Origin of the sequence: Campylobacter canis (genome assembly GCF_045504005.1) — a bacterium.
In the GTDB taxonomy this organism is placed as follows: Bacteria; Campylobacterota; Campylobacteria; order Campylobacterales; family Campylobacteraceae; genus Campylobacter_A; species Campylobacter_A canis.
In genome coordinates this window covers 1-56,514 of record NZ_JBJJXH010000002.1, presented here as the reverse complement: position 1 = coordinate 56,514, position 56,514 = coordinate 1, and the positions used below count along the sequence as shown (strand labels likewise).

At 38.8% G+C, this 56,514-nt stretch carries 64 protein-coding genes (1 of these 64 only partly in view); 31 read left to right on the top strand and 33 right to left on the bottom strand.

The genetic code is table 11. The annotated features are described in order from the left end of the window. The 7 genes from tolB to ACHJH3_RS02340 form a co-directional block, all read left to right on the top strand. Window positions 1-654: the 3' portion of a Tol-Pal system protein TolB gene (gene tolB / locus ACHJH3_RS02370; protein ID WP_407063427.1), read on the top strand. It extends 621 nt beyond the left edge of the window; only the last 654 of its 1,275 coding nucleotides appear in the window; its start codon lies beyond the left edge, outside the window; the stop codon is at window positions 652-654. A 63-nt stretch (window positions 655-717) separates the two neighbouring features. After that, window positions 718-1,239, top strand: coding sequence for an OmpA family protein (locus ACHJH3_RS02365; RefSeq protein WP_169942757.1), 522 nt, complete (start codon window positions 718-720; stop codon window positions 1,237-1,239). A 6-nt stretch (window positions 1,240-1,245) separates the two neighbouring features. Beyond that, a complete protein-coding gene (locus ACHJH3_RS02360; protein WP_407063426.1) occupies window positions 1,246-2,145 on the top strand; it encodes a hypothetical protein in 900 nt (299 codons plus the stop codon). A gap of 60 nt (window positions 2,146-2,205) precedes the next feature. Beyond that, window positions 2,206-2,853 carry an FKBP-type peptidyl-prolyl cis-trans isomerase gene (locus ACHJH3_RS02355; protein WP_407063425.1) on the top strand — a complete coding sequence of 216 codons (648 nt, stop codon included), beginning with the start codon at window positions 2,206-2,208 and terminating at the stop codon, window positions 2,851-2,853. Between the two features lie 9 nt (window positions 2,854-2,862). Beyond that, window positions 2,863-3,789, top strand: a complete 927-nt coding sequence (gene fabD / locus ACHJH3_RS02350) for an ACP S-malonyltransferase (protein WP_407063424.1) — start codon at window positions 2,863-2,865, stop codon at window positions 3,787-3,789. Then, on the top strand, window positions 3,786-4,469 hold the full coding sequence (locus ACHJH3_RS02345; RefSeq protein WP_407063423.1) for a 5'-methylthioadenosine/adenosylhomocysteine nucleosidase: 684 nt from the start codon (window positions 3,786-3,788) through the stop codon (window positions 4,467-4,469). The genes fabD and ACHJH3_RS02345 overlap by 4 nt, the downstream gene beginning before the upstream one ends. After that, window positions 4,466-5,215, top strand: a complete 750-nt coding sequence (locus ACHJH3_RS02340) for a tRNA 2-thiocytidine biosynthesis TtcA family protein (RefSeq protein ID WP_407063422.1) — start codon at window positions 4,466-4,468, stop codon at window positions 5,213-5,215. Before ACHJH3_RS02345 ends, ACHJH3_RS02340 begins: the two co-directional genes overlap by 4 nt. Window positions 5,216-5,390: 175 nt before the next feature. Here the strand turns inward: ACHJH3_RS02340 and ACHJH3_RS02335 are convergent, their stop codons facing one another. The 17 genes from ACHJH3_RS02335 to ACHJH3_RS02255 all read right to left on the bottom strand — a co-directional run bounded on the left by ACHJH3_RS02335 (window position 5,391) and on the right by ACHJH3_RS02255 (window position 19,450). Beyond that, complete coding sequence (locus ACHJH3_RS02335; RefSeq protein ID WP_407063421.1) at window positions 5,391-6,125, bottom strand: hypothetical protein; 735 nt, start codon at window positions 6,123-6,125, stop codon at window positions 5,391-5,393. Between the two features lie 16 nt (window positions 6,126-6,141). Beyond that, window positions 6,142-6,639 carry a hypothetical protein gene (locus ACHJH3_RS02330; protein ID WP_407063420.1) on the bottom strand — a complete coding sequence of 166 codons (498 nt, stop codon included), beginning with the start codon at window positions 6,637-6,639 and terminating at the stop codon, window positions 6,142-6,144. 76 nt (window positions 6,640-6,715) lie between these two features. Further along, entirely contained in the window at window positions 6,716-7,330 is a 615-nt protein-coding gene (recO, locus tag ACHJH3_RS02325) for a recombination protein RecO (protein ID WP_172200873.1), read from the bottom strand. A gap of 3 nt (window positions 7,331-7,333) precedes the next feature. Then, the gene (locus tag ACHJH3_RS02320) at window positions 7,334-8,260 is read right to left on the bottom strand and encodes a tRNA dihydrouridine synthase (protein WP_407063419.1); all 927 of its coding nucleotides are present in this window, start codon (window positions 8,258-8,260) and stop codon (window positions 7,334-7,336) included. Next, a complete protein-coding gene (locus ACHJH3_RS02315; protein ID WP_407063418.1) occupies window positions 8,257-9,258 on the bottom strand; it encodes a LapA family protein in 1,002 nt (333 codons plus the stop codon). The genes ACHJH3_RS02320 and ACHJH3_RS02315 overlap by 4 nt, the downstream gene beginning before the upstream one ends. A gap of 9 nt (window positions 9,259-9,267) precedes the next feature. Further along, on the bottom strand, window positions 9,268-9,624 hold the full coding sequence (gene dksA / locus ACHJH3_RS02310) for an RNA polymerase-binding protein DksA (RefSeq protein WP_172200864.1): 357 nt from the start codon (window positions 9,622-9,624) through the stop codon (window positions 9,268-9,270). 9 nt (window positions 9,625-9,633) lie between these two features. Continuing rightward, window positions 9,634-10,089, bottom strand: coding sequence for a 23S rRNA (pseudouridine(1915)-N(3))-methyltransferase RlmH (locus ACHJH3_RS02305; RefSeq protein WP_172200861.1), 456 nt, complete (start codon window positions 10,087-10,089; stop codon window positions 9,634-9,636). Window positions 10,090-10,092: 3 nt separating this feature from the next. Continuing rightward, on the bottom strand, window positions 10,093-10,995 hold the full coding sequence (gene accD / locus ACHJH3_RS02300; RefSeq protein WP_407063417.1) for an acetyl-CoA carboxylase, carboxyltransferase subunit beta: 903 nt from the start codon (window positions 10,993-10,995) through the stop codon (window positions 10,093-10,095). Window positions 10,996-11,148: 153 nt separating this feature from the next. Continuing rightward, window positions 11,149-11,577 carry a ribosome maturation factor RimP gene (gene rimP, locus ACHJH3_RS02295; protein ID WP_407063416.1) on the bottom strand — a complete coding sequence of 143 codons (429 nt, stop codon included), beginning with the start codon at window positions 11,575-11,577 and terminating at the stop codon, window positions 11,149-11,151. Next, entirely contained in the window at window positions 11,564-11,935 is a 372-nt protein-coding gene (rbfA, locus tag ACHJH3_RS02290) for a 30S ribosome-binding factor RbfA (protein WP_172200852.1), read from the bottom strand. Before rbfA ends, rimP begins: the two co-directional genes overlap by 14 nt. Then, a complete protein-coding gene (infB, locus tag ACHJH3_RS02285) occupies window positions 11,932-14,616 on the bottom strand; it encodes a translation initiation factor IF-2 (RefSeq protein WP_407063415.1) in 2,685 nt (894 codons plus the stop codon). The genes rbfA and infB overlap by 4 nt, the downstream gene beginning before the upstream one ends. Then, the gene (locus ACHJH3_RS02280; RefSeq protein WP_407063414.1) at window positions 14,582-14,866 is read right to left on the bottom strand and encodes a YlxR family protein; all 285 of its coding nucleotides are present in this window, start codon (window positions 14,864-14,866) and stop codon (window positions 14,582-14,584) included. The genes infB and ACHJH3_RS02280 overlap by 35 nt, the downstream gene beginning before the upstream one ends. A 25-nt stretch (window positions 14,867-14,891) precedes the next feature. Then, a complete protein-coding gene (gene thrB / locus ACHJH3_RS02275) occupies window positions 14,892-15,773 on the bottom strand; it encodes a homoserine kinase (protein WP_407063413.1) in 882 nt (293 codons plus the stop codon). An 8-nt stretch (window positions 15,774-15,781) separates the two neighbouring features. Next, window positions 15,782-16,150 (bottom strand): glycoprotease, encoded by a 369-nt coding sequence (locus ACHJH3_RS02270; protein WP_407063412.1) that lies wholly within the window; start codon window positions 16,148-16,150, stop codon window positions 15,782-15,784. A gap of 83 nt (window positions 16,151-16,233) precedes the next feature. After that, on the bottom strand, window positions 16,234-17,118 hold the full coding sequence (gene lpxC / locus ACHJH3_RS02265; RefSeq protein WP_172200839.1) for a UDP-3-O-acyl-N-acetylglucosamine deacetylase: 885 nt from the start codon (window positions 17,116-17,118) through the stop codon (window positions 16,234-16,236). Between the two features lie 63 nt (window positions 17,119-17,181). Further along, window positions 17,182-18,558: a peptidoglycan metallopeptidase Pgp6 gene (locus ACHJH3_RS02260; RefSeq protein WP_407063411.1), complete on the bottom strand. Its 1,377-nt coding sequence runs from the start codon at window positions 18,556-18,558 to the stop codon at window positions 17,182-17,184. A 61-nt stretch (window positions 18,559-18,619) separates the two neighbouring features. Further along, complete coding sequence (locus tag ACHJH3_RS02255; RefSeq protein ID WP_169942694.1) at window positions 18,620-19,450, bottom strand: prephenate dehydrogenase; 831 nt, start codon at window positions 19,448-19,450, stop codon at window positions 18,620-18,622. Between the two features lie 92 nt (window positions 19,451-19,542). Between ACHJH3_RS02255 and bamA the strand changes: the two genes are divergently transcribed. After that, the gene (bamA, locus tag ACHJH3_RS02250; RefSeq protein WP_407063410.1) at window positions 19,543-21,765 is read left to right on the top strand and encodes an outer membrane protein assembly factor BamA; all 2,223 of its coding nucleotides are present in this window, start codon (window positions 19,543-19,545) and stop codon (window positions 21,763-21,765) included. Between the two features lie 130 nt (window positions 21,766-21,895). Then, entirely contained in the window at window positions 21,896-22,963 is a 1,068-nt protein-coding gene (ribD, locus tag ACHJH3_RS02245; RefSeq protein WP_407063409.1) for a bifunctional diaminohydroxyphosphoribosylaminopyrimidine deaminase/5-amino-6-(5-phosphoribosylamino)uracil reductase RibD, read from the top strand. A gap of 551 nt (window positions 22,964-23,514) precedes the next feature. Here the strand turns inward: ribD and sppA are convergent. Both sppA and mqnF read right to left on the bottom strand, forming a co-directional pair. After that, entirely contained in the window at window positions 23,515-24,384 is an 870-nt protein-coding gene (sppA, locus tag ACHJH3_RS02240; RefSeq protein ID WP_407063408.1) for a signal peptide peptidase SppA, read from the bottom strand. Between the two features lie 106 nt (window positions 24,385-24,490). Continuing rightward, a complete protein-coding gene (gene mqnF, locus ACHJH3_RS02235; RefSeq protein ID WP_407063407.1) occupies window positions 24,491-25,711 on the bottom strand; it encodes an aminofutalosine deaminase family hydrolase in 1,221 nt (406 codons plus the stop codon). A 137-nt stretch (window positions 25,712-25,848) separates the two neighbouring features. Here mqnF and aroQ point away from each other — a divergent pair, with 137 nt between their 5' ends. The 11 genes from aroQ to mnmA all read left to right on the top strand — a co-directional run bounded on the left by aroQ (window position 25,849) and on the right by mnmA (window position 34,884). Further along, a complete protein-coding gene (gene aroQ / locus ACHJH3_RS02230) occupies window positions 25,849-26,307 on the top strand; it encodes a type II 3-dehydroquinate dehydratase (protein ID WP_407063596.1) in 459 nt (152 codons plus the stop codon). A gap of 2 nt (window positions 26,308-26,309) precedes the next feature. Then, the gene (locus ACHJH3_RS02225; protein WP_407063406.1) at window positions 26,310-27,335 is read left to right on the top strand and encodes a M24 family metallopeptidase; all 1,026 of its coding nucleotides are present in this window, start codon (window positions 26,310-26,312) and stop codon (window positions 27,333-27,335) included. Continuing rightward, window positions 27,332-27,814 (top strand): 2-amino-4-hydroxy-6-hydroxymethyldihydropteridine diphosphokinase, encoded by a 483-nt coding sequence (gene folK / locus ACHJH3_RS02220; RefSeq protein WP_407063405.1) that lies wholly within the window; start codon window positions 27,332-27,334, stop codon window positions 27,812-27,814. Before ACHJH3_RS02225 ends, folK begins: the two co-directional genes overlap by 4 nt. A 9-nt stretch (window positions 27,815-27,823) precedes the next feature. Next, window positions 27,824-29,203, top strand: coding sequence for a flagellar biosynthesis protein FlhF (gene flhF / locus ACHJH3_RS02215; RefSeq protein WP_407063404.1), 1,380 nt, complete (start codon window positions 27,824-27,826; stop codon window positions 29,201-29,203). Further along, entirely contained in the window at window positions 29,196-30,062 is an 867-nt protein-coding gene (locus ACHJH3_RS02210; protein ID WP_407063403.1) for a MinD/ParA family protein, read from the top strand. Before flhF ends, ACHJH3_RS02210 begins: the two co-directional genes overlap by 8 nt. 14 nt (window positions 30,063-30,076) lie before the next feature. Further along, window positions 30,077-30,433: a hypothetical protein gene (locus tag ACHJH3_RS02205; protein WP_169942674.1), complete on the top strand. Its 357-nt coding sequence runs from the start codon at window positions 30,077-30,079 to the stop codon at window positions 30,431-30,433. After that, window positions 30,405-31,112 (top strand): RNA polymerase sigma factor FliA, encoded by a 708-nt coding sequence (locus ACHJH3_RS02200; protein WP_172200812.1) that lies wholly within the window; start codon window positions 30,405-30,407, stop codon window positions 31,110-31,112. The genes ACHJH3_RS02205 and ACHJH3_RS02200 overlap by 29 nt, the downstream gene beginning before the upstream one ends. Continuing rightward, the gene (gene fliM / locus ACHJH3_RS02195; RefSeq protein WP_169942670.1) at window positions 31,112-32,218 is read left to right on the top strand and encodes a flagellar motor switch protein FliM; all 1,107 of its coding nucleotides are present in this window, start codon (window positions 31,112-31,114) and stop codon (window positions 32,216-32,218) included. The genes ACHJH3_RS02200 and fliM overlap by 1 nt, the downstream gene beginning before the upstream one ends. Beyond that, window positions 32,208-33,056, top strand: coding sequence for a flagellar motor switch protein FliY (gene fliY, locus ACHJH3_RS02190; RefSeq protein ID WP_173031552.1), 849 nt, complete (start codon window positions 32,208-32,210; stop codon window positions 33,054-33,056). Before fliM ends, fliY begins: the two co-directional genes overlap by 11 nt. Before the next feature lie 88 nt (window positions 33,057-33,144). Then, on the top strand, window positions 33,145-33,738 hold the full coding sequence (locus ACHJH3_RS02185; protein ID WP_407063595.1) for an LOG family protein: 594 nt from the start codon (window positions 33,145-33,147) through the stop codon (window positions 33,736-33,738). Window positions 33,739-33,840: 102 nt separating this feature from the next. Continuing rightward, window positions 33,841-34,884, top strand: a complete 1,044-nt coding sequence (gene mnmA, locus ACHJH3_RS02180) for a tRNA 2-thiouridine(34) synthase MnmA (protein ID WP_407063594.1) — start codon at window positions 33,841-33,843, stop codon at window positions 34,882-34,884. Between the two features lie 122 nt (window positions 34,885-35,006). Here mnmA and ACHJH3_RS02175 read toward each other — a convergent pair whose 3' ends face one another. Then, complete coding sequence (locus ACHJH3_RS02175; protein ID WP_407063402.1) at window positions 35,007-35,312, bottom strand: monooxygenase; 306 nt, start codon at window positions 35,310-35,312, stop codon at window positions 35,007-35,009. A 208-nt stretch (window positions 35,313-35,520) separates the two neighbouring features. On the opposite strand from ACHJH3_RS02175, the gene ACHJH3_RS02170 reads away from it, so the two are divergent. Continuing rightward, window positions 35,521-36,450: a ribose-phosphate pyrophosphokinase gene (locus tag ACHJH3_RS02170; RefSeq protein WP_169942662.1), complete on the top strand. Its 930-nt coding sequence runs from the start codon at window positions 35,521-35,523 to the stop codon at window positions 36,448-36,450. Window positions 36,451-36,477: 27 nt separating this feature from the next. Here the strand turns inward: ACHJH3_RS02170 and ACHJH3_RS02165 are convergent, their stop codons facing one another. Together ACHJH3_RS02165 and ACHJH3_RS02160 are read right to left on the bottom strand one after the other, a co-directional pair. Next, window positions 36,478-37,206: a cytochrome c biogenesis CcdA family protein gene (locus tag ACHJH3_RS02165; RefSeq protein ID WP_407063401.1), complete on the bottom strand. Its 729-nt coding sequence runs from the start codon at window positions 37,204-37,206 to the stop codon at window positions 36,478-36,480. Window positions 37,207-37,215: 9 nt separating this feature from the next. Next, on the bottom strand, window positions 37,216-37,584 hold the full coding sequence (locus ACHJH3_RS02160; protein WP_407063400.1) for a thioredoxin family protein: 369 nt from the start codon (window positions 37,582-37,584) through the stop codon (window positions 37,216-37,218). Window positions 37,585-37,758: 174 nt separating this feature from the next. On the opposite strand from ACHJH3_RS02160, the gene ACHJH3_RS02155 reads away from it, so the two are divergent. The 5 genes from ACHJH3_RS02155 to ACHJH3_RS02135 are packed head-to-tail and all read left to right on the top strand — an operon-like array spanning window position 37,759 to window position 40,756. Further along, entirely contained in the window at window positions 37,759-38,475 is a 717-nt protein-coding gene (locus ACHJH3_RS02155; protein WP_407063399.1) for a DUF4198 domain-containing protein, read from the top strand. Further along, the gene (locus ACHJH3_RS02150) at window positions 38,475-38,900 is read left to right on the top strand and encodes a carboxypeptidase-like regulatory domain-containing protein (protein ID WP_407063398.1); all 426 of its coding nucleotides are present in this window, start codon (window positions 38,475-38,477) and stop codon (window positions 38,898-38,900) included. Before ACHJH3_RS02155 ends, ACHJH3_RS02150 begins: the two co-directional genes overlap by 1 nt. 3 nt (window positions 38,901-38,903) lie before the next feature. Then, complete coding sequence (cbiM, locus tag ACHJH3_RS02145; protein WP_407063397.1) at window positions 38,904-39,485, top strand: cobalt transporter CbiM; 582 nt, start codon at window positions 38,904-38,906, stop codon at window positions 39,483-39,485. Next, entirely contained in the window at window positions 39,482-40,135 is a 654-nt protein-coding gene (locus ACHJH3_RS02140) for a CbiQ family ECF transporter T component (RefSeq protein ID WP_407063396.1), read from the top strand. The genes cbiM and ACHJH3_RS02140 overlap by 4 nt, the downstream gene beginning before the upstream one ends. Before the next feature lie 9 nt (window positions 40,136-40,144). Continuing rightward, window positions 40,145-40,756 carry an energy-coupling factor ABC transporter ATP-binding protein gene (locus ACHJH3_RS02135; protein WP_407063395.1) on the top strand — a complete coding sequence of 204 codons (612 nt, stop codon included), beginning with the start codon at window positions 40,145-40,147 and terminating at the stop codon, window positions 40,754-40,756. 97 nt (window positions 40,757-40,853) lie between these two features. Here ACHJH3_RS02135 and ACHJH3_RS02130 read toward each other — a convergent pair whose 3' ends face one another. Beyond that, the gene (locus ACHJH3_RS02130) at window positions 40,854-41,360 is read right to left on the bottom strand and encodes a YqhA family protein (protein WP_169942646.1); all 507 of its coding nucleotides are present in this window, start codon (window positions 41,358-41,360) and stop codon (window positions 40,854-40,856) included. A gap of 206 nt (window positions 41,361-41,566) precedes the next feature. Between ACHJH3_RS02130 and ACHJH3_RS02125 the strand changes: the two genes are divergently transcribed. Further along, the gene (locus ACHJH3_RS02125; protein ID WP_407063394.1) at window positions 41,567-42,085 is read left to right on the top strand and encodes a hypothetical protein; all 519 of its coding nucleotides are present in this window, start codon (window positions 41,567-41,569) and stop codon (window positions 42,083-42,085) included. A gap of 78 nt (window positions 42,086-42,163) precedes the next feature. On the opposite strand, the gene ACHJH3_RS02120 is transcribed toward ACHJH3_RS02125, so the two are convergent. From ACHJH3_RS02120 to ACHJH3_RS02075, 10 genes are all read right to left on the bottom strand, one after another. Further along, complete coding sequence (locus ACHJH3_RS02120) at window positions 42,164-43,189, bottom strand: aspartate-semialdehyde dehydrogenase (protein ID WP_407063393.1); 1,026 nt, start codon at window positions 43,187-43,189, stop codon at window positions 42,164-42,166. Beyond that, window positions 43,186-44,490 (bottom strand): sigma-54-dependent transcriptional regulator, encoded by a 1,305-nt coding sequence (locus ACHJH3_RS02115; RefSeq protein WP_407063392.1) that lies wholly within the window; start codon window positions 44,488-44,490, stop codon window positions 43,186-43,188. Before ACHJH3_RS02115 ends, ACHJH3_RS02120 begins: the two co-directional genes overlap by 4 nt. A gap of 3 nt (window positions 44,491-44,493) precedes the next feature. Further along, entirely contained in the window at window positions 44,494-44,904 is a 411-nt protein-coding gene (locus tag ACHJH3_RS02110; RefSeq protein WP_407063391.1) for a hypothetical protein, read from the bottom strand. Continuing rightward, the gene (locus ACHJH3_RS02105; protein WP_173031538.1) at window positions 44,880-45,374 is read right to left on the bottom strand and encodes an LPP20 family lipoprotein; all 495 of its coding nucleotides are present in this window, start codon (window positions 45,372-45,374) and stop codon (window positions 44,880-44,882) included. The genes ACHJH3_RS02110 and ACHJH3_RS02105 overlap by 25 nt, the downstream gene beginning before the upstream one ends. Window positions 45,375-45,421: 47 nt before the next feature. Continuing rightward, window positions 45,422-48,022, bottom strand: coding sequence for a DNA gyrase subunit A (gene gyrA, locus ACHJH3_RS02100; RefSeq protein WP_407063390.1), 2,601 nt, complete (start codon window positions 48,020-48,022; stop codon window positions 45,422-45,424). A gap of 249 nt (window positions 48,023-48,271) precedes the next feature. Next, the gene (locus ACHJH3_RS02095; RefSeq protein ID WP_407063389.1) at window positions 48,272-48,844 is read right to left on the bottom strand and encodes a ComF family protein; all 573 of its coding nucleotides are present in this window, start codon (window positions 48,842-48,844) and stop codon (window positions 48,272-48,274) included. Then, window positions 48,844-49,395 (bottom strand): YajG family lipoprotein, encoded by a 552-nt coding sequence (locus tag ACHJH3_RS02090; RefSeq protein ID WP_407063388.1) that lies wholly within the window; start codon window positions 49,393-49,395, stop codon window positions 48,844-48,846. The genes ACHJH3_RS02095 and ACHJH3_RS02090 overlap by 1 nt, the downstream gene beginning before the upstream one ends. A 9-nt stretch (window positions 49,396-49,404) precedes the next feature. Then, window positions 49,405-50,097, bottom strand: coding sequence for a hypothetical protein (locus tag ACHJH3_RS02085; RefSeq protein ID WP_407063387.1), 693 nt, complete (start codon window positions 50,095-50,097; stop codon window positions 49,405-49,407). A gap of 60 nt (window positions 50,098-50,157) precedes the next feature. Continuing rightward, window positions 50,158-51,948 (bottom strand): translation elongation factor 4, encoded by a 1,791-nt coding sequence (lepA, locus tag ACHJH3_RS02080; RefSeq protein WP_407063386.1) that lies wholly within the window; start codon window positions 51,946-51,948, stop codon window positions 50,158-50,160. A 60-nt stretch (window positions 51,949-52,008) separates the two neighbouring features. After that, entirely contained in the window at window positions 52,009-52,863 is an 855-nt protein-coding gene (locus ACHJH3_RS02075) for an ABC transporter six-transmembrane domain-containing protein (protein WP_407063385.1), read from the bottom strand. 159 nt (window positions 52,864-53,022) lie between these two features. On the opposite strand from ACHJH3_RS02075, the gene ACHJH3_RS02070 reads away from it, so the two are divergent. From ACHJH3_RS02070 to ACHJH3_RS02055, 4 genes are all read left to right on the top strand, one after another. Continuing rightward, window positions 53,023-53,658: an NAD(P)-dependent oxidoreductase gene (locus tag ACHJH3_RS02070; RefSeq protein WP_407063384.1), complete on the top strand. Its 636-nt coding sequence runs from the start codon at window positions 53,023-53,025 to the stop codon at window positions 53,656-53,658. Between the two features lie 69 nt (window positions 53,659-53,727). Beyond that, on the top strand, window positions 53,728-54,153 hold the full coding sequence (locus ACHJH3_RS02065) for an Rrf2 family transcriptional regulator (RefSeq protein ID WP_407063383.1): 426 nt from the start codon (window positions 53,728-53,730) through the stop codon (window positions 54,151-54,153). 205 nt (window positions 54,154-54,358) lie between these two features. After that, complete coding sequence (gene hemE, locus ACHJH3_RS02060) at window positions 54,359-55,381, top strand: uroporphyrinogen decarboxylase (RefSeq protein WP_407063382.1); 1,023 nt, start codon at window positions 54,359-54,361, stop codon at window positions 55,379-55,381. Between the two features lie 33 nt (window positions 55,382-55,414). Then, on the top strand, window positions 55,415-56,514 hold a 1,100-nt coding region (locus ACHJH3_RS02055; RefSeq protein ID WP_407063381.1), incomplete at its 3' end, for a nitrate- and nitrite sensing domain-containing protein.

The window sequence follows — 56,514 nt, the reverse complement described above, 5'->3', positions numbered from 1 at the left end:
TACTCTGACTACAGCGGCACAAAGCTAGTACTTTATAAATTTGAGCTGGCAACAGGCAAAAAAACTAAAATTTTAGAGACTTCAGGCGGCATGCTTGTGGCTTCTGATGTAAGCGAGAGCGGAGATAAGCTACTTCTTACTATGGCTCCTCAGGATCAGCCCGATATCTACATCTATGATCTAAATTCAAAAAAGCTTAAGCAGATAACAAACTACAGCGGTATTGACGTAAACGGAAATTTTGTCGATCACGATAGCAAGGTTGTTTTTGTATCGGATAGATTAGGCTATCCAAATATCTTTTCTCAAAACGTAAATGGCGGAGCGGTTGAGCAGATGGTATATCACGGTAAAAACAACAACTCCGTAAGTGCATATCAAAACTATGTAGTTTATTCAAGCAGAGAAGACACCAAGAGTGAATTTGGAACTAGAGACTTTAATATCTATCTTATCTCGACAAAGACAGAATATATAAGACAACTTACCGCAAGCGGCAAGAATTTGTATCCGAGATTTTCAAGTGACGGACAAAGCGTAGTGTTTATCAAAGAGCTTGGCGGCCAGAGTTCTCTTGGCATAATTCGTGTCAATGAAAATAAAAGTTTTCAATTTCCGCTAAAAATAGGAAAAATTCAATCAATTGATTGGTAGGTTCGTTAAAGTTTATTTTAAAATTTATGATATAATCACCGAAATTTTTGTAAAAGGATTAATATGAAAAAAGTAGTTTTAGCTTCCGCTGTTGTTGCAGCGCTATTCATGAGCGGTTGTAGCTCTAAAAACCCTGAAGTAGATATGAGCGCAGACTCAAATCAAAACATGGGTATGATGGGTTCATCTACGGATACTATGATGAGCTCTAGTGATAGATTGCAACAGTTGCTATCTGCGATAGAAGGGCAAGTCAAGACTGTGTATTTCGATTTTGATAAATTTAATATCAAAAGCGATATGCAACCGGTCGTAAATACAAATGCAAGTTTGTTTAATCAATCAGAAGCTCAAAGCCTAACTATCAAAGTAGAAGGCAACTGCGACGAATGGGGAACAGACGAGTATAACTACGCTCTTGGTCTAAAAAGAGCTAAAGCTACTAAAGACGCTCTTGTAAAACAAGGTGTTTCAGCCGATAGAATTATGGTTGTAAGCTACGGCGAGAGCAATCCTGTGTGTTCAGACAAAACAAAAGCTTGCGACGCGCAAAACAGACGTGCTGAATTTAAAGTGCTTCCATAATCAATTATGACAAATTTTAAAAATTTAGCGGCTCTTCTTATGGGAGCCACCATTATTTACTCTGCTGAAATTTCGGTATTTGATGCCGGAAATTTAGATAGCGCAAACCCTTACGGTTTAACCGACAATGAAAAAGCTCTACTTAAAAACAAGCAAAAAGTAGAAAATTTAAGTAGAAATATGAATGACGTAGAATCTAGCTTGAGCGGTGCTCAAGAGCGAATAGAGGGCATACAAAGCTTAGTTGGAGGAATAAATGCTCGTATAGCAAGATTGGAAGCTAGAATAGAGGAGCTTGAGAATAAAATTTCAGGAGAAGAAAGCCTTGAATCTAGTATCGATTCTTTAAGAAAATACATTGAAGAGAGTCGCAATATAGAAGAGGCTAATAATAAAAAAATTACAAAAGTTTTAAAAGATTTAAGTTCTATCATAGATAAGATAAATGCGAATTATATTCCAAAAGAAGAATTTGACAAGGCTATATCGAATATATCTGCTAAAGAACAATTAAAGCCCACTTCAAAAGAGAAGCCTTCGGATGATTTTAAAAAACAAAAACTTCAAGATATAGAGGCTGATGCAAAGAAATTGTTTGAATCTGGCAAATTTGAGGATGCAAAGTTAAGATATGAATTTCTAATACAAGAAGGACAAAAGCCTGCCGCTGCAAATTTCTACCTTGGCGAAATTTCATACCAACAAAAAGCCTACAATAATGCTATAAAATACTATCAGCAAAGCATATCGCTTTACGATAAGGCTGATTACACTCCAAAGTTACTGTATCATACCGCAATCAGCTTTGATAAGATCGGCGATACTGCAAGCGCAAATCGTTTCTACAAAGCTCTTAAACTAGGATATCCGGAGAGCAAAGAAGCTAAAGCTTCGCCTGATAGATAAGTCAATTTAGATTAATAAAATTCAGGTATAATCACATTTATTTTATTTGTAGGAGAAAATGTGAAAGATCAAGTTATATCTATGTTTTATGAGCTAAAAGATGCAAAAACAGGCGAAATTTTAGAATCAAACATGCAAACAGGAAGTCAAATTTCATTTTTGACAGGACGCGGACATATCATTCCTAAATTAGAAGAAGAGGTTAGTGCTCTTAAAGCAGGCGATAGAAAAAATATCGTTATTGAAGCTGCCGAAGCTTGCGGCTTATATGATGAAAAAGCGCTTCAAACGTTACCGAAAGAGCAATTTGCAGGAATTGAGCTAAAAGAAGGCATGGAGCTTTTCGGTCAAGGCGAAGACGGCTCAAACGTTCGCGTAATCGTGTCTAAAATCGGAGAGGATGACGTTACGGTTGATTTTAACCACCCTTATGCGGGCAAAGATCTTGAGTTTAATGTTGAAGTTACCGAAGTAAGAGATGCTACCGAGGATGAAATCGCAACGGGAGTAGTAGCTCAAGCGCATGCTTGCGGTTGTGGAAGTCACGGTAAAAAAAGTGGCGGTTGCTGCGGAGGCGGACATCATGACCACGATCACGGCGAAGGCGGTTGCTGCGGCGGTCACGGTCACCATCATGAGGACGATGAGTGCTGCGGCGGAGCTCATCACGATGAGCATGGTGGCGGTTGCTGCGGAAAACATCATTAAGAAATAGTAGTGAAAGCAGCTTTTATATTCCCGGGACAAGGCTCTCAAGCCACCGGGATGGGCAAAGAAATTTATGAAAATTTTAGCTGTGCAAAAGAGCTTTTGCAAAATGCAAGCGATACGCTTAAGATAGATTTTGCAAATTTGCTTTTTTGTGAAAATGAACTTTTAAGCAAGAGCGAATTTACTCAGCCTGCCATAGTTTTAAACTCACTTATGTGCTATATGGCTTTTTCTTCGCGTCTAAATTTGCAGCCTAAATTTAGTCTTGGACATTCCCTTGGAGAATTTAGCGCACTAGCTGTAAATGGTGCTTTTGATTATTTGGACGCAATTAAGCTTGTAAATATTCGCGGCAAACTCATGCAAGAAGCTTGTGCGGGCAAAGGCGTTTCAATGACCGTCATTTTAGGATTAAAAGATGAGGTTGTCGAGGAAATTTGCACTAACGGGCAAAAAGACGGCTTTCAAATTTACGCAGCCAACTACAACTGCGACGGGCAGATCGTCGTGGCGGGGCTCAGAGAGGATTTGGCTAAATTTGAAAATGCATTTAAAGATGCCGGTGCAAAGCGAGTTATGCCTCTTAATATGTCCGTAGTTAGTCACTGCCCAATCTTAAAAAGCGCTAGCGAGGGATTAGTTTCTTGCTTGCAAGCCACTTTAAAGCTAAATTTTACCGATGTCATTTCAAACGTTACGGCCAAGGCTTACAGCAGCAAAGACGAAGCTCTTGATTTGCTTAAAGATCAACTGGTTAAACCTGTGCTTTATAAGCAAAGTATAGAAAATTTCAAAGACGAGGTTGAAATTTTCATCGAATTTGGCTCAAGCGTACTAAAAGGCATAAACAAAAAGATAACCGACAAGCCGACATACTCGGTTACGGATATGAAAAGCTTAGATGAGATTATAAATATTTTGGAGAGTAAATGATAGCGATTTTAGGGGCTATGCAAGAGGAGATCGCTCCGCTTTTAAAGGTTTTGGGCGATTATAAAGAGGTTAAGCACGCAAACAATACCTTTTATCTGGCAAATTTTAAAGGCAAAGAGCTGGTTATCGCTTATTCAAAGATAGGCAAGGTAAATGCAGCCTTGACCGCTACCGTGATGATTGAGAAATTTGGCGCTACTAAGCTTCTTTTTACCGGAGTTGCCGGCGCGCTGAATGAAAATTTAAAGATAGGCGACATGCTCTATGCCAGCTCGCTTGTACAGCACGACCTTGATATCACGGCATTTGGCCATCCTTACGGCTATGTGCCCGGCACTAGTATCTTTGTAAAAAGCGATGTGAATTTAAATGCTCTTGCAGCTAAGATCGCTAAAGCAAAAGGCATAAATTTGCTTGAGGGTATCATAGCTACAGGCGATCAGTTTGTTTGCAGCGGCAAGCGTAAAGAGTGGATAAAGACTACTTTTAAAGCCGATGCGACTGAAATGGAGGGTGCTAGCGTGGCTTTGGTTTGTGAAAGTCTTGATGTGCCGTTTTTTATCCTTCGTGCGATCAGCGATGAGGCGGGCGGTGGTGCCGAATTTGACTTTGATGAGTTTTTGCAAAGCTCAGCCAATGTAAGTGCGGATTTTGTGCTGGCTATGGTTGAGGAGTTATGATAGAGCTTAGCAAAAAGCTCCTTCGCATAGTCGGTCAGACGAATGCGAAATACAAGATGTTTGAGGAGGGCGATAAAATTTTACTCGCCCTAAGCGGTGGCAAGGATAGCATGACGCTTGCTCATCTGCTTAAGCATTTTTGCTCGGTCAGTCCGCTGAATTGGCAGTTTGAAGCGGTTACCGTAACTTACGGTATAGGCGAAAATCTTGAGCCTATAAAAGAGCATTTTAAACTGCATGAAATTCCTTACAAAGTCATTGACACGCAAATTTTTGAATTCGGTAGAGAAAAAATTCGTGAAAATACGACATTTTGCAGCTTTTGCAGTCGTATGCGTAGGGGCTATCTCTATACTTATGCTCTTGAAAACGGCTTTAATAAAATTGCAATTGCACATCATCTTGACGACGCAGCAGAGAGTTTTTTCATGAACTTTACCTATAACGGCGCGCTTAGGACTTTGGCTCCAAGATATAAGGCTGAAAACGGACTTGATATCATTAGACCTCTTATACTTGTGCGTGAGCGTCAAATTCGCGATTGTGCGATTAAAAACGAGCTTCCGATAATGAACGAAGAGGAGAGCTGTCCAGCTAAAGCTTACGGTGGCAAATCGCCTCGCGCAAGAGCCGAAACTAAAGCGATGCTGGCAAATTTAGAGAGCGAAAATCCAAAATTTTTCGTTTCGTTAAAATCGGCATTTGAAAATATCCATTCGGATACGTTTTTTAAATTTAGTGAGTAAAATTCTTTATCTTATCTACAAATTTGATTAGTAAATTTTGCTAAACACTGCAGTTAGTAAGTGAAAAGTGTTTAGAAATTTATCTTGTATAAACTTTTCTTTGTTGAAATTTGACACTTTTACTCCTTGATGTTTTTAATTTTATTATACATCGTATCGGTTGGATTTTTAAAGATCATCTTTTATACTCTTCATCTACTATCTTTTTTATCTCATCTGATGTTAATTTTTTGTATGGTTTAACAATATATTTGTCCTGCCCATCTTTGAAAACTATCTTTCCATTATCCTTGGAGAATATAATGTCTTCTAGCGCTTGTGCTTTTCTATATTTATTTGCCCATTTGAAAAAAGTTTTTACTTCAAATGTCGAGTCTTTTTTAGAGCAATACTCTTGTTCAATATTTTTAGTAAAATTCTCATATCTTAAATAATATGTTAAGTTATCATCTATAGTATATGCAGATAAAATACTAAGTATATATTGCTCATGACACCAATCATAAGCCTCCTTTAACTCCTCTTTAGTGGGTTGTCCTACTACATCGTATTTTAAAAGAAGCTCAAGCATACTCTCATAGTTTGGAATCTTATCAAACACATGATATACCGAACGCTCTACATTAGAGCCGTCTTTGATGCCGGGCAAGCCGTTAATAGGATTTTTCCTTAGTTTTGGGACATATCCACTTTCTAATACTATTTGTGCCAACTCTACATAATTATGAGCTACTATATACCCCATTGGGTCATTTGCATCTTTTGAATCCTTGTTTTTTACATAGTTTTCTTGATAGATAATTTTTATATCATCTCCGCTTATTATTAGTTTATCTATTAGGTTATAAAATGGAGGGTCGATATAATACTGCACCGCCTTAACCTCTTCAAATTTTACCCCGCTATCCAAAAGCAGTTTAGCTGTCTTAGTTGAGTTGTTTTATATAGCGTAAGCTTAAAGGGCTTAGTTTATAATTATCTTGTGCGTGAGGATTAGCTCCTAAGTTTATAAGCTCTTTGGCAGTTATATCATCATCATAAAATAAGCTATACATTAAAGGAGTAAGATTATATGTCATGTTTACGTCAACGCTTAAATTATTATCCTTGATAAAATTTAAAACACCATTTGTGTCTTTTGCTTTTAGTAGAAGTCTTAACTTTTTAAATGTTTCGTTTTCGGTTCTGTGTTTATTTGTATACTGTATCTCATCATCTATATCCCAGTATCTAAACACAAAGTCATCTATCTCTTCTTGGGTTACATATTTAGCTAGCTCGGAGTTTGGATCTATCTTGGTATCTTGGGTTATGGTGAAATTTGACTTCTTTGAACTAAATTTAATATCAGAAAGATAAAAGATAGATAAAAGATCTATGATGGATATTGTAAGGGGGATTAGGATGTATCTAAAGTTATTCAAATTTATCTCCTTATTAATTTGTCAAATTTTAGCATAAAGGGCGGTTTGCCTATCGCCAATTAACCGTTTGATTTAATTAAAACCCTTGCAAGATGATGGTGTATAGTTCGTTAACTTCCTCATCGTTTAGGAGGATAGTTGATTTATCTTTAAAAAGATGAGCTATTTTCTCCGCTTCAAAGCTAAAATTTCCCGCGCAATGCGTATGAGAGGGCAAAAATCCGCGAGTTAAAGATAGGCTATCTTCGATCTTTTCATCACAGATAAAGCAAGCAAGCTCGTCATGAAGTCTTCCTTCGTGCTCTAAAATTCGCACATAGCTTTCGATGATTAAACGTTTTGGATTTTGCTTGAGAAATCTCTGGGCACAAATTTCAGCTTGGTTAAAATATATCTCGTCTATATGCTCGACATCTTTTAAATGTGCGTAAAACAGGCGCATAAACTGTTGCCATATGAGCAGACGTTCGCGCACGACAAGCCAGTTAAAGCCAAGATGTAGCACGCTTCTAAGATGCGGGAGAAAATTTGCACTCTCGTTTAGCTCAAAATCTATCTTAAAGCCTTGCATAACGCTAGCGTGGCGCGCTCCGTAGAATCGGTAGCACTTTATAAGCAGATCCTTTGTCAGAATATAGACGATAAGGTCTTCTTCTTTGGCTTTTTGCGTGTGGATTATGTAGCCTTGCATAATTTAAATTTTAAAGAAGTCTTCTATCTTTTCGCGCATTGTAAAAGCGTCGCTGATGCGGTTTATCTCGTCTCTAAATGCGCTTGCGCCTTCTATGCCTTTTGAGTATTGGTGCAAGTGCTTGCGAAATATCGACACTCCGTGAGCGCCGTAGTGAGAGAGCATAGCGTCAAAGTGAGCTAGGATTATCTCGCGCTTTAGCTCGTTAGTTACGCTTTGACCGCTTTTGATCTCGTGAAATACCCAAGGCTTGCCTATGCAGGCCCTGCCTATCATTATAGCGTCGCAATTTGTTAGTTTAAAAACCTGCTCGGCGTTTTTCTCGCTGATATCTCCGTTTGCGATTAGCGGAATTTTAACCGCACTTTTGGCTCTTGCTATAGCCTCATAATCAACCTTTGCCGTATATCCGCCCGCTCTTGTTCGTCCGTGAAAAGCTATATAATCAGCCCCTGCATCTTCAGCCGCTAAAGCTAAAATTTCAGGAATTTTCTCGTCAAATCCTAGCCTCATTTTAACGCTTAGCATATTTTTGTTTGAAGTTTTTTTTATCGTTTCTACTATCTTTTTGAGATTATCTATATCTTTTAGAAGTGCCGAGCCTGCGCATTGCTTGACTACTTTTGGAACAGGACAGCCGCAGTTTAGATCTATGCCGTCTATTCCTTCAAATTTATTTATAATCTCGACAGCTTTTTTAATGATCTCGCTATCGCTTCCTGCGATTTGAACGATATATGGAGTTTCTTCTGGGGATTTTTTAAGCATTTCAAGCGTCTTATCCGAGTTTTCATAGACAAGTGCGTTTGCGCTTATCATCTCGCTAACCGTTACATCGCATCCAAAACGCTTGACCACGCTCCTTAAAGGCAGATCGGAAAAACCTGCCAAAGGAGCCAAAAAGATAGGCTTTAAGCTAAAGTCTATCATCTAAAGAGCAAATTTTCAGGCACTAGCTTGCCGTTTTCTCTAAGATACATCAAAATTTTGATGTTTTGATATTCGCTTGCGTCCGAATTTTCTGTGATTTCACGCACTTTATCAAGCATTTGAAACTCAAATAGCAGATACAAATACGCCTCTTCGGCATCGGCATGAGATGATTTTAACTTCTCAAATATATTTATAAGAGCGTCAGGAGTTATCTTGCCTATTAGAATTTTTGCAGAGTTGTTATACTGAGCTTTTGAAATTTTAAAGTTATCAAGAAGCTCGTAAATTTCATCATTACTTATAACAATCTCATCTTTTACGAAGCGATCAAGTATAGTCATGGTCTCTTCTGCGCTCTTTGAGAAATTAAATTTCTTGATGTCTGCAAAACTGCCGGTTGCAATAAGCTTTTCATTGGCTTTTTTAGAAATTTCATCATTTATCTCTTTGTAGTCTTTAAGCACATCAAGGAAATAGGTTGAATTTTTTTCTATTTTATTTAGCTCGTTTTGTATAAAGAGGGAATTTGTGCTTTGCAGTCTAAATTTCTTAAGATCGACAACTTCTCCATTTAGTATATTTTTTACTGTTTTTGCAACGCTTTCAAGCTCGTCGTCGCTAATAGCTTCGTCTTTGTGTTTGCCCCAAGGAGATAAAATTTTAGTAATTTGCGAAGGAGCTTTGTAAAGCTCTGTTTTAAAATCTTTATTTGTATCAAGCCCTAGCAAAACCTCTCTGGCAAGCTCTTTGTAAAGAGTTTCATCGCGTTTTATGGAGCGTTTAAACATATAAATTTCAAAGCCGTGATATGCGATATGTGCTATGCAAAGAATCGCAAAAAACGCCACCGGCAGCACTACCCAAAGCGCAAGCGGCATAGTAAATGAGTAGCCAAGAAGCCCGAAAGTATGATCAGAAGAGTCGATTGAATACACCAAAATGCCAAGTAAGACTATATATATCACGCTATATACTATAAAACGTCTTGTTTTCATGATGATTCCTTATTTTTTAGATGTTTTTTCCACTATCTCTCTGCAAACTATGCAGTATCTAGCGTGAGGTTTTACTTTAAGGCGAGCTAGACCTATATCTTCTTCGCACATCTCACAAACTCCGTAGGTTTTATTAAAAATTTTACTAAGCGCCAGATCTATCTCGATGAGCTCTTGTCTTTGTTGAGCGTTTATTGATTGCTCTATGAGTTGATCGGCATTTACCGAAGCGATATCGAATTCATCGCTTACGCCGCTTCCTCTAAGCCCTGCGATCTCGTTGCTTGCATCGATTATATTTTTATTTATCTGTATCTTTCTCTCTTCTAAAAGTGCTTTAAAAAACTCTAGATCGTTTTTGCGCATCTACTTCCTTTACTTGTGATATGGGTGATTTGCATTTATGCAAAGCGCTCTGAAAATTTGCTCAAAGAGCATAAGTTTGGCTATCTTGTGAGCCATTGTCATAGAGCTTAGACTAATTACTTTGTCGGCTTTTTGCTTAAAATTTGAGCTTAATCCGTAAGCTCCGCCGATAAAAAGTGAAATTTGAGAGTTGTTGGCAAAAATTCTGGCAAATTCCTCGCTTTTCATCTGCTCTCCTCTTTCGTCAAGTGCGATACAAAAGCCCTTTAAATTTGGCTCATATGCTTCATCGTAAGCTTTTAACGACTCTTCTTTGCTTTTGCTTTGAGCTTTTGCAATTTTGTCGTTAAATATGACGGTATCGGTAATTTTGGCAAATTTAGACGACATCTTGATATACTCTTTTATCTCGCTTTCAAAGCTGTCTTGCTTGGATTTTTGTATGGAAAATACCGAAATTTCCAAGCCTTATTCCTCCACCTCGTCCTTTTGCATTATCTGTGCATCTTGCGCTTGTTTTTGCTCGGGCTTGATATCCGTAAGTAGCCTAATCATATCGCCGATAAACTGCTTATGCTCTCTTCTTTCAACTATCGCATCAATTAGACCGTGCTCTAGTAAAAACTCAGATCTTTGAAATCCTTCAGGTAGATCAGAACCGATGGTTTGCTTTATAACTCTTTGACCCGCAAAGCCGATAAGTGCGCCAGGTTCAGCTATGATGATGTCGCCAAGCCACGCAAAGCTGGCGCTAACTCCACCCATGGTAGGATCGGTAAGGATTGAAATGTAAGGGATTTTGGCTTCATCAAGCAGCCTTAATGCTGCCGAGGTTTTTGACATCTGCATTAAAGAAAATGTGCTTTCTTGCATTCTTGCGCCGCCTGAAGCGGAGATGATTATGAGCGGTTGCTTTTTATCCAGTGAGCGCTTGATGGCTCTTACTATCTTTTCGCCTTCAACCGAGCCGAGACTGCCGCCCATAAAGCTAAAGTCAAAGACTACTAGTTGAGCGTCCATGCCGTCTATTTTGGCTTCACCGCATATCACGGCGCTACTTCTGCCAGTTTTTTCTTCGCTTTCGCTTATGCGTTTTTTGTATGATTTCTTGTCCACGAATTTAAGAGGATCGACAGGTCTTAGTTCTGTGTCAAATTCTACAAAGCTGCCTGCATCGCAGAGCATCTCTATCCTTCTTTCAGGCTTTAGGCGCATATGATAGCCGCATTTTGGACATACGTTAAAGCACGCTTCAACCTCTTTATAATACATAAGCGAGTGGCAGCTATCGCATTTGATCCAGTGTGCAGGAGCTTCGCTCGGAGCTGATTGTTTTTTTCTGGTTTTGGAGAAAATATCTAAAAAGCTCATTTTTACCTACTTTATATATGAAAATTATGCGATTATATCCAAATTTAACATTGTGTTTGCTTATGTTTAAGTGTTTTAGGGTTGTTTTTATGTAAATTTAGAATGTTTGTAGAGTTGAAAGTGTAAATTTAAATTTGAGCAGCAAATTTTAATTTACCACTCAAAATATGTTTTGGCTTTTTTTATGTCTGAAATTTTGATTTTGAACTTTTGATCTTCGCATTCAAGCTCTATATCTTCGCTGTTTGCGGATAATAATTTGCCTTTTAGCTTCTTATTTTCGCCGTCTATTGTGGCTGAAATTTTGACTAGTTCCCCAACGCTTGTGATGAAGTGGCTTGGTTTTTCAAGTTTTCTTTCAAGTCCGGGACTGCTAATTTCAAGGTTGTAATCCCCGCTTATCGGAGGCTCTACGTCAAATATCGGAGATAGCAATCTAGAGACTTTTTCGCAATCATCCAAGCTTACTCCGCCTTGTTTTGTGATGTAAATTCTATAAATGGTTCTATCGTTTTCGTTTGCAACTTCAGTATCGTAAAGCTCTACACCGCACTCTTTTATAAGTTTTTCAAGATTTTGCATTTTTGTTTAAATCCTTTGAAATTTTATCAAAAAGACTATCTATATGATTTTGATACTCCAGCCTATCGTCAAATTTGAAATGAAAATTTGGGCATCGATACCAGCCTTCAGCCGCCATACAGTGATTTTGCAGATATCTTGAAACTCTTTTTAGATGTTCTAAAACGTAAGCCTGCTCGTGCTCGTCAAAAGCCATCTTGTCAAGATATACAAATGCGTCGTATCTGCCCTTTTTGCACTCTACGTCCGTTACGCATAAACCACGCAAAATACTATCTTCAAGAGTGGCAAGAGCTTCAGGGATTAGCTCTTTAAGCACGCTTTGAGTTCTTAGTCGTTTTATCTCGGTCGGATTCATAGAGTGGCTTGTTCCTCTACTTCTTTAAAGCTTTCGATATAGTCGTTTTCTCTTATGTCGTTATAGCCTTCAATGCCAACACCGCATTCATAGCCTTTGGCTACCTCTTTAACATCATCTTTAAAGCGTTTTAGCGAGCTTACGGTGCCTTCATGAACGACTACGCCATTTCTGATAAGTCTGATTTTAGCGCCTCTGTTGATAGTGCCCTCGGTTACTAGGCAGCCTGCGATAGCACCGATTTTAGGCACATTGATAACTTGGCGAACCTGAGCCTGACCGAGCTGTTCTTCGCGAACGATCGGCGACATAAGACCACCGAGTAGTGTTTTTATATCATCAAGTAGATTGTAAATTACGTTGTATGTTTTTATCTCGACCTTGCTCTCTTTGGCTTTATCTTTTATCTCGCCTGTTGGACGGATGTTAAATCCTAAAATCACGCAGTTTTCACTTGCTTGAGCTAGGGCCACGTCGCTTTGAGTGATACCGCCTACGCCCGAGTGTATGATATTTACTTTTATCTCGTCATTTCTAAGCTTTTCAAGACTTGCTTTAATAGCCTCAAGCGAACCTTGAACGTCGGCTTTTACGATAACAGGAAGTGTTTTTAACTCGCCTTCGGCTATCTTTTCGCTAAGCTCTTCGATAGTAACTTTCGTTGATTTTGAAAGCTCTTTTTGGCGTAAGTATTCGGCTTTTTTCTGAGCGTATTCTCGCGCCTCTTTATCTGTTTTTACGCTTATTAAAGTTTCACCAGCTTCCGGAATTTCGCTAAGTCCTATGATGACACCGCATTCTCCAGGTTTTATATCTTTTAAATTTCTGCCTTTGTCATCAAGCAAGCTTCTTATCTTTCCGTAAGCCACTCCTGCTACAACAGTATCTCCTACTTTTAACGTACCGTTTTCAACGATGATGGTTGCGACCGAACCGCGACCTTTTTGTTGAGAGCTTTCTACGATAGTTGCTTTTGCATTTGCTTTTGCATTAGCTTTAAGCTCCAAAATTTCCGCTTGCAAAAGTACTATTTCAAGCAGATCTTCGACACCCATACCTGTTTTAGCCGATATCGGCACAAATTCATACGTTCCGCCCCAGTCGGTCGGTAGTATATCAAGATTTGCAAGCTCGGTTTTTACCATATCCGGATTTGCGGTTTCTTTATCCATTTTATTTATGGCGATTATGATAGGAACACCTGCTGCTTTTGCGTGACTTACAGCCTCTTTTGTCTGAGGTTTTACGCCGTCATCTGCTGCAACCACGATGATAACTATATCGGTTATCTTCGCTCCTCTTGCGCGCATAGCTGTAAATGCTTCGTGTCCCGGAGTGTCTATAAATGTGATATTTTTGCCGTTTTTATTTACCATATAAGCGCCGACGTGCTGAGTTATGCCGCCCGCTTCTCCAGATGCGACTCGTGAATTTCTAATGTAGTCAAGAAGCGAGGTTTTACCGTGATCAACGTGTCCCATGATCGTTATAACCGGCGCTCTTTCGGTCAAATTCGTATCATCGACTTGCTCTTCGTAAGCTTTTACGTAGTCAAATTCTTCCTGAGTATCTACGATATTTACTTCAATTTCAAATTCATCGGCTAGAATTTCGATCGCATCCTCGTCCAAAAAGTCGTTTTTGGTAGTCATCATACCTAGCATAAACAGTTTACCGATGATCTCGCTTGGCTGTTTGTTTATCTTCTCTGCAAATTCATATACGCGGATCTCTTTTGGTATATTTACAGAGTCGATTATCTCTTTATTTGAGTTATCGCGCGAGGATTTTTTGTGTTTCTTTCTTGGTCGTCTGCCGATACCTTGCTCTAAAAATGAACCGATTGAGTTGTTTAGCGCAGGTTTGAAGGTATTAGTTTGTTTAGTCTTTTGAGTAGGTTGAGGTGCCGGAGTTCTTACCGAAAAATCAGGTAATACCACTACGTCTTCATCCTCTAAAACTATATCGCCAAGATCTCTGTCACCGAGCAAATCAACCTTTTGAGCGCCGTCTTTTTTGGTTGCGATTACAGGCTTTTTCTCTTTTTTCTTCTTTTTTATGCTCTCGCCGTCGCTAAAAGCAAACATACTTTCTAAATTTCTAGCAGGCTCGCTCGGCTCTTTTACCTCTCTTGCGGGTTTTGGCGCAGGAGCTTCATCTCTTTTTTTCTTAACTATCATAAGCCCGCGTCTTTTTTGTAAGCTTACGTCAGCCAAGCTCTCTTTAGGTTGAGGAGCTGTTATAGGATCTTGTTTTGCAGCCTCCTTCTCTTTTGCCGGCTCTTCGGTATCTTCTTTTACCGCTACAGGCTCCGGTTTTTTAGGTTTTTGGCTCTTTGGGGTTTCTATTTTTTTATCTTCACTCTTGTTTTCTTTTGGCTTTTCTTCTTTTTTAGTATCTTTTTTTTCTGTTTTGTTTGTCTCTTTTTTTGTCTCTTTACTCTCTTTTGGCGCTTTTGATGCTGATTTTTTAGGCTCTGCTTTTTTCTTTTCGGGCTTTTGCTGAAAGCTTTCAGGAATTTCTCCCGTTTGAACAAAAGTATATAGCGCTTCAGCCTCTTCGGGCGTAACTCCGCTTGAGTGAGTTTTGACTTTTAGTCCTAGTTCGATAGCTTTTTCCAGTACCTCTTTGCTGTTGTAGCCAAGTTCATTTGCTATCTCTGAAATCCGAATATTCGCCATTTAAGAGTATCTCCTTTAAATTTTGCCCATTTTGCAGAGTAGCGATAAAATTCCCCGCTACTCTACCGAGCGATTTTTTTAAAATTTTTTCATCTTTTATCAAACAATCTTCACATATATAAAAGCTTCTACCGTTTCCTTTGCCATGAAAAAGTGAAGAGTCGATTATGCGGTATCTGCGTAAATTTGCTTGGTTAAAGCGAGTTTTGCACACCGCACACATCCTGATAGGAATATAATTTTGAGTCATTATTATATCTTTTGTTTGCTTTTTTTTAGCTTTTTATTATAAATCCATCATTGTCAAAGGATAAAATTTCAACTCTGAAGCTTTTGAATTTATCTTTTAACTTCTCTTTCAAATTTGATGCGTCATTTTTATAAGATATGTTTAGCATGGTTGAGCCGCTTCCTGAAAGAGTGCTCATCAAAGCTCCGTTTTCATAAGCCGTTTTTCTTACGTCAAATAGCTCGGGGAGCGACTTCATCCTGATATCTTCATGCATCATATCTTTTGCCGCAACTTTTAATAGCTCATATCTCTCTTCAAAAAAGCAAGCCGTCAAAAACGAAGCGTGAGCGAGATTATTTACGCATTCGCTCATAAGATAACTCTTAGGTAGCTTTGTGCGCGATTCTCTAGTGCTCATCGGTTTATCAGGGATCACTACTACGGCTTTTATATCGTCTTTGATGAATTTCTTGATGTGCACTACTTGGTTTTTATCTACTACCGAGCTTACAAATCCGCCAAGCGTTGCAGGAGCTATATTATCGGGATGATTTTCATAGATCAGCGCTTTATTTAAAATTATGTTTTTATCGACTTTAAATTCAGCTGTCGCATAAGCTGCCGCAATTGCTGAAGTTATAACCGCAGAAGAGCTTCCAAGGCCTCTTGAAAAAGGAATTTGGTTTTTAAAGATTATGCGAAAAGTGTCTTTTTTGCCTGTAAGTTCTGAGTAAATTTCATTAAAAACGGATAAGAATAAGTTATTTTTTTTTAATTTTATATTATCATCACCCTCTCCAAAAATCGCTATAGAAGAGAATTTGGCTCTCGTTATTTCAACTTCGTTATATAGGCTTAGAGCAAGCCCTAATGCGTCAAAACCGGGCCCTAAATTTGCACTTGTTGCAGGAACTTTTATGACCAAATTATCTCCTAAACCGCTTGAATTACGTAGTTTGGTAGAGTATCTAAATTTAGATTTAAAACATCTAAATTTAACGGCAATTCAAATTCTTTAGGCTCTGCTTTTTGAAGCAAAATTTCATCTCCTGTTTTTACGAAGCTTAAGGCTTTGTTTGCTTTTATTGCTCCGTTTCCATTTAATTCAAATCCGCTTATAGCGTAAAATTCACACTCTTTAACCATGCTAAAAGTTTTTAATATTATATAAGAGACTTTTGTCCCCATGAAACTTCCCGGTCCATTTGCGTAAATAATCTTTGAAATTTGTAATTTTTGCTCATTGGTAAGTTCATTAAGAATTTCGATAAGCGATTCGTCGGATTTTTTATCGCTTATCATTTTTTGTATGAATTTGCCGTCATTATCGTAAATTCCGACGATAATCGGAGAAGATAGCGCAACTACGAGAATTTGGATATGTTTTATGCAAATACCTTTTGATATTCAAGTGCCAAATCACCTTTAAGAGTAACAATCTCATAGTTTTTAACATCGCTTAAAATAGCTACGGTTAATTCGTGATTTAGCTCATGACTTCCGGCAAATGAAGTATAATCAGCCATCAAAGGCGCGCCTATAAGGCTTAAGTCGCCTATCGCATCAAGAATTTTATGGCGCACGAATTCGTTTTCAAATCTAAGTCCTTCAGGATTTAGTATGCGAGTATCGTCGATTACTACGGCATTATCTAAGCTTCCGCCTAGGGCAAGGTTGTTTGCGCGAAGCATCTGGACATCTTTTAAAAATCCAAAAGTCCTAGCTCTTGCAATCTCTTCTATAAAAGAACTTTTGCTAAATTCAAAAACATATCTTTGTTCGCCTATAATTGGGTGATCAAATTTGATAGTAAAGTCAAATTTAGGATTTTTTGACGGAGTTACTTTGGCAAATTTTTCGCCTTTTGTTACTTGAACTTCTTTTTTGATGATTATGGCGCGCTTGTGATCTTCAAGTTTTTGAATCCCAGCTTCATCAAGCATCATACAGTAACTTATCGCGCTTCCGTCCATTACGGGAACTTCGTTGGCATCAAGAACTATGCGGATGTTGTCTATGCCATACCCGCTAATAGCGCTTAATAAGTGTTCGATCGTTGATATATAGCCCTCTTTTCCTCCTATGACCGTTGCCATTTGAGTATTGATCACGTTTTTCGGTTCTGCTTTGTAGCTAACGCCAAGATCTTTTCTATAAAAAACTATGCCCGTATTTGCGCTTGTTGGCTCTAGCGTTATTTTTATTGGCTCGCCTTTATGAAGCCCGATACCGACGCTTTCAACAGCTCTTTTTATCGTTGTTTGTTGCAAAATTTTCCCTTAAAATTCATAAAATTTTTTCTAATTATACATATTTTTGGTAACAAATTCTAGTTATTTGCCACTTATCATTTTTTTTGCCGAATTTAGCACGCCTGAAACGTTATCTTTCATCCAGCCCGTATCCATCCATTCTTCAGGTCTTACCTCTATGCCTTGCACTATCATTCCAAAATGCAAATGATCTCCCATTGCAAGCCCGCTAACTCCCGTTGTGCCTATTATATCGCCGGCTTTTACTTCATCGCCTGTTTTTACCGTCAAAGAGGTGCAGTGTCCGTAAAGCGAAAATACGCCAAATCCGTGATTTATGATCACGTTTTGTCCGTAGATACCGTTTTCTCCTGCAAATTCTACTATGCCGTCGTTGCTTGAAACTATGTTTGCTCTTTGGGTAGAAGCAAGATCTATTCCCATGTGCCAAGATTCGCTTATCTCTTGATCGCCTAAGGTATAGTATCTATGATCGCCGAAGCTCGCTACCGCCTTGCCGTTTTTAAGCGGGTAGAATTTCTTAAGACCAAATTCGCTTATCGTATCGGTTGAAATTTTAGACGTAGCGTCGGCTATGAGCTTTTCATTCGCCGCTCTTAGGGTTTCGTTTACGAATTTCATCTTTTCTACGTTTGACATGCTTTCATAATCTTTTGCGTATTGTTGCGCAAGATCTGGGATTTTTTCATTTAAAAATCTATTTTGATTATCCAGTTTTATTTTAGAAACGCGGTAGCTTCGGTTTTGGTAAAAAAACCTTATCTTGCTTCTACTTTCGTTTCCTGCAAGATCAACCGCTACCACATCGGCACTAAATGAACTTTCATCCACCGGCCAAGCCACTAAAGACGCATAGTAATCGTCTTGATAAAATTTGGTAGGTATGAATTTTTTGCCGAAATTTGACTCGATATAGACATCTTTTAACCTCTCGTCATTTGCCTTAAATACGACTGTGGCGGTGCCTCCTTTGTTTATCGCGTAGGAGTGATTTAGGATGTGAAGATCGGGTTTTTTGCTATCTACCGTTACTTTTACCTCTTTGCTCTCCTTGTTGCCAAAGAAAAAGCCCCATCTGCTCGTATCTACGGCTTCAAATTTGAGAGTATAAAGATCTTTTTGTGCGGCAAATCCCGTCTTTGGAAAAGTTATATTCAGATCAAGCGAACCGATTGGAGCATCAAATTTTTGGTTCGACAAGACTATATCGTTTGCTCCGTCGTTCATAACTATTTTTATCGATTTTACGGCAACGTTGTCGGTTATCTTGACTTGTAAAGGGGATTTTAAATTCCAATAAATTTCATCTTCAATACCGATTTGCGGAGCTTCTCGCTCAAACGTATTTGATGTAAAAAGCAAAAATCCGCTTACCGCAAGCAAAACGACAATAATGCCGTAAGCTATAAAATTTGAATTTCTTCCGCGTCTTCTCATAAATTTTCCTAATTTTAATTTTTGCTGAATTTTACTAAAAAGCTATAAATTTCAAGTAAATTTATAAAATTTCGCGTATCTTTCTGGCCTCACTCATCCAATCTCTAAGCTCATCCCACCTCTCTTCGCGCACCAAATTTTCGCACACAGCAAGTTCATCTTTAAACATTTCAATAGAGCTTATTAGATTGTCTTTGTTTTGCTTAAATATGTCACTCCACATTACGGGCGAGCTTTTGGCGATTCTTATCATCCCGTTAAAACCCGTGCCGCTAAGAGCGATGATATTTTTTTTATTCTCTTTTTTTAAAACTCCTGCCGCAAGCGAGAAGCTTATGGCGTGAGGAAGGTGAGAGATAAGCCCTACGTGGTGATCATGCTCCTTTGCGCCCATGAATATAATCTTCATTCCAAGGTGAGAAAATAGCTCGACTGATCTTTTTACATGTTTTTCGCTACTCTCTTTAAAATCACAAATGGCAACAACCGCTCCGTTAAAAAGCCCTGAAAATGCAGCCGTAGGACCTGAATACTCGGTGCCTGCCATAGGGTGAGCCGGGACGAAATTCGCTCTTATCTTTTCAGGAACCGCTTCTATGATCTTTTGTTTTGTGCTGCCAAGGTCGATTATGGTTGTATTTTCGTCTATGTCTTCAAATTCTTTTACTATATTGATTATCGCTTCGACAGGGATTGCAAGAAAGATGATATCGCATTTCTTTTTCATCTCTTCAAGAGATAAAATTTCATGCACAAGGCCTAGTTCTAGAGCCTTTCTTTCGTGCTCTTTGCTTATATCAAGACCGCTAACGCAAGAGATTAGCTTTTCGTTTTTAAGACAGAGTCCAAGCGAGCCTCCGATAAGCCCAAGCCCTATAATTCCGATTTTCATAGTGATTGCCTTTATGAAATTATTAAATTTATATTGTTTAAAATTAAAATGTGTTATTATACCGCCTAATACTCATTTTTAGGTTAAATTCAATGAAAAAAAGCGTTTTTTTACTACTTGCTGCGGTATGTTTTAGCGGCGCTACCGAGATAAAGTCTATAAATTTTAAGGGTCTTTTGCATCTTTCTCCTGAAGTTGCCAAGGAGATCATGGGGCTTAGAGTGGGCGATGTGCTGACCGGCGATAGCACCGATAGAGCCATATCAAATTTATTTAGGCAAAATTATTTTGATGATATTTATATCGAGGAGAGTAACGGCGATATTCTTGTAGTGGTGAAAGAAAAACCAAGCATAGCAAGACTTGATATAAAAGGCGTCGTTACAAACGATAAGACCGCAATAGACGGACTTATCGGCATAAAACAAGGTCATATGTATGACGAGCTTGCCATAAATAGAGCCAAAGAGCGCATCAGGCAGTATTACGAGTCAAAGGGGTATTTTGATACCGTTATAGACGTGAAAAAAGAGCCAGTTGCGGGAAGCGATAGCAGCCTCTTTGTAACTCTTAATATCAACCGTGGCGAAAATATGATAATACAAAAGGTAAATTTAATAGGCGCTAAAGTTTTTGATTACGGCGATATAGAGCCTGTCGTGGCCAACAAGCAGCGTGAATTTATGGGCTGGATGTGGGGCAGAAACGACGGTAAGGTTAAACTCTTTGAGCTGCCTAACGACTCTGCGAGAATTCAAGATAAATACTTCCAAAAAGGCTATTTGGACGCTACGGTTTCAACTCCTTATCTTAACGCCTATATGGATAACTATATGGCGGATCTTACTTACTACGTAACCGAAGGAGAGCCATATACCGTATCAAACGTGAGTGTAGAAGCACCTGATTTCCTTGAGCTTGACGAAAGGGAAGTGGTTAAGAAATTTAAGCTTGAAGCCGGAGATAGAATGAATTCGGCTCGCTTGAGATCAGATATCCAAAAGCTTGAAAATATGATAGCCGATCAGGGCTATGCGTTTGTAAGAGTTATGCCTAAGACGTTTAAAAATTCAGACGAGCATACGGTTGATATCACTTATGAGGTGGCTCCAGGAGATAAAACATATATAAGAAACGTGCAAATTTCAGGAAACGATAGAACTATCGATAGAGTAGTAAGAAGAGAGATGTATCTTACCGAAGGAAATTTATATAATAGAACCGATCTTGAAGATAGCAAGTCGGCACTTAAAAGAACGAGTTATTTTGAAGATGTCGAGATAAAAGAAGAAAGAGTCGGCGTAAATGAAGTTGATCTTTTGGTGGATGTTAAAGAGGCTTCAACGGGCTCTATAAGCGGCGGTATAGGATATGGAAGCTCGGACGGATTGCTATTAAACGCAAGCGTTTCTGATACAAACGTCTTTGGTTCAGGACTAAAGGGTGTTATAAGCGTAGATAGAAGCGATAATGAGCTCTCAGGTCAGATAGGACTTACAAATCCTAGAATTTTTGATTCGGAATACAGCCTTGGCGGCACGCTTTATGCCAATGACTACGATTGGAATAACTATCAAGAGAAATCATACGGTTTTACTACTACTCTTGGTAAAAAAATCACTAGAAATTTAAGCGCTTCACTTTCTTATATTATAGAGCAAAGCGATATCAAAGGACTTAGCAAAACTCTTCTTAGAACAGGATATAAAGAAGGCAAGAGTCTTAAAAGCGCTTTTATTCCGGCTATAACCTACAACAGTACGGATGATTATTACCTACCTAGAAAGGGTATCATAGCAAGCACCAGTCTTGAATTCGCTGGCGTTGGCGGCGATGAGAAATTTTTAAAGAGCAGAACGAATTTTAACTGGTATTTAGGCTTAAGAGAGTGGATTGATTATGATCTTATCCTAAGATACAAAGCAAGCTTTGGTAAAATTTGGGATAGAGGTTATGTGCCTATCAACGAAAAGCTTTATCTAGGCGGCATTAGAAACCTGCGCGGATATGATTCAAGAACGGTTACTCCGAAAAATGCCTATGGCGATGAGATCGGTGGCGGAATTTCATTTAACAACTCGGCAGAACTTAGCTTTCCTTTGATAGACCGCGTTAAAATGCGTGGATTTGGCTTCTTTGACTACGGCAAGATAGGCGAAAGCAGCTTAAATGAGATAACAAGATATAGTGCGGGAGGTGGCATAGAGTGGATTACGCCTATAGGTCCTTTGCAGCTGATATTTGCTAAACCGATAGGCAAAAAGCCGGGCGATAAGACAAGTACGTTTGAATTTACTATCGGTCAGAGATTTTAAAATTTTTGTGAGCTCTTTTTAATGAGTTTGAAAATTTAAATCGTTGATAGGTTATTTGCCTTATCTTGATTTAAATTTTCTCACGATATTTTCACTTAAATTTTGATTATCTCAAATTCTTGGACTATCAATGATAAACGATGAATTTTATATGTCTCTTGCCATAAAAAAGGCTTGGGAATTTCAGCTTTTAACCTATCCAAACCCAGCCGTAGGATGTGTTATACTAGATAAAAACGGACGAATTTTAGCTATAAAGGCTCATAAAAAAGCAGGCTTTTTGCATGCTGAACCTTTAGCTGTATTTTTCGCACTTTGCACCATCAATAAAGATTTTTTAGCTAAATTTTTAAGAGAGTATAACCACGAGTTTAACTTAAATTTTAGCGATATCTTAGATCTTGAAAATGCCGATCTGGAGCCAAAATTTACCTACGAATTTATACTTAAAAACCACGATAATTTATTAGAGCATGCTAAGGCTTATGTTACCCTTGAGCCATGCTCTCATGAGGGAAAAACTAAGTCTTGCGCAAATTTGCTAAAAGAGCTTAAATTTGGTGAAGTTATCATTGCAAGAATAGATGAAAACAAAATCGCTTCCGGCGGTGCTGAAATTTTAAAAGCTAGCGGAATAAAAGTAAAATTTGGCGTTTTAAAAGAGGTTGCAGATGAACTTATAGAGCCTTTTTTAGCTTGGCAAAGCGGAAATTTTAGCTTTTTTAAACTCGCCCTTAGCGCAAACGGAGTAACAAGTGGAGGAATAATATCAAACGAACTTAGCAGAACTCATTCCCATAAGCTTAGAAGCGTGTGCGATATGTTGGTAATCGGTGGAAATACGGTTAGGATCGATCGCCCTACGCTTGATACTAGACTTATCTCAAACGGCAAAAATCCTGATATTTTGATATATTCAAGAGATAAAAATTTCGATAAGAGTATCCCTCTTTTTAATGTTAAAAACCGCAATGTTGAGATTTCAGATAGCTTGGAAAATGCTTTTAAAAAGCCTTTGGTAATGTTTGAGGGTGGAGAAAATTTCTTAAAAAATCTTGACGAGCGTGTTAAATGGATTTTGATATACCAATCAAGCGAGTTTAAAAACGCGCCTAATGCAAGGCTAAATTTAAAATTAAAAAAGCTTTTTAGCTCAAATTTCGCAAGCGACAGCTATACTTGGCTTCAAAGAATTTGACCTCTATATTTTTAGCTTGCAAAAATAAATTTTAGCAATTTTTCTTTATGCAAATTTACGTTTTTAAGATTTGGTAATAATATGCAAAATTTAAATTAGACGATTTTATTTCTAATTTGCTTTTTATACTATATGAGTTCATAATGCTTTTGGCGGTAAGAATTTATTTAGATTGTATAACGAACAACTATTTATATTTATAAATTAAATTTAATAATAAAGAATTAATTAAATAAAAGTTATTAAGTGGTTTAAAATAACGAATTTGCAAGGCCTGAGACTACACGGGAAGGGAAAGAAAGGGAAGGGATGTTTTGTCTCAGACCCACAATATAATTATATAAATTTAAAATTTAAAATTAGTTTATTTATTATTATTTTTTATTTTATCTTTATAATTATCAAAAATTATTAATTAAATATATCTCTCATGATTGCTATTACAAATAAAAAAGCAATCACTATACACGCTTTTCCTATTTAGTTTTATATGGCTACAAAGCCTCTTGAATTATTTGGACACTAAATACAAAAATAAGCCCAAAAATATTTTATCTTACGCTCGTATTTAAAAACATATCCAAAAAGCTATTTACATTTTTTTGCAAAAACTCATCTATAAATTTCTCGAATTTAGGTTTTTGTTTCCAAGCAGGCTCGCTCACACCGCTTAGCTCTTCTATCTCTTTTCTTGCCGAATAATAGTCACTTAGTTCATCGATTAAGCCCATATTTTTCGCTTCGCTCGCTAAAAATACCCGTGCATTTGCCCATTTATCGCTAGCGTTTATATCAAGATTTCTAGCCGCCGCAACATCGCTTACAAACATATTGTAAGATTGCTTGACCAGGCGCTCAAGCTCGGTACGCTCAGCTTCGTTCCACTTTCTGGCAAACGTTCCGGCCTCTTTAAATTCACCCGCTTTTACCACTTGTTGCGCCACTCCGATCTTGCTTGCCAGTTCGCTTATGTCGGGCGCTTGCAAGATGACACCGATGGAGCCGATAAACGAGCCCGGATTGGCTAGAATTTTATTTGCGTTTACTCCTGCATAGTAGCTTCCACTTGTCATCGAGCCGCTTGCGTAGGCAATGACCGGTTTTTTAGCTCTTAAATTTTTAACCGCTATTGCAAGCTCTGTGCTTGGAGCAAGTGCGCCGCCCGGACTATCTATGAATAGCAAGACACCTTTTATCTGATCGTTTTTGCTTGCGGCGTGTATCTCTTCAAGTGTTTTTGAGCTGTCTCTGATCGCGCCTGAGATGTTTATTTGGGCTAAATTTGGCGCATTTACGCCATTATTGTCGCCGCTTGAAAATATCAAAAACAAGATCAGCAGAAATATCATCGCCTTAAAATAAGTGTTTATAAATTTTAAAATCGCGATGATAGGCGAAAATATCAATTTTAAAAATCCCATAAATTTCCTTTTTTGTGTTTTAAGTTTCGTAAATTTAACAAAGATTGTAGCAAATTTATGAAAATTCGCTCATAAATTTAATCAAAATCCTGCCATGTATTTAATCTTAAAGCTCGCAAATTTTGCCGTTTATGTAAAGGCTTTGGCAATTTTTAGTGTGAAGCAAAAGCATGAGTGCAAGTTCGCTTTCTTTGATCTCGCCAAACCCTTCATAAACAGCTATATCAGCGATTTTGCCGGTAGCGATCTCTCCTAAATTTAGTCCTAAAGCTTTCGCTGCGTTTGAAGTTGAAGCTAGGATTAAAATTTGGGCTAAATTTTGAGGATTAAATTCGCTATGGATTAATAAATTAGCTCTTAACTCATCAAAAAAATTCAGGCTTATATTTGAACTAAGTCCGTCTGTGCCGATATTAAAAGGAATTTTTTCGTCAATTAAATTTTGTAAATTTAGTGTCTTTTTACTAAGCAGGCGGTTTGAAAATGCACAATGCGTAACGCTATGAAATTCGCGCTCAAATTTGCTAAAGTCGTTAAGATAAACGCAGTGTGTAAAGAGCGTTTTGATGCCGGAAAATAGCGATATAAAGCTATTTACGTCATAAAAAGGCGTGGCTGATTTGTTAAATTTGCTAAGCCACTCTTTAAACCCGCCGGACCCATTCGTAAGCCAATCTTTTTCGTGGTTTGATTCCATAAGATGAGTCGATACGATTAAATTTTCATCGCGGGCAATTTGAAGTGCGAAATTCGCCAGTTTGGGATGAGTGGAGTAGGGCGAATGAACCGAAATCGCGGGGATAAAAAGCTCGTTTTGCGCCTCTTTACTCTTTTTGAATCGCGAGATGAAATTTTGCTTGTTAGTTTCTAAAATTTGCTCGTTTGTGCCTAAAATTTCATTAAAATAAATTATGCGTGCAGAGCTGCTTACGCAAGGCTCAAAGTCGCTTCCAAAGCTTGAAACAGCGCCTATAGTACCAACTCCGCTTCTTTGAATTTCTTTTATGGTTTTTGCTATAAGCGCTTGGTTTGCTTCTTTTGAAAGCTCGCTGCGAGAGGCTATTACGCTACTTAACCACTCTAAAAAATCCCCATAAACCAGGCTTGTTTTATTTGCGCTGAATTCAAGATGAACGTGCGGATTTATAAATGCAGGAGCGATGATAGCGTCTTTTGCGTCTATGAAATCAGCCTGCGGAAATTCTTTAATTAGCTCGCTTGCTTCGCCCGTTTTTAAAATTCTATCCTCAAATGCTACCGCTTTATCCTTCAAGATAGTGAAATTCTCATCGCAGAGCATGATAAATTTGGCTTTTATAATTGTCATTTTTTAACTCCGAATTTGTGTGATTGTAGCAAAAAAACTCAAATCATAGAAGTATGATATAAGAAATAAAAATGTATAATTAAAGCTAAATTTAAAATTTACGAAAAGGATAAAACGTGGAAAGAAATTTCAAAATTATGGTGATCCAAGGTCCAAATATCAACCTTCTTGGCACACGAGAGCCTAATATCTACGGCATTATGAAGATGGAGGACATACACTCTCAGATGAAGCTTTTTGCAGAGCAAAACAGTATCGATATAGAATTTTTTCAAAGCAACCTAGAGGGTGAAATCGTAGATAAAATTCAAGAGTGTTTTGGCGAGGTTGACGGTATCATCATAAATCCTGCCGCTTACACGCATACTTCAATCGCCATTAGAGATGCGTTAAGTGCGGTAAATTTGCCGGTTATCGAAGTGCATATAAGCAACATTCACCGCAGAGAGGAATTTAGACAAAAAAGCATGATAGCACCTGTTACCGCAGGTCAAATCATCGGCTTTGGACCTGTGGGATATCATCTGGCTATGATCGGCATGCTTCAAGTTTTTGAGCAAGTAAAAGCGATGAGAGCGGCTCAAAAAGCGGAGTAAGAATGCGAAATTTTATCCTAAGAGATGAAAACGCTATCTATGCGCAGTGCGGATATAGCTGTGATAATGCGATATTTTTAAGCATTAATGGGCGTAAATTTTTCCTGACCGACGCAAGATACGCTATCGAAGCAAGAGAGCTTGCTAAGGGGTGCGATGTCGTTGAGATAGAGCGCTCTTTGATAAAGGATACTAGGCTTTTTTTGCGCAAAAACGAAGTTAAAAAGATGGATTTTAACCCGCTTGATTTTAGCTACGGCGCATTTAACGAGCTTAGTAAAAATCTTAGGATAAATTTCACGCCAAAGCCTAATTTCTCACAAATTTCACGCATGATAAAGAGTGAAGACGAGATAAAAATTTTAAAACAAGCGGCAACTCTTGGAGCAAATTGCTTTGACGAATTTGCTCAGTTTGTAAGGCAAAACGGTGAGGGGATGAGCGAAGAAGAGCTGTTTTTTAATGCCGAGCTTATATTTAAGCAGCGCGGCGAGCTTGAGCTTAGCTTTAACCCGATCGTTGCGATAAACGAAAATGCTGCTAAAGCGCATGCCTTGCCAAGCAAAAAGAAGCTAAGATATGGCGATTTGCTCTTACTTGATGCCGGTGTAAAATTTAAGCGTTACTGTTCTGATAGAACTAGAACTGCGTGCTTTGATGAAAATTTTAACTTTTCAAAAGAGCAAAATTTTAAAAGCTCAAAGCATCAAGAGATTTACGAGATAGTAAAAGAGGCTCAAATTTTAGCTATCAAAGCCGTTCAAATCGGTAAAAAAGCTTGCGAAATAGATGCGGCGGCGCGTGAATTTATCGCAAAGCAAGGCTTTGGAAAGCAGTTTTTTCACTCTACGGGACACGGTGTGGGGCTTGATATACATGAGCTTCCGTTCATCTCTGCCCGCTCAAACGAGATTATAAAAGAGGGCATGGTTTTCAGTGTTGAGCCTGGGATTTATATCGAGGGTGAATTTGGCGTAAGGATCGAGGATGTCGTAGTGGTTCGCCAAGACGGAGCTGAAATTTTATGAAGCTAGCCGGAATGAGACGTTTTGAAAAAAGCGTTTTTTTCCCGAGAGTTTTAAATTACAAACACGGCTTTAAAAATGTCTCAGTCTTAGGACTTGGCGGTAATATCGGAGAGGTTAAAAGGCGTTTTGATAGGCTTTATAGAGCTTTGCAAAACGATAAACGGATACATATCGTAGAGAGTTCCGAAATTTTAGTAAATGAAGCCTTTGGGTTTAAAGAGCAGGCGGATTTTTATAATTCGGCGGTTTTGATTCAAACCGGCCTAAGCGCTAGAAATTTGCTTAAAGTAACGGCGAATTTAGAGAGGCGTTTTGGGCGGATTCGTAGCTTTAAGGATGCGCCAAGAACGCTTGATATAGATATTTTATATTTTAGCGGAGCGAGTAGAAATGACGCAAGACTTACTCTTCCGCATGTGGGAGCAAAGAGCAGGTTAAGTGTGATTTTGCCGCTTGGGTTAATGAAAAGGGTTAGGTAAGGAGTAAATTTGGCAACGAAGCTTTATACATTTACGGGCGAAAGTAGCATAGAAGCTCTTAAAAAGGCGCAGGAGCAGTGCGGAGAGAGGGCTATGCTGGTTACCACTAAGCAAATTCGACCAAAAACGATAAACAAAAAGCCTCTTTATGAAATTTTAGTAAGCGTAGAAGAGGAAGATGAGCCAAAGCAAGTCGCAAAGAGCGTGAATTTAAAGGGATATGATAAATTTCAAAACCAAAATAACAAATTTGAACAAAGACCGAAATTTGAGATAGAAGAGCTTCCTTTGAAGGATGATTTTACCGTTTCGGACGATGAGCTCTTTGGTAAATCCCGTGCTAAAAACGATTTTAAAAGCGATGATAATATCCTTGTAAATATCTCAAAAGCCGCAAAAGAGATAAGTGAGATAACCAAATCAAGCGGTATGCAAAGCATACAAAACGACAATCCCGAAGGCTATAACAAAAAAATCGATGATGTAGCAAAGCAAATGAATGCGCTAAGCGATAAAGTAAATTTGATAGCCGACATGATCTGGGAAGAAAAGGCACCCGGTAGAAATAACCTCGTCATACCGCCTGAATTTGCAAGTATCTATAAAGCGGCTAAAAAAAGCGGTATGAAGGAAGAGCACTTAGAAGCGATCATGCAAACTACGACCCAAAATATGCCAACTTCGATGAAAACAAATCCAAACGCCGTTAAGCGGTATTTTTATTCTCTGCTTCGCAAGATGCTTCCATGCAGGATCGAGCAAGACAACAAAAAACAAAAGATAATGATGCTGGTTGGACCAACGGGAGTCGGCAAGACTACCACTCTTGCTAAGCTTGCCGCGCGGTTTGCTTATAGCGGCGAGAAGCGCTATAAAACGGGCATTATCACCCTTGATACTTATAGGATCGGGGCGGTTGAACAGCTCTTTCAGTATGCTAAGATGATGAAGCTGCCGATACTTGACGTGATCGAGGTTGAGGACTTTAAAAGCGCGATAAAGCAGCTAAATCACTGCGACGTGATACTAATAGATACGACCGGAAATTCGCAGTATGATAAGGAAAAACTGGCTAGGCTTGAGAAGTTTTTAAAGAGCGCGGATGCGCAGATAGATGTGAATTTGGTCCTTTCTGCGGGCTCAAAAGTCGAAGATCTGCTTGAAATTTACGATGGATTTTCATTTCTTGATATAGATACTTTAATTATCACCAAATTTGACGAGACGAAAATTTTTGGCAACGTCTTTTCGCTTATTTATGAGACAAATACGCCCGTTAGCTTCTTTTCTGTCGGACAAGAGGTGCCTGATGATATTATGGTGGCTAAGAGCGAATTTTTAGTTGAGTGCGTGTTGGAAGGCTTTGAAAAAGGAACGGGCGATGAGTAGTCAAGCCGATAAACTAAAATCTCTCGTAGCTTCAAATAAAAGAGCTAAAAACACTCATTTTGTAGCTATCACAAGCGGTAAAGGCGGTGTCGGCAAGAGCACGATAAGCGCAAATTTGGCAAACATCCTTGCAAACAACGGCTATAAAGTGGCCTTGTTTGACGCGGATATCGGGCTAGCGAATTTAGATGTGATACTCAATGTGCGTGCTAGTAAAAATTTGCTTCACGTGCTAAAGGGCGAGTGTTCGCTAAAAGATGTTTTAATCGAGATAAAGCCGAATTTGACGCTGATTCCTGGCGAAAGCGGCGATGAAATTTTAAAATTTAACAACCAGTTTTTATATGAGAGATTTTTAGATGAGGTAAGCGTGCTTGACGGGCTTGATTTTCTCATCATCGATACGGGTGCGGGCATAGGCGGCAATACGCATATGTTTTTAGAAGCCGCCGATGAGGTGATAGTAGTAACAGTGCCTGATCCTGCGGCGATTACCGATGCTTACGCAGTTATAAAAGTAACTTCAAAGATAAAAGACAACATGCTTATGGTTTTTAACATGGTTAAAAACGAAAAAGAGGCGGTTAGAATTTTTGAAAATATCCAAAAGGTGGCGCGCGCAAATATAGGAAGCGGACTGAAGCTTGAGCTTTTGGGCTATTTAAGCGATGATAAAAACGTATCGCGCAGCATAAAGCAGCGAACACTTTTTACCCAGGAGAGCGAATTTAGCTTAAGTAGCGGCGAGATGAAGGATATCGCTTCAAGGCTACTTTACAGGTTGGAACGAAAAGTGCTTGATACGACGGATAACAGGAGCTTTAAGGGCTTTTTTAAACGTTTGATAGAGCAATTTTAAATTTAGGACGAATTTTGAGAGCGGAAAATTTTATAGCGTTTTTTACGGTGTGCGGCTTTTTCATAGGGCTTATGTTTGTTACTTTAAAGGTAAGCGAACCTATCGAGATGATGGTATATACCTTTCTTATAACATTTGTCTTTTACCTGCTTATTCATATCATCATCATGAACTACATCGACGCTAAGAGAATTTTAAAAGGGCACAGCAAAGAGGAGTATGAAGAGACGGCTGATTATCTCATATCCGAGCTTGGCATAAGAGAAAAGCGTATAGATAGCCTGCTTGCCAAGCTTGCCGTGGAAAATGCGCTTATTAAGCAAACCTTGAGTAGTAAAAAGCATGGACAGAGCAAAGCAAAAGCAGCTTAACGCTTATGCGCAAACGATAAAAAAAGAGCAAGACGATATAGTCTTGCAGTACATGCCGGCACTGCGCGCGATGGCTTTTCGCCTAAAAGAACGCCTGCCTTCGCACATAGACGTAAATGACCTCATAAGCACCGGGCTTGAAGAGATGATCAAGCTATCTCGCAAGTATGATAAGGAGCAAAATGACTCGTTTTGGGGTTATGCCAAAAAAAGAGTTTACGGCTCGATGCTTGATTTCTTGAGAAGCCTTGATGTGGTAAGCAGAGCCAGCAGAGCGCTTATAAAGAGCATTGACAGCTTGGTTGACGAATATTTCAATGCTCACGAAGAGGAGCCTAGCGATGAGTATTTAGCTAGCGTTCTTGATGAAGATATAGATAAAATTCGCGATGCCAGAAACGTAAGCTCGGTAGTTATGACTCTTAGTTTAGATGATCAGATGCAAATTCTAAGCGAAGAAAACGTACTTGATAGAGTTGAAAAAGAGGACATGATAGAAAATATCGAGCAAATTTTATCCACCTTTAGTAAGCGCGATCAGCTGATAATTCAGCTATACTATTATGAAGAGTTAAATTTAAAAGAGATTAGCGAAATTTTAAATATTACCGAAGGGAGAATTTCGCAAATTCATAAACGTTTAATGAGTAAGATTAGAGATAGGCTTGAGGGTAGATAATGGCTGATATTTTAAGTCAAGAAGAGATAGACGCGCTGCTTGAAGTTGTCGATGAGGACGGCGATACAAGCGATATAGGAAGCTCATCGCAAGAAGATCAAAGACAGATAATTATCTATGACTTTAAGCGCCCAAATCGCGTTTCTAAAGAGCAACTTCGCGCGATAAAAGGCATTCATGATAAGCTTGCACGAAACCTGGCAAGTCAAATTTCAAGCGTTATGCGAAGCATCGTTGAAATTCGCTTGCATAGCGTTGATCAGATGACATACGGCGAATTTTTGATGAGCTTGCCAAGTCCTACCAGCTTTAACGTGTTTTCCATTAAACCGCTTGATGGAAACTGCGTTCTTGAAATAAATCCAAGTATAGCCTTCCCGATGATAGATCGATTGCTTGGGGGTAACGGCGAAGGATTTGAAACCAGCAGAGAGCTGACCGATATAGAGGTAAATTTGCTTGATGCGATCCTTAGAATGATGATGCAGCGTCTTAAGGATAGCTGGAGCATGATAACCGACATGTATCCAAACGTGGAAGCTAAAGAGAGTAGTCCAAACGTCGTGCAAATAGTCTCTCAAAACGAAATCGTTATCATGGTCGTTATGGAGATCATTGTAGGAAATTCAAGCGGTATGATAAATATATGTTATCCTGTCATCTATCTTGAGCCGATATTAAGCCGTTTGGCAAACCGCGATATAATGCTTGGCGAAACAAGCGCAAAAAAGAGCAGAAATAAAGAGCTTAAGACCCTAATCGGGCGAGCCGAAGTGCTTTATGAGGCGATTTTAGGTAAGGCAAATATAAGCGTAGATGAATTTTTGAATTTAAAAGAGGGCGATATACTTCGTCTTGATCGCTCGGCTAATGATAAAGCTATCGTAACAATCGATAAAAAAGATGTCTTTTTAGCAGAAGTGGGACTTCATAGATTTAGAAAATCGATCAAGATAGAAGAGCTTATCAGAACCGATAGGGACGAGATTAAGCATATCTTAGAGCAGTATGAAGAAGAGCGCAAAGCAAAACTTATGAGCTATGAACAAGAGCATAACGAATACGATGATAATATGTTAGATGAAAGCAGCGAATATGATGAATGAATTTTTTAAGTTATTTGTAAATGAGGTAAAAGCGACCATCGAAGGACTTACCGGCAAAACCCCCGATATAGGCCCAAAAGCCGAATATGACGCTCCAAATCAAGAGGGCGTAAAGCCTCCTTTGGCGGTAGCAAACGTAAATATAAGCGGCGATATAACGGCCAAAATGATACTCGTAGCTACACCTGTTCTAATGAGTGCGGTAAGCGAGTGGATGATGGGTGAAGAGGAAATTTCGCGTAACGACGAGCTTGGCGAAGATGAACTTGACGCTACAAAAGAGATATTTTCAAACATCATGGGTGCTTTTGCAACCTCGCTTGGCGCGCAAAAAAATATGCCGAAGCTGAATTTTGAAATTTCAAAGGTAAATTTCATAGACGAAAGCTCGAATTTCGATATAAGTTCGTTTGAAAAACTCTACGTATATACCGTAAATATCGAAGATATACAAGAACAAATCGGAGTTGTGGTTGATTTTTCTTTTGTTAAATTTTTTAACAAAGACCATAAAGACGGCAATGCAAATTCAAAGAGTCAAGATGACGGCGCAAAGAGCGAATTTAGCGCCGAAGAGATGCGAAATATCGGTCTTATCATGGACGTTCGCCTGCCTATACGGGTGCGAATCGGCTCAAAAAGAATGCTTTTAAAGGATGTTTTAAGTATGGATATAGGCTCGGTAATCGAGCTAAATCAGCTTGCAAACGATCCGCTTGAGATATTAATCAGCGATAAAGTCGTAGCTCTTGGCGAAGTCGTTATCGTGGATGGAAATTTCGGTATCCAGATAACGCAAATAGGAAGCAAAAAAGAGCGCTTGGAGCAGCTTAGGTAATTCGCTTTCTTAAGCGATTGAAGGCTTTTGTTCGAGCAAAGCAGCCTTAATCTACCGCTTAAGCCTTATAAATATGACTTAAAGAGAAATAATGGAAAAAATTTTAAATGATTTAACGAAATTTAGGGATTTTGCGGCGTATAAAAATCCTAGTGTTACGTTTTTTGGTTCGGCTAGATTTGAGCCTGATAATAAATTCTGCGAGATGGCTTACGAGCTTGCCTACTCGCTTGCAAATGACGGCTTTGCCATAGTTAGCGGCGGAGGCGGAGGCATAATGGAGGCTGCTAATAAAGGCGCTTTTGATAGCGGCAAGAGCCCTTCAATCGGACTAAATATCGTCCTTCCTTTTGAACAGATGACAAATCCTTATGCGACTAGCAAATTCGTATTTGAGAGCCTGAACGCACGCAAATTTGCGCTTATTGAAAGATCAAAGGCGTTTTTGATTTTCCCAGGAGGATTTGGTACGCTTGATGAGCTTTTTGAAATTTTGGTTCTTGCTCAAATTCGCAACAAGAGAGCTAAAATTTATCTTATCGGAAGCGAGTTTTGGAGCAAGCTTGACGATTTTATCAAAACTACTTTGATCGAGGAAAAAGCCATCAGTGCCGAAGATCTGAATCTTTATGAAATCAGTGATGATTTACCAAAAATCGCAGCTGAAATTTCTGAAATTTAAAATTATTTTATAAAATCGCACAAATTTTATTCAAAGATACTCTTAAACCCGTTTTTGATATTTTTAATGTTAAAGTCTGCGGGTATATTCAAGTAGTTTTAAATTCGCGATAGGGTATATAAAAGGAAAATAATGAAAATTTTAATGGCGATGAGCGGAGGTGTTGATTCTACGATTAGCGCGAAAATGCTAAAAGAGCAAGGACATGAGATAATAGCTTGCTATATGAAGCTGCATAAAAAACCCGGTTATCACGAAAAAAATATCGAAAAAGTAAAAAAGGCCTGTGAGTTTTTAGATATCAAAATGCACGTGCTTGATCTGCAAGATGAGTTTGATAAATACGTATATCAGCCGTTTGTGGATACTTATAAAGATGGTCGCACGCCAAATCCATGCGCTCTTTGCAATAAATTTATAAAGCTTGGCGAGCTGCTGAAGTTCGCTAAAAATTTAGGTTGCGATAAGCTTGCTACAGGGCATTATGTGCAGGTTGAAGACGGATTTATCAAGGTTGCAAAAGATCTTAATAAAGATCAGAGTTATTTTTTAGCTCAGGTGCCCCAAGAGGTGCTTAAGGATATGATTTTTCCGCTTGGCGATAAGCTTAAAAGTGATATAAAAGAGCTTGCAAAGAGCGTTGAGAGCTTGCGTGAATTTGGCGAGCAGGCCGAAAGTAGCGAAATTTGCTTTGTGGATACTACATATATAGATGTCTTAAATCGCCACTATGATACGAATTTGCCGGGAGACGTGGTTGATAAAAGCGGCAAGATAATCGGCAGACATAGCGGCTATATGCACTATACTATCGGCAAAAGGCGAGGGTTTGAGGTCTTTGGCGCGCATGAACCGCATTTTGTTTTAAGCATAGATAGTAAAAGCAACCGGATAGTTGTCGGCTCAAAAGATGAGCTTGAGCGTAGCGATATCAAGATACAAGATATAAATATGTTTATTAACGAGCGAGAATTTGAGTGTGATGTGAAAGTTAGATACCGAAGCGTGCCTTTGCGCGCTCGTGTTTTGATAGACGGACAAACGGGACATATAGAGTTAAAAGATAGCGCTTATGGCGTAGCTAGCGGACAGCTGGCGGTGTTTTACCGAGATGATTTGGTTATCGGAAGCGGGTTTATAGTTTAAATTTGCATTTCGTAAATTTGAATTTAGCCGGAGTGAATTAAGCTTTTAGATGTTTTAATTCACTCCTTGATTTGCTGCCTTATCCTTTTCAAGTCAAGACTTAAAACGCCCGTAAATCTCATCTATTTTAATTTAAAATTTGTAATTGCGCTTAGTTTTTCATTGGCGTCTAAAATTTCATATCTGAAATTTGTAGCAACTTTGAATTCCTCAAGCCTTTTAGCGTGCATTTTGGCGTAAGTTTCGGCTTGTTGGGCGCTGTTAAAGGCATAAATTCCGCCGGCTATGCCCTTTTCTTCATTTTCGGTCCAAATTTTCCAGATAAATCCGCTTTCTTTGGTTATGGACTGGGCCAACTCTCGGCACTGCTCATACATTTCCTCGCCATAACCGCCTTTATAATCAAATAAAACCTGCATTATTACCATTGTGCCTCCTTTGAAATTTTAAAAAATTTATCATAAGCCGACTTGATATAAGCTCAAATTTGTAAGTAAGCTTAAAATTTGCGCTAAAATCGTTACGTTTGAGCTTTTTATCGCTCTTTGCCCAAAGCCAAATTTTAAGTCGCAAAAGCAAATTTAAGTTCATTGTTGCTAAAATAACTCATCCAAAAACTCACAAAGGTAAAATTTCATGAGAGGTTATAAAATTTTCTCCGGTACCGCAAACGTCGAATTTTCCAAAAAAATTTCTCACTATCTTTCTCTTCCGCTTAGCGAGGCTACTATTAAGAGATTTAGCGACGGCGAGATCAGCGTGCAAATCGGTGAGAGCGTGCGTGGTAAGGATATTTTTGTCGTTCAGCCGACATGTGCGCCTGCAAACGTAAATTTGATGGAGCTTTTGATACTAACGGACGCTCTTAAAAGAAGCTCCGCTAGCTCGATAACTGCCGTGATTCCTTACTTCGGTTACGCAAGACAGGACAGAAAAGCCGCTCCTAGAGTGCCGATTACCGCTAAGTTGGTTGCAAACATGATACAAACGGCTGGTATTAACCGCGTGGTTACCATCGATCTTCACGCAGGGCAAATTCAAGGCTTTTTTGATATCCCGGTGGACAATCTTTACGGCTCGATAATATTTAACGAATACATCAAAAACAAACATCTGAAAAACCCTATCATAGCAAGCCCTGATATCGGAGGTGTAGCGCGCGCTAGAAGTGTGGCTAAGAATTTAGACCTTGATATCGTTATCGTCGATAAGCGCCGCGAAAAGGCAAACGAAAGCGAAGTGATGAACGTCATAGGCGACGTAAACGGCAAAGACGTGATACTTGTAGATGATATGATCGATACGGGCGGCACGATAGTAAAGGCTGCCAGAGTATTTAAAGAAAGAGGTGCAACTAGCGTGATGGCATGCTGTACTCATGCGGTGCTTTCGGGCAAGGCGTATGAGAATTTAAGCGATGATGCTTTAGATGAGCTTGTTATAACCGATACGATCCCGCTAAAAGAGCAACTTGATAAGATAAAAGTTCTAAGCGTTGCACCGATATTTGGTGAAGTGATAAGACGTGTCTATCACAACGAAAGCGTAAATTCGCTATTTGGATAGAAATTTAAAAAGATTTTAGGCTTTTGCCTAAAATCTTGTTGTAAGATCGGTTAGCCACTCAGGGCTAATCTCTACTAAAAACCCTTCAACTACCTTATCAAGCCCCGTTAAAACCATAAGAGAAATTACGATTAAGCAAATTCCCATGATGATTTTACTTTTGCTTGCAAAATTTGCGATTTTCTCTCTTTTATTTTTAAAGCTCTGTCTTGAGGCAAGACCGATGGCTATGAGAGGTATGACTGCCGAAATTCCAAATACGGTCATAACTATAAATACGTTTAGCAGGCTTTCTGCACGTGAAGCCAGAGCTATCGCCGCTCCAAGAGTAGGTCCTACGCACGGAGACCAAACGGCTCCAAGCATAACTCCTACTATAAATTGTCCCTTGGCGCTGTCAGGATTAAATTTGGCTAAAAATCCTTGAGCTTGATTGCTAAAGCCGCTTGTTTTAGAGCTTATTAGCTCTTGCATTTTTGGACTAATAAGCCAAATTCCAACCAAAAGTAGCAGTATTCCGCCTATGGTTCTTATGGTAGAGCTATCAAGCCCAAGCGCAAGTCCTACGGAGGAAAGCAGAGTGCCTATAAGGCTAAAAGATAGCGCCATACCAAGCGCAAGCGTTATAAGTCCGAATTTTGATCTACTAAGAGCCGAAGAGACTATAATAGGCAGTATCGGCAAAACGCAAGGACTTAAAGTGGTTAAAATTCCCGATAAAAAGCTAAAAAACAGTGTGGTAGCGCTGATATCCATAAAATTCTCTTAAAACGCCAACTTTACTTGCTCTTTAATCTTCTCTTCGTTGGTTTCATAAAATGTCCTTGAAACCTCTTTGCCGTCTTTAAAAACTATGATAACTGATCTGTCTTTTGCTCCAAGGCTTTTTACCTCGTCTTTTTGGCTATCAAAATCAACGGTTAAGAAGCTGGCTTTGTCGCTGTTTTGTTTGGCGATTTGGTCTAAAACTCTCTCTTGCTTTTTGCAAGTGCTGCACCAAGTAGCGTGGATATGCACCACTATACCTTTGCCTTGGCTCATAAGCTCGTCAAATTTAGCTTTACTAAAAGCTTCTCCTGCAAATGAAAAGGTCGCAAACGCTAAAGCGACGACTAAAATTTTAAATACTCTCATATTTTCTCCTTGTCGGTTTTAATTTGTTGGCGTATTTTATATTTCCTGCGTTAATCAAGTGTAAAATTTATACTGTTTGATAAAATACTTTATCCGCTTAATAAAATTTCAGAATACATTAAATTCCTCGGCTCTATAATACTAATTGTAATAAATTATTATTAAAGGAGTAGTATGTCAAATAAAATGTTATTAAAAGCTATCTTTATAGCTACGGCTCTAACGATGAGTACACAGGCGCACCAAGTAGTCGCTCAAAGCGTAGGTAAAAACAAATTCGAGCTTAAATTTTGGGCTCACGATAAATTTGAAGGCTACGCTTCAAAACAAGTTTTGGGTGCTAAGGCTTATGACGAGAATTTAAAGCTAATCAAAACAGGCATAGTTTATAACTACGACGATGATAAGAAGTTGCCTGAAATCTTGACCGATAAATCGCCTGCCGTAGTTACGATGACCTTTGATGCAGGACATTGGGTGCAAACGGATAAAGGCTACGTCGTGGGCGATAGAGCAAAGACAAAAGGGATAGTTTTTGACGCGATTAGAAGCATGAAGATAGGTAAAACCTACTTTTCGTGGAATGAAAACTTCTTAAAGCCCATAGGTCTTAAGCTCGAGGTTATAGCGCTTAGCGATCCGTTTAAGATAAAAGTAGGCGAGAGCTTGCCTGTGCTTGTTCTAAAAGACGGCAAGCCTGCTAAAAACGTTGGTTTTGAAACGGCAAAAGATGATATAGATAACGTAACGAACGAATTTGGCATTGCGCTTATTCCTATTAAAGAAAAGGGCTTAAACATCATCGCGGCCAAATCTTCAGAGCCTATTTTTACCGACGAAAGCTCTGAAAGAATGCTTATACAAAGCTCAATATCATTTGAGGTCAAGTAGTGAAAATTCTAGCTTTTATAGCGGCTATATGCTTAAATTTAAGTGCTCACGGGCTATTTTATAGCGCACATGAGGGCAAAGCCATAATCATAAATGCAAATTTCACAGAGAAAATTCCTGCCGCTTATGCCCAGATCGTCATATACGAGGGCGACTCTGCCATACCGCTATTAACCAGCACAATGGATAGCGGCGGGAATTTTGCATTTTTGCCGCCTCGCAAGGGAGCGTATAGGGTTAAGATTACCGCAAGTAGCGATCATGGCGAGCATACGAAAGAATTTGATATCGATGCAAACGATGAGCTGGCTCTTAATAGTTATAAAGAGCCTATTTATCAAAAATATCTTGGAATTTTAAGCGCCATAGGCATAATCTTTGGTATTTTTGGTATCATTGCTATTATTAAATCAAGAAAAGTATGAAATTTGCACATATCAGAAGGAATTTTAAATAGCGAAATTTTAGTTGCGGGCTGGGTTATCTCGGGCGGAATTTGCGCTTATGCGCTTTATAAGCTTGATTTTGAGAGTATCCCGAAAGTCGCTATGCTAACGGCGCTGTTTTTCCTTGGATCTTTTGTGCATATCCCCGTGGGCCCAAGTAGCGTACATCTGCTTTTTAATGGCATTATCGGCGCGCTTGGCGGCTTGCAGGCGTTTTTAGCCATTATGATAGCGCTATTTTTCCAAGCTCTGCTTTACGGTTTTGGAGGTATAGGCGTGCTTGGAGTAAATACCTTTATAATGGCGGCTCCTGCGGTTTTGGTGTGGTATTTTTTAAGACCGCATTTAAGTGTAAAACCGAATTTGATCTCCTTTATCGGTGGATTTGCGCCTGTTTTACTAAGCGTTGCCTTGCTTATCACCATACTTTTAATAAGCAGCGCAAGGCTTGATTACGCTGTTTATATGATTTTTATTTTTAATCTGCCTTTGATGTTTATAGAGGGCTTGATATCGGTTTTTGCACTGCGTTTTATCTTGCGTTATAAGCCAAATTTCTTATGAGTCGGCCGGTTTGCTATCTTTTAAGCATTATCGTTTATGATATCTTTTTGCTAAATGCGAGCGAAATTTATGCGGTTGATTTTGTAGCGCCCGTGCTTGCCTTTATCCTATTTCAAAAAGATAAAAAAAGAGCTCTTGTTTGGCTGCTTTATTTAAATATATTTTTGATTTTTATCGTTGCTTCTTACGCTTTAAACGGCGATTTTGCAAGTGCAAAAAGCATTTTTATAAGGACGAATTTAATCTTACTTTTGGTTTTAAGTTTGCTTCTTGGCAAGGATAGTTATTTTGTTATTAAGGCTCTCTTTTCTTTGCGCTTACCGCAAAAATTAATCGCCATAATGATGATTTACGCTAAAGTTTTTGAAGAGCTTTTAGTGTGGGTCAAGGATATGCCAAAAACTCTTAAAATTCGCGGTGTCAAACGTGAAATTTCACTTTTTTTCTTTAAGGCTTATGCAAGCCTTATCGGTAAGATTATCGTTAGCGGGCTTGATCGCTCGTTTGGCATATTTAACGCTATGAAAGTGCGAGGATATAGCGGAAAGATAGCGTTTTTACCTGCTTTGCGGGCAAGCTTGGCAGAAATTTTACTGTTTGTAATTGTTATTTTAACGGCTATTTTTAGAGCTTATAAAAATTTTATCTAAAGAGGATATATGCTGATAGAGGCTAAGAATTTATCTTTTAGTTACGGTAAAAGCGTGCTTTTTGAAAATATAAATTTGCAAATTTCTTCAAGTTCAAGAATTGTGATTTATGGAGCTAACGGGAGCGGCAAAAGCACGTTTTTGTCAATTCTTGCAGGTATAACTTCACCAAATTTGGGCGAGATAATAAAACCGGATAATCTGCAAATTTCATATCTTTTTCAAAACAGCTTTGATCAATTCGTAGCCCCAGCCGTCATCGAAGATGTCGCCTTTTCGCTTTTAGCTAGCGGGGTTAATCCCAAAATTGCACAACAAAGGGCTATGGGTATGCTTGAGAAATTTGAAATTGCTCATCTTGCAGATAGATCGATTTACTATCTTTCAGGCGGCGAAAAACGGCTCGTGGCGATAGCGGGCGCTTTGATAAAAGACGCTGATTTGTATTTGTTTGATGAGCCTTTTAACGAACTTGATGATGTTAAATCAGCTCTTACGCTTGCAAATTTAAATGCCAAAAATAAGCCTTTTGTTGTGATAACTCATAGTAAAAAAGAAATTTTAAGCAAAGAGGCGCAATGCTTTTTATTTACCGCAAACGGGCTTTTAAAGCAAGAGTAATTAGCCAAATTTGTTTGGTAAAATTTAGCAAGACTATAAGGCAAAGTTTAAATTTATGCTTTTAAAGATGATTTAAGAGGCAAATTTACCTCTTAAATCAGTGTTCGCCTTTGTGCAAGAAGTAAAGCCCAAGACAAAGCGCAAGAATCGACGCTGCAAGATAGGTCATCTCAAGCGGAGTTGTGAAATTTGCGTGCAAGACGCGCTGGAAGAAATTTACGATTAAGACCATAATGATGACTTTTCCGATCTTGTCTTTTAGCTCATCAAGCGAGTGTACCTCTAAAACCTTGCTTTGCTTTGACTCCTTAAGAGCTTCGATCTCTGAGATAAAGAGCTCATAGATACCGAAACTAAAGATATAAAGAACCAGCGCCATGAGATATAGATCTATCGCTCCTACGATAACGCCCACTACATCCGAGTGGAAATTATCAGGATGGATACCTTTAAAGAAGTAGTTCCAAACGTCATTCATGATAACCAGCACATCGTAACTTGCTATGATAAAGAGCACGATAGCCCCAAGCAGACCGAATATAACTGGAAGTATGGTAAATTTATTGCTTGCAAGCAAGATTTTTTCAAATACTTTTGAAAACATCAAATTCCTTATTTTTAATTTGGCTCGTATTTTACAGTTTTTTTCTTAAATTTATAGATTGAATTTACTTTTGTATTTTTGAGTTTTTAAATTTATATTATGTAATTTTTGCTTAAATCAAAAGCTTCAAGTTGGATTTAAAAGATTAAGTAAAAATTAATGGGGGGGGGTAGTAATATAATCGCTATAGAAACTAAAGGATCGATATGTCTAAGCAAGTATATATGAGCAGAAGCGGTGAAGCCGCAACGGGACTAGGCGCAATGATTGTAGCAGGGTTTGCGCTTATTGCTTTGTATTATTTTATAATAATAGGAGTTTTTGCTAGTCTTGTTGCAGTACCTATTGAACTTTATTTTCAAAATAAAAAGATAAAAATTAGAAATTTTAAAGACTTTATTCTGGCACTTAATCTCTCATATTCTTTTAGATTTTTGGTTGGGTTTTTGTTTATTATATTTTTATATTTGACATTTTATGATGTAGGCGGCTCTTCAAATATGGTTATATTTTTTATTATTATGCTTCCGCATATATTACTCTCATTAAAATATAATAGTAAATTTAATAGATATGCCAGAATGAAAGTTATAAAAAGACGAGAAAAGATACTGAAGGCAGTTAAAGATAAGATGCAAGAAGAAATTACAATAAGGGATGATGAAATAAAAGCCGAAAGGTTCTTAAGTAGAGTTGGTAAAGAGTACGAAAAGATATATAAATAATGATTAGTTGGTTTAAAGGCTAAATTTGTGCTCTTAAGCCATTAAATTTAGCCTTAGTCACGGCTTAAAACCCACAAATTACTCTTGCATTTGCGCCCATTTTTGAGCGATTCTTACCGCGTTGGTTGCGGCTCCTACGCGAATTTGATCGGCTACGCACCAAAGGTGAAGGACGTTATCTCGGTAGTTGTCTTTGCGAATTCTGCCTACATAAGTGTAGTTGGTATCGCTTGCGGTTAGAGGCATAGGATAAATTTTCTTTGACGGTTCGTCCTCTATGACGATACTAGGCGCGGCTCTTAATACCTCTCTTGCCTTATCGGCATTGATATCTTGGCTAAAGTGTATAGTGATAGCCTCGGAGTGGCTTCTAAGCACCGGCACACGCACGCAGGTCGCACTTACTTCGATATTTTTATGGAGAATCTTTTGGGTTTCGTTTACCATTTTCATCTCTTCTTTCGTGTAGTCGTTGTCTAAAAATACGTCGATATGAGGGATGAGGTTAAATGCCAGTTGGTGAGCGAAAATTTTTGGTTCGCACTCGTCAAGTTTAAATTCAAAGAATTTTTGAAGCTGCAAGACAAGCTCCTCCATACCCTCTTTACCCGCACCGCTTGCGGCTTGATATGTGGCGACATCTACGCGAGTTATGCCGTATGCGTCATCAAGAGGCTTAAGCGCTTGCACCATTTGGATGGTCGAGCAGTTTGGATTGGCGATGATACCGCGATTTACCCATTTGACCATATCTTGCGGATTGCACTCAGGAACCACCAAAGGCACATCTTCATCCATCCTGAAGTGGCTTGTGTTGTCTATCACGACCGCTCCGCTTTGAGCAGCAAGGGGTGCGAATTTCGCAGATATCGATCCGCCTGCACTAAAAAATGCGATATCGATCTCATGCTCGTCAAATACGCTTTCAGTAAGCTCTACGACCTTATAGGCCTTGCCGTTAAACTCAACTTCGCTTCCGGCACTTCTTGCGCTTGCAAGCGGCAACAGCTCATTTACGGGGAAGCTAACTTCTTCCATCACACGGAAAATTTCCTCGCCGACCGCACCTGTAGCGCCTACTACCGCGACATTAAACTTTCTCATAAACCCTCCTTTATACCATATTTTTTAAGATTCTCTCGTAAATTTTCTTCGCTTAAATTTAAAATTTCGCACGCCTCTTTTAAATTTCCGTCCACGCTTTTTATTACGTCGATTATAAGGTCTTTTTTTATCCCTTCTTTATCCTTTGGCTTTCTTGATTGTAAAAACAGATCACTAGCCGAAATTTCATCTCCTTCGCTCATTATAGCCGCTCTTTGAACTACGGAAATAAGCTCTCTTATGTTGCCAGGGAATTCATACTCTTCAAGCTCTTTTGCAGCTTCTTTGGAGAATTTTTTAGCCTTGAAGCCAAATTCCTTGCAGGAATTTTCAAGAGCGCGATTTGCTATGGGCAAAATTTCCTCTTTGCGCTCTCTAAGAGGCGGGATAAAAAGAGGAATAGTATTTAATCTGTAAAAAAGATCTTCCCTAAATTTGCCCTGTTTTATCAAGTCTTGCAAATTTGCGTTAGTCGCGCAAACTATCCTTACATCTATTTTAGTGCTTTTAGTAGCACCAAGACGCGTTATCTCCCTTTCTTGAAGAGCTCTTAGAAGCTTTGGTTGCAAATTTAAAGGCATCTCCGCAATCTCGTCTAAAAATAGCGTCCCCCCGTCAGCGAGCTCAAACTGACCCTTTTTTTGAGCCGAAGCGTCCGTAAACGCTCCCTTTTCAAACCCAAAAAGTTCGCTTTCAATGAGATTTTCAGGAATGGCCGCCATGTTTAGCGCGATGAAAGGCTTGGTTGCGCGAGGAGAGCTTTTGTGTATAAAATTTGCAAAGAGCTCTTTTCCCACTCCGCTTTCGCCGCTAAGCATTATGCTAACATCGGTTAAAGCCGATTTTTTAGCTATATGAAGCGTTTTTTCAAGAGCCGGCGAAGTGGAGTAAAATTCGCTTGACTGGGTAGCTTTAACTTCGCTTGGTTTTTGTATTTTTTTAGATAATTTTTGATTTAGAATTTCAACTCTTTTTATGGCTTGATAAAGCGTTTGTATATCAAACGGCTTTGTTAAAAAGTCTTTAACTCCAAGCCTTACGCTCTCGATAGCTTTGTTTAAAGTAGCATTTCCCGTCATTATGATAACGTCAAATTTACCCTCTAATTTTTTTATAAATTCAAGTCCGTCCATCGTAGGCATATTGATATCGGTTATTATAAGATCGGTATCGTCGCTTAGTTTCTTAAGAGCCTCAACTGCGCTTTTGTAGCTTTTGATTTGCAATTCTTCGTATTCGCCAAGTGCTATTTCAAGGGATTTGCGCATATTTATGTCATCTTCGACAATGACTATATTCATAACCTACTCTTTTATCTTAAATACGCCGATAATAGCAGAATTTGGCTTAAATTTAATTGTAAATCGAATCGGCAAAAGCGTTACATCGGTTTTTGTGTGTAGATTTATTCCTTGTGAATTTTGGCTGTGAGTGTAGAAGTCTTGCACTTTAAATTTATAAGATACGAAGCATTCAAAAAGCTTGTCTTTGTGCAAATTTAGATAGGTTAAAGCGTCATTTTGCTCATTTTTCTTTTCGTTGATTTCGCATAAAAATTCATCTTGAAGATTGGTTAAAACCATAGCCTTTGATATGGCTAAATTTTCGTAGTTTATAATGTGATTTTTAGTAGAAATTTTGGCCCAAAGGATAAATTCCTCCGAGCCAAATAGAGTTGATATCAGAAGTATCAGTATGCAAAAATTTCTTGCCACTTGCTTTGATCTAGTTTAAGTTCCATTCTAACGCGGTAAAGACCGTCTTTGAAGTCATGCTCGACTATCGAAGCGTTTTTTACAAGACCGCTTACTTGAGCTGTTATGGTTGAGTCTTTTAGCATAGCATCTCTAACGGTATCGCGAGAGTTGATCTTAACTCCGTAAAGCTTTTCTGCAAGCTGTCTGTGAGCGTCGGCTATCGCTGCGCGTTTGGCAAGAGCTAAAGATTGGGCTTGAGAGACGGTGTTAAGAGGGGCTATGCCTTCGCCTACCGCACTAAACATCGCTTCTACCGGAGCTATGTCATATATCATCTTTTCTTGCTTCATGACATCTCTTATATCGTCTTTGTCGATCTTTTGTATCACGACATCTTGCTGTGCCATGCCTAAATTAGCGTCTTTGCTAGAGCAACCGCTCATAACCATAGCCGCCACGCCGATCATCGCAACATAAAAACTCTTCATTTTATAACCTTTTTATAAATTTCATTTGCCAATCATTAAAGCAAAATTTATTCCAAAATACTGCCGCCGTCTTCGCCCTGCTCATCGCCTTCTTCGCTTGGACTTTCTTCCTTAGGGCACGCGGCCACGCTTACTACGTCGTCTCCATCGACATTTACGACTATTACACCGCTTGTATTGCGACCGGCTTTTCTGATGCTTTGCATATCTACCCTGATCATCTTGCCGCTTGAGGTTAGAGCCATCAAATCCTGTTCTTCATCAACCATCAAGACTCCGACCAGATCGCCTGTGCGGTTGGTTAGTTTCATGCAGATTACGCCCTTACCGCCACGATTTGTTAAGCGGTACTCTTCAGCGGTTGTGCGCTTGCCGATACCTTTTTGAGATATGCTAAGTACCTCTTGATCGTTGCTTTCAATTACTGCCGCACCTACTACCTCGTCGCCAAGCTCTTTAAATTTAATTCCCGTTACGCCGCGAGCCGTTCTTCCCATCTGGCGAACTTTGCTAACATTAAATTTAAGACACATACCTTTTTTAGTAACGATAAAGAGCATTTTGCCGGCAGCTACACTATCAACGTTTTCGTCTAAATTTTCATCTTGAATTTCTATCTCTTGAGTTAAGGTCGTATTTTCATCATCGCTAATAGGCGGGATAAATTCATTTTCATCGCTCTCAACGATCAGCGCGGTTACCAGTTCGTCATTTTCATCAAGAGTAATGGCTCTTACCCCGATAGAGCGGATGTTTTTAAATTCGCTTAAATTTGTGCGTTTTACCACACCGTTTTTCGTAAAGAACGCAAGCGACTTGTTTTCGTTGAAATCAGTTGTCGGAATGATCGCTTTTATCTTTTCGTCAGGCTGAAGCTGGACTAAATTCACTACCGCTTTGCCTTTTGCCGTGCGACTTCCTTCAGGAATTTTATATACTTTTAACCAGTATAGTTGTCCGCGATCGGTTACAAACATCAGCGTATCATGAGTATTTGACGTAAAGAAGCTTTCGATGAAGTCATCATCGTATGTAGTTACGGCTACTTTTCCCTTACCGCCTCGCTTTTGCTTCTCGTATTGCTTGCTTGGCACTCGCTTGATGTATCCGCGATGAGTTATGGTTACGACCATGTTTTCATTAGGTATCAAGTCCTCGATATCGATATCGTCATAATCGTCCACTATCTCGGTAACGCGCGGAACTTTAAATTTGCTCTTTATTTCGATGAGTTCTTCTCTAATCAGTGTTTCAAGCAAGGTTTCGCTCTTTAAAATTTCATCAAGTCTTGCTATCTCGGATAGCAGTTCTTGAAGCTCGTTATCAAGTTTTTCGCGCTCAAGACCGGTTAGTTTGCTTAGCCTCATATCCAAAATCGCATTTGACTGAAGCTCGCTAAGTCCAAATTTCGCCATCAATCCATCTCTGGCCGAAGTCGTATCAGGGCTATTTTTTATAAGTTCTATTACTTCATCGATATTATCAAGCGCGATTTTAAGGCCCTCTAAGATATGCGCTCTTGCGCGTGCTTTTTGAAGTTCAAAAATAGTGCGTCTTATTATAACCGTCTTGCGGTGATTTAAAAACAACTTAAGCAGATCGATAAGACCGAAAATTTTAGGCTCTTTGTTGTCTATCGCAAGCATTATGACACCAAAGGTGCTCTCCATAGTTGTCGATTTAAAGAGATTGTTTAGTACTATGTCGCTCATCGCATCGCGTTTAAGCTCGATAACTACGCGAATTCCGTCTCTATCGGACTCATCGCGCACTTCGCTAATGCCCTCTATCTGTTTTTCTTTGACAAGATCGGCTATTTGCTCGATTAGGCGAGCCTTGTTTGTTTGGTAAGGAAGCTCGTCGATTACTATCACGTCTTTGTTCGGCTTTTTTTCGATATGAGTTTTTGCTCTTATCTTTACACGACCTCTACCTGTTTTGTAAGCTTCGATAATGCCTTTTTTGCCAAATATTATACCGCCTGTCGGGAAATCAGGACCCTTGATATGCTCCATAACCTCTTCAAGAGTTGCGTTTTTATTATCAAGAACCAACAAAAGTCCGCTTATCAGCTCATCAAGGCTATGCGGAGGGATGTTTGTAGCCATACCTACCGCTATACCGCTTGAACCGTTTAAAAGCAAATTCGGAACCCTGCTAGGCAAAACATCCGGCTCAACGGTGCTGTCATCGTAGTTTGGAATAAAATCAACCGTGTCTTTATCTATATCGCGAAGAAGCTCTTCGGCCAAATTTGTCATTCTAGCTTCCGTATAACGCATTGCCGCCGCACCGTCGCCATCGACTGAACCAAAGTTTCCTTGACCGTCAACGCTTGGATATCTCATAGAAAATGGCTGAGCCATACGAACAAGCGCGTCATATACGGCTGTATCGCCGTGCGGGTGGTACTTACCGATGACATCACCTACGATACGAGCCGACTTTTTATAAGGGCTTCTTGAGCCTACTCCAAGATCGTTCATGGCATATAAAATTCTTCTATGAACGGGCTTAAGTCCGTCTCTTGCATCAGGCAATGCACGTCCTATGATAACGCTCATAGAGTAGTCTAGATAGCTTGCTTTTATAGAGTCTTCAATGTCTATAGATTCGATATCTTGATTTGCTTCAAATATGTTTTCCATTTGTATCCTTAAAATTAACTCATAGATTCTAGCTAAAATTTGATAAAAGCTGGCTAAATGCGAAATTTGATACGTAGATTATTAAGCATTTGTTAGTAAATTAATTTGATATGTTTTTTGAATTAATCCGGTAAAAGAAAGCTTGTGTATTGATGTTTTATTGTGCAGGCTGATTAAATGATTTGTGATCTATCAAATATCTCTTGGGTCTTATACAATAAAGCTGTATGGCAAATTTGGCTTTAGCTCTTAATACTTCGCATCGGCTAAAACAAGTCCAAACAAGACTTCTACTCCAAATTTTTCAAGTGCTGTTTTAGCTTCAATCATCGTAGTTCCCGTAGTTATGATGTCATCAACCAAGATAACGGGGAATTTTGGAATTTTGTTTAGTTTGAAATTTCTTGGATGCTTTGTGCGAAAGGCTAAATCCTTGCCCGAATAATTTACATCAGAGCTTGCATGAAGGCAATAATGAAGCGGCTTGATCTCATCGCTTTTAAGAGCGCGAGCCAAAATAGCCGTGTGAGAATAATCAAATTTAACCCTATCATCTATCGCTACGGCATTTATTTTTGAGCCGAATTTGAAATTTTGAGCAAATTTTTTGAGACTCAAATTTGCAAGGCTTTTGTATATAAATCTGCCGTGAAATTTATGCTTGGAGTGGATTAAATTTTTAACTTCGGAGTAGTCAAAGAAGCTGTAAATTTTAAAATCGTCTTTTAAAATTCTTGTTTTTAAAGATGAGTTTTTAAAGTGCAAGGCGCAAAATTTACATAAAATTTTAATGCTTAAGCGCCCACAATTTGCGCACCTCATTAGCTTTTTAAAATTTGAACGGCGGCTCGTTTTACGATATCGCTTAAAAGTTCGTTTATAAATTTGTCAAATGCGCCGCTTGTCTGGATAGGGGCGAATTTGGTTTGTGTTTGTGCGACGTTTTTTGTGATGGTCTGATCGCCGCGCCTTATCGTTAGCATTACTTTTGCTTCGCCTTTTAGGTTGTCCGTGCTATATCCGCTTAAATTCGCTTTAAGCCATACGATTTCCACATCAACTATTATATCGCTAGAAAAGCTTACAACTTGCCCGCCGAGCCTTGAAATTTCCTTTTCAAGAGCGTCTTTTAGCCAGACAGAAATATCATTTTGAAGTGTAACGTATTCGCTAACGTCGCCTTTTGAATTCGTTATAGTTGCGACTATGCTTTTATTTTGGCGATTGTCTATGACCGAATTTATCTGAACCTGTTTGGCAAATCCTAAAGAATTTGAAGTTGAGTTATAAGGAGATAAATTTAGAACCGAACTTTGTTGCGCGCAACCTAAAAATAAAAAAGGAAGTAGGGCGATAAGTATGTATTTTTTCATGAATTTCCTTTATAGCTTTGAAATTTCTTCAGCGACTTTGTTGGCCATCTGTTTTGAAAGAAGGTGTATGTATAGACTAAAATCTTCTATATTTTTGGCTTCAAGTTTTCTAGCTTCTTGTCTTGTATTTACGTTTAAAACTCTTGTTTTGTTTATGTTTTTTACGCCTAATTTCCCTTGCATTATAGCCGTTAGGACTTGCCCGTTTTGGCTATAAAGACCTTCGTAATTTGTAAAGGCAAAATCAACTCTATATGTATAAGGCGACTCTTGGCTATCTACCGTAAGTATTCCTCTGTTTTTTAACTCGTCTTTTAAAAACGCGTAAAATAAAGCCTCTATGCGATCTTTTGTTTGTAGTTTTACCGTTTTGTTTTCGGCTATAAATTTAATCCCGCTATTTTCATCCCTTTGATCTATTACCGAATGTATATAAACTTTTTTAATTGCGGCATTTGTGTCGATTCTGCTTTGCTTTAGGCAGCATTTTATAGCTATATCGCTAGTGTATTCTACGCCGTTTATCTTTATGTTTTCACCTCTGCTGTCGGCACAAGATCTGCAATCGGCTTTTATCCGCATAATCTCTTCGTATCCTGCGGTATTGTCGTGAGATACTTTAGTGCCGCCGCCAAACCAATTAAGCCAGCCGGAACATCCCGTGAAAAATAATACTATAAACAAATATATTAGATATCTCATACAAACTCCTTATGTTTTATAAATCCAAGCAAATTTTATTCCGCCAACCAAATTTAAACTCTAATCTATCTTAAGCACGCTTAAAAACGCTTCTTGAGGTAAATTTACCTTGCCTATAGCTTTCATTCTTTTTTTACCCTCTTTTTGCTTTTCAAGCAATTTTCTCTTACGCGTGATATCGCCTCCGTAGCACTTTGCCGTGACGTTTTTGCCCATTGATTTGACCGTCTCGCGGGCTATGATTTTATTGCCGATACTTGCTTGGATAGCCACTTCAAAAAGCTGTCTCGGCACGATCTCCTTCATCGCTTTTACGAAGTCGCGCCCCTTGCTTTGCGCCTTGCTTTCAGGCACGATGATAGAGAGCGCATCTACCGTTTCTCCCGCAACCTTGATATCAAGCTTCACCAGGTCTCCCTCTCGGTACTCGCTAGGCTCATAATCAAAGCTTGCGTAGCCTTTGGTGCTTGATTTAAGCTTGTCGTAAAAGTCCATTACGATCTCATTCATCGGTATATCGTATTCAAGTAGCACACGCTCTGGCGTGATGTAGTCCATCTTAGTCTGAATCGCTCGGCGGTTGTTTAAAAGCGTGATGATATTGCCCAAAAATTCACTCGGCGTGATGATGGTCGAGCGCACGTAAGGCTCTTTGATCATCTCGATTTTATTTACAGGCGGAAGCTGGCTTGGGTTTTGAATCTCTAAAATTTGCCCGTCCGTCTGGATAACTTCGTATGTCACGGTCGGTGCAGTTGCTATCAGATCAAGGTCAAATTCACGCTCTAAACGCTCTTTGATGACCTCCATGTGAAGCAGTCCCAAAAATCCAACGCGAAAGCCAAATCCAAGAGCCACCGAAGTCTCAGGCTCGTAGCTTATGGAGCTGTCGTTTAGCTTAAGCTTATCAAGAGCGTCGCGCAGATCTTCAAATTTGTCCGTTTCTATCGGATAAAGTCCTGCAAACACAAATGGCTTTGCCCTCTCAAAACCGCCGACCGGCTCTTTGAGTGGATTTTTAGCAAGCGTTATCGTATCACCTACTTGCACGTCGCTTACGTTTTTAAGTCCAAGCACGACTATGCCTACTTCGCCCGCGCTTAGCCTGCTTGTCTTAATCGGCGCTATAGGGTTTGGATACATAAGATCAAGTACGATATGCTTTTTGCCCGTGCCCATAACCAAAATTTCATCGTTTTTAGCTAGCTCGCCGTCATACACGCGCACAAGAGCCAGCGCGCCAAGGTAGTTGTCAAACCAGCTATCGTAAATCAGCGTCTTAAGCGGGCTTTTTATATCTCCGTGAGGTGGTGGAATTCGCGTGATGATAGCCTCAACTAACTCTTTTATACCTATGCCGCTCTTTGCGCTTACTTCAATAGCATTTGAGCAGTCAAGCCCTATAATGTGCTCTATCTCGTTTTTTACGCGCTCAGGGTCTGCTGCTGGAAGGTCGATTTTATTTATAACGGGGATGATTTCAAGGTTGTTTTCAAGTGCGATATAGACGTTTGCGATGGTTTGAGCTTCAACCCCTTGGCTTGCATCCACTACCAAAAGCGCACCTTCGCAGCTTGCTAGACTTCTACTTACTTCGTAGCTAAAATCAACGTGTCCCGGAGTGTCGATTAGATTTAAGATATATTTTTCGCCGTTTAGGTTGTGTTCAAGCCTCACGCTTTGAGCTTTTATCGTGATACCACGCTCTTTTTCGATATCCATCGTGTCCATTATCTGGCTACTCATCTCGCGGTCGCTTACCGCTCCGCACTCTTGAATTAAGCGGTCCGCAAGAGTGCTTTTGCCGTGATCTATGTGGGCTATGATGCTAAAATTTCTTATGTTTTTCATTCAAATTTGCTCTTGTGTTTAAAATTTGTCTTATTTTGCCAAAAAATCTTTTATTTTTCGCTAAATTTGAGTATTTACTCGCTTGCCTATATCTTTTAGTTTTGAAAACTGCTCGATGAGGTTTGGCGCGTCATCAAGGCTTATGGCAAAGGTCCATAGGTATGTTATTACCGAGTAGATATGTCCTGCGGTTGCTTTATCGTTTGCAAGAGTTATGATAGCTAGACTAAAAAGTACGGCGGCACTTATGCCGATGATTAAAAAGCTCATCGCTTCGCGGTTTGATATCCTTACTCTTAAGTGTGAAAGTAGCTTGTAGTGCCTTTTTAGTTTGTTTTCTCTAGCTTCTTTTATCCTACTAACCTCTTTTTCTATCTGGTTGTTTAGTCTTAAGTAGAGTTTGTCGTTTTTGCTTATGTATCTTGGCAGCAAAAGAGCAAATATAACGATTACTATAAATGTCGCCAGACCCACGTAAAATTCGATAAAAAATAGCATAACCACAGAGCCGAAAATAGAAACCGCCGAAGTAAAAAGCATGGGAAAATGCTGTTCAAAGAAATCCACAAATTCCCGCGACAAATTCGCTCTTGCTATTATTACGGAGTCGTTTTTTGACTCTTTTTTCTCGCTCATTATGACTTTTACTGCAAGATCCGCATAAATTTTAGTAAAGACCTGTGTATCTACCCTGCGTCTTGCGGCACCTATACACCAGCCTATAAGCACCATGAGCGAATAGGTAAGCGCAAGTAAGACTTTGCCTTCTATGATGGCGTTTATGGCGATACCTGCTAGCAGTGGATATATAAGAAACAGTCCGTTTTCGGCAAGCACTAAGCTAAATGCTAAAAATAGCTTTTTGAAATTTTGCTTGGCGATGAATTTTAGCGTTTTAAAAGCGCTATTTTGCATGAAATTCCTTTGTTTGAATTAGGCTAAATTTTATAAGCTTTTAGATTCGATGTCAAATTTAAAATTAGTTGTAACTATTGACATTACAATAAAAATTAGATGGACTTCGCTCATAAGTTGTAATTAAAAACATTACAACAAAATTTTAAAGGATCTAAAATGAAAAAAGTAGCTATCATAGGCGCAAACGGAAAGAGTGGCAAAGAGTTGGTCAAAGAAGCCTTGCTTCAAGGTTATGAAGCAACCGCTATCGTGCGAAACAAAGAGTATAAAAACGATCAAGTTAAGGTCGTTTATAAAGACGTGTTTGAGCTTAATAAAGAAGATTTGAGCGAATTTGACGTAGTTATAAGCGCATTTGCCGTATGGACGAAAGAGACTTTTCATCTTCATGCAAAGCACACCAAGCATCTTGCCGATCTTCTTAGCGGTAGCAAAACTAGGCTATTTATCGTGGGTGGAGTAGGAACGCTTTATGTAGATAGCGACCGCAAAGTAATGCTAATGGACGCACCTGATTTCCCGCCTGAATACCTAGACGTAGCAAAGGCTGACGCGGGATCGTTTTACGAGCTAAAAGATAGAAAAGATACTCTTTGGACTTACGTTTCGCCTGCTGCAAACTACGATGAAAAGGGAGCTAGAACTGGTAAATATAAAATCGGAAGCGATGAGATTATTTTAAATTCAAACAACCAAAGCTACATAAGCTATCCTGATCTTGCCTTGGCGATAATTGACGAAATAAAAAACCAAAATCATATAAATAGATGCCTAACTGCGGTAAGCGGTTAAAATTTATGTTTTTGCCCGTAAAATTTGCTATTTTTAGCTAGAATAACGAAAAAATATTTTTAGGTAAAAATGCAAATAGGGCAAAAATTTTCAATCGCGGTTCATATTCTTTTAAGTGTCGAGTTTTTTAAAGAGGATAAAAACACTAGCGAATTTCTGGCTGAAGGCATAGGAGTAAACCCCGTAATCGTAAGAAATATCACGGCTTTTTTGAAAAAAGCTAAATTGATAAAAACTTCTCCCGGTGTAGGCGGACTATCCTTGCTAAAACAGCCAAGCGAAATTACGCTACTAGATATTTATAAAGCTGTAAATTCGGATCAAAAAGAGCTTTTTAAAATACATCAAAAATCCCCTGCCGCTTGTCCTCTCGGCGGACAAATTCAAAATTTGCTAAGCGGACATTTTTTAGCTGCGCAAAACGCTATGCAAAACAAACTCTCTTGTATAAATTTACAAAATTTACTTGACGAACTAAGGGTTTTAGGCTCTTAGTTTAGGATTTAAAATTTTGTTTTAGCAAGTTAATATTTTCAACCAAGATAAGGTTAAACTAAATTTTAAAACCGCCGATATAGAATGAATATTTGGTAAATGAAATTTTAAAATACGCAGAAAAAATAATACTCGGCTTATTGTCAAATTTTAAATACTTTAATAATAAATGTGATACAATCGGTAAAAATTTAAAGGAAATTTAATGATATTTGTAGATGCTTGTTTCAAAAGACCTACGCCTTATACTCCTGTATGGATGATGCGTCAGGCAGGGCGCTATCTGCCTGAATATATGGCGGTTCGCAAGTCGGCGGGAGATTTTTTATCGCTTTGTAAGGATTATAAAAAGGCAAGCGAAGTAACCATTCAGCCTGTTGATATTTTAGGCGTTGATGCGGCGATACTTTTTAGCGATATCTTGGTTGTGCCGCTTGAAATGGGCATGGATCTTAAATTTGTGCAAGGCGAGGGGCCTATTTTTAGCGATCCGATCAAGACAAAAGAGGATTTAGACAGGCTTGACGTGCAAAAATCAATCAAAAATTTAAGCTATGTTTATGATACGATCAAGCTAACTCGCGAAAATTTGGCTCAGGATAAAGCGTTAATCGGTTTTTGCGGAGCTCCTTGGACGATAGCTACTTATATGATTGAAGGCGGCGGCACGAAAACTTACGCGGTTAGCAAGAAGCTTTTATACTCAAATCCCGAATTTATGCATCAAATTTTAGCCAAAGTTACCGCCGCGCTTATCGGCTATATGAAAGAGCAGATTAAAGCGGGCGTAAATGCGGTGCAAATTTTTGATAGTTGGGCGGCAGCGCTTGAGATGAGTGCGTATTTTGAATTTGGATTTAAATACATCTTGGAGATAGTTGATGCACTTAAGGCTGAATTTCCGCAAATTCCCGTTATCGTATTTCCAAAGGGTATAAGCGGATATCTTGATAAGATAGATGGAAATTTTGAAGTTTTTGGCGTGGATTGGAGCACTCCGATAGAGCTTGCCAAGGCGAAGCTAAGCCCTAAATTTGTGCTTCAAGGCAATATGGAGCCGACAAGACTATACTCAAAATCTGCGATTGATGAGGGTGTGGATAAAATTTTAGAAGTTATGAAAGATATGCCTCATATATTTAACTTAGGGCATGGAATTTTGCCTGATATCCCTGTGGAAAACGCAAAACATTTCATCAGACGGGTTCAGGAAAAAAGCGCAAGATAAAGCTATCGGGTTTAAAAACTAAAAGGAGTGGTTTTGAATAATATAAGGATAAAATTTAAGATAATGGCTATAGTTGTGGCCGGTTTAATCGGGCTTATAGCCGTAAGCGCTTATCTTTTTAAAGGGATTTTGGATACGCGCGATAGAGCTGAATATAGCGAGCGAGTCGTTGATATAGTCGTAAATAAAAACGCTCTTATTCACGAGATGCAAAAAGAGCGCGGATTTAGCTCCGGAGTGCTTGCAGGAGGCGATAACGCAAAGCTCTTAGCACAAAGAAAACTTGTCGATGCGGCACTTGAAAGACTTAAAGAAAAAGACGAGATACAAACTAAGCTTACGTCTCTTCGCAAAAGTGTAGATAGTCGCCAAAGCGCAGGACAGCTAGCACAATTTACGAAGATGATCAGAGATGAGATTATATCGATAAACGGATATAGTGCGCATATTGATCCAAATTTGGTAGATGATCTTAAAAGAAGTTTGATAATAGGCGAGATAAAAGAGTCTTATGGGATATTGCGCGCTACTTTAGTGGGAGTATTTACCAAGCGCAGTATAGACAAGATTGATTACAATAAAGTCGTATCTCTTGATAGCGTCATAGGTAAATTTTCTAAGGATTTTGATGATTTTAACCATAAAAATTTTAGAGATGAATTTGACCGAATAGTGAGAGATAAAAGTGAGTTTAAAGAGGTAGGCAAGATAGTAAAAGACACTATAGAGATAAGCTCGGGATACACGCCTGAATACAGTCCTTCGGCTTGGTTTGAAAAGGCTACCGCGGTAATAGATCAAATGAGAGAATTTGAATTACAATTGCTTGAAAACATGAAAAATCAAGCCTCCATAATAGAAAAAAATGCCAATAATCAGCTTATGATAAGTGCCGTTTTGATAGCCTTTTGTCTGATAATTCCTCTTATTATATCGATAATAATAGGTAAAAATTTGATAAAGAATATAGAAAGTACCAAAAGCGGTCTTGTTGAATTTTTTAACTTTTTAAATAACAAATCACAAAATGCCAAGCTTTTAAATTTGCAAGGAAGCGACGAATTCGGTCAAATGGCATCTTTAATAAATGACAACATAAGCAAGATAGAATCAGCCAAACTCTCTGAAAACGA

Coding starts and splice junctions, on each gene's coding strand:
- ACHJH3_RS02200 (WP_172200812.1), top strand. CDS start 30,405: ATGGACAGAGCAAAGCAAAAGCAGCTTAACGCTTATGCGCAAACGATA.
- ACHJH3_RS02095 (WP_407063389.1), bottom strand. CDS start 48,844: ATGAGGTGCGCAAATTGTGGGCGCTTAAGCATTAAAATTTTATGTAAA.
- ACHJH3_RS02155 (WP_407063399.1), top strand. CDS start 37,759: ATGTCAAATAAAATGTTATTAAAAGCTATCTTTATAGCTACGGCTCTA.
- ACHJH3_RS02085 (WP_407063387.1), bottom strand. CDS start 50,097: ATGAGATATCTAATATATTTGTTTATAGTATTATTTTTCACGGGATGT.
- ACHJH3_RS02365 (WP_169942757.1), top strand. CDS start 718: ATGAAAAAAGTAGTTTTAGCTTCCGCTGTTGTTGCAGCGCTATTCATG.
- ACHJH3_RS02065 (WP_407063383.1), top strand. CDS start 53,728: ATGCAAATAGGGCAAAAATTTTCAATCGCGGTTCATATTCTTTTAAGT.
- ACHJH3_RS02120 (WP_407063393.1), bottom strand. CDS start 43,189: ATGAGAAAGTTTAATGTCGCGGTAGTAGGCGCTACAGGTGCGGTCGGC.
- rimP (WP_407063416.1), bottom strand. CDS start 11,577: ATGCAAAATCTTGAAAAACTTATAAAAGAGTGCGGTGTAGAGCTTTAC.
- ACHJH3_RS02270 (WP_407063412.1), bottom strand. CDS start 16,150: ATGATAAGCGATAAAAAATCCGACGAATCGCTTATCGAAATTCTTAAT.
- ACHJH3_RS02280 (WP_407063414.1), bottom strand. CDS start 14,866: ATGACTCAAAATTATATTCCTATCAGGATGTGTGCGGTGTGCAAAACT.
- sppA (WP_407063408.1), bottom strand. CDS start 24,384: ATGGGATTTTTAAAATTGATATTTTCGCCTATCATCGCGATTTTAAAA.
- ACHJH3_RS02320 (WP_407063419.1), bottom strand. CDS start 8,260: ATGATAGACTTTAGCTTAAAGCCTATCTTTTTGGCTCCTTTGGCAGGT.
- accD (WP_407063417.1), bottom strand. CDS start 10,995: ATGAGCTTTTTAGATATTTTCTCCAAAACCAGAAAAAAACAATCAGCT.
- ACHJH3_RS02130 (WP_169942646.1), bottom strand. CDS start 41,360: ATGTTTTCAAAAGTATTTGAAAAAATCTTGCTTGCAAGCAATAAATTT.
- ACHJH3_RS02360 (WP_407063426.1), top strand. CDS start 1,246: ATGACAAATTTTAAAAATTTAGCGGCTCTTCTTATGGGAGCCACCATT.
- ACHJH3_RS02255 (WP_169942694.1), bottom strand. CDS start 19,450: ATGAAAATCGGAATTATAGGGCTTGGGCTTATCGGAGGCTCGCTTGGA.
- ACHJH3_RS02135 (WP_407063395.1), top strand. CDS start 40,145: ATGCTGATAGAGGCTAAGAATTTATCTTTTAGTTACGGTAAAAGCGTG.
- fliY (WP_173031552.1), top strand. CDS start 32,208: ATGATGAATGAATTTTTTAAGTTATTTGTAAATGAGGTAAAAGCGACC.
- hemE (WP_407063382.1), top strand. CDS start 54,359: ATGATATTTGTAGATGCTTGTTTCAAAAGACCTACGCCTTATACTCCT.
- ACHJH3_RS02165 (WP_407063401.1), bottom strand. CDS start 37,206: ATGGATATCAGCGCTACCACACTGTTTTTTAGCTTTTTATCGGGAATT.
- ACHJH3_RS02125 (WP_407063394.1), top strand. CDS start 41,567: ATGTCTAAGCAAGTATATATGAGCAGAAGCGGTGAAGCCGCAACGGGA.
- ACHJH3_RS02105 (WP_173031538.1), bottom strand. CDS start 45,374: ATGAAGAGTTTTTATGTTGCGATGATCGGCGTGGCGGCTATGGTTATG.
- folK (WP_407063405.1), top strand. CDS start 27,332: ATGAAGCTAGCCGGAATGAGACGTTTTGAAAAAAGCGTTTTTTTCCCG.
- gyrA (WP_407063390.1), bottom strand. CDS start 48,022: ATGGAAAACATATTTGAAGCAAATCAAGATATCGAATCTATAGACATT.
- ACHJH3_RS02340 (WP_407063422.1), top strand. CDS start 4,466: ATGATAGAGCTTAGCAAAAAGCTCCTTCGCATAGTCGGTCAGACGAAT.
- ribD (WP_407063409.1), top strand. CDS start 21,896: ATGATAAACGATGAATTTTATATGTCTCTTGCCATAAAAAAGGCTTGG.
- infB (WP_407063415.1), bottom strand. CDS start 14,616: ATGGCGAATATTCGGATTTCAGAGATAGCAAATGAACTTGGCTACAAC.
- ACHJH3_RS02115 (WP_407063392.1), bottom strand. CDS start 44,490: ATGAATATAGTCATTGTCGAAGATGACATAAATATGCGCAAATCCCTT.
- dksA (WP_172200864.1), bottom strand. CDS start 9,624: ATGCGCAAAAACGATCTAGAGTTTTTTAAAGCACTTTTAGAAGAGAGA.
- fliM (WP_169942670.1), top strand. CDS start 31,112: ATGGCTGATATTTTAAGTCAAGAAGAGATAGACGCGCTGCTTGAAGTT.
- ACHJH3_RS02345 (WP_407063423.1), top strand. CDS start 3,786: ATGATAGCGATTTTAGGGGCTATGCAAGAGGAGATCGCTCCGCTTTTA.
- ACHJH3_RS02225 (WP_407063406.1), top strand. CDS start 26,310: ATGCGAAATTTTATCCTAAGAGATGAAAACGCTATCTATGCGCAGTGC.
- ACHJH3_RS02210 (WP_407063403.1), top strand. CDS start 29,196: ATGAGTAGTCAAGCCGATAAACTAAAATCTCTCGTAGCTTCAAATAAA.
- rbfA (WP_172200852.1), bottom strand. CDS start 11,935: ATGAATCCGACCGAGATAAAACGACTAAGAACTCAAAGCGTGCTTAAA.
- ACHJH3_RS02075 (WP_407063385.1), bottom strand. CDS start 52,863: ATGCAAAATAGCGCTTTTAAAACGCTAAAATTCATCGCCAAGCAAAAT.
- ACHJH3_RS02315 (WP_407063418.1), bottom strand. CDS start 9,258: ATGAAAACAAGACGTTTTATAGTATATAGCGTGATATATATAGTCTTA.
- ACHJH3_RS02170 (WP_169942662.1), top strand. CDS start 35,521: ATGAGAGGTTATAAAATTTTCTCCGGTACCGCAAACGTCGAATTTTCC.
- ACHJH3_RS02175 (WP_407063402.1), bottom strand. CDS start 35,312: ATGGTAATAATGCAGGTTTTATTTGATTATAAAGGCGGTTATGGCGAG.
- lepA (WP_407063386.1), bottom strand. CDS start 51,948: ATGAAAAACATAAGAAATTTTAGCATCATAGCCCACATAGATCACGGC.
- ACHJH3_RS02090 (WP_407063388.1), bottom strand. CDS start 49,395: ATGAAAAAATACATACTTATCGCCCTACTTCCTTTTTTATTTTTAGGT.
- ACHJH3_RS02260 (WP_407063411.1), bottom strand. CDS start 18,558: ATGAGAAGACGCGGAAGAAATTCAAATTTTATAGCTTACGGCATTATT.
- aroQ (WP_407063596.1), top strand. CDS start 25,849: ATGGTGATCCAAGGTCCAAATATCAACCTTCTTGGCACACGAGAGCCT.
- ACHJH3_RS02140 (WP_407063396.1), top strand. CDS start 39,482: ATGAGTCGGCCGGTTTGCTATCTTTTAAGCATTATCGTTTATGATATC.
- ACHJH3_RS02070 (WP_407063384.1), top strand. CDS start 53,023: ATGAAAAAAGTAGCTATCATAGGCGCAAACGGAAAGAGTGGCAAAGAG.
- mqnF (WP_407063407.1), bottom strand. CDS start 25,711: ATGACAATTATAAAAGCCAAATTTATCATGCTCTGCGATGAGAATTTC.
- recO (WP_172200873.1), bottom strand. CDS start 7,330: ATGCAAGGCTACATAATCCACACGCAAAAAGCCAAAGAAGAAGACCTT.
- bamA (WP_407063410.1), top strand. CDS start 19,543: ATGAAAAAAAGCGTTTTTTTACTACTTGCTGCGGTATGTTTTAGCGGC.
- ACHJH3_RS02160 (WP_407063400.1), bottom strand. CDS start 37,584: ATGAGAGTATTTAAAATTTTAGTCGTCGCTTTAGCGTTTGCGACCTTT.